The organism is Acinetobacter sp. FY731, from assembly GCF_059515905.1.
On record NZ_JCAKNB010000003.1, the window covers coordinates 1 to 57,409 of the forward strand.

Below are 57,409 nucleotides of genomic sequence, written 5' to 3' on the forward strand. Positions count from 1 at the left end.
GCAACACTCAACAAATCTAAAACAGCACTCACAATTAATCGCCAAGAATTTAAATTAGCTTTAGAAAAAATCAGTGCAGGGATTGATAAGCAGATAGCTTCACTCAAGAAGGCTAAACAAGGGTATGACGCTAAGGAAATGGCGAATGAGACCATTAATGAGCTAAATATCTTTGAAGCAATTATAGAGGGATTTAACGAAGCAGAAGGCACTAGTTTAAAGCTAGCAGACATCACCAACCTTGAAACGGCTCAAGGATGGATTGATGAGTTTTTAGAGAAGTATTCTGAGTCTTGATTAAGCAACACCACCCCACTTTGTGGGGTTTTAATAAGAGCTATAGATCCTGCTATAGAGTGAAAGCCCATGCCAGCAATAGTTTTATATTCAAGGAAAGATAATGTCTAGCGTACAATTAAACTATATATATAATTTACTATTCAAAGTTCAGGTATTACAGCGATCTGGCGAATCTTTTATGTCATTATTCAATGATATAATGAGCTATTCAGACCACCGTTTTCAATCCATATCACCATGGGGTAAATGGGGCGATGGTGGGAATGATGGTTACATTTATGATGATGGACATTACTTTCAAGTTTATGCTCCTAAACCAAATACTCAATGGAATCCACCTAATGCTTTTAGAAAAGCAAAACAAGACTTTCATAAGTTGGGAGAAAAGTGGAGTAATATAAGAAAATATAGTTTTGTGATAAATGATCGTTTTGAGGGTTCACCAGCTCCTTTAAACAATGAACTAGATTTATTTAGACAAGAAACAGCCTTGGAATTATGTGAGTCTTTTGATTCAAGAAAACTATTACTTAGATTTAATAACTTAGAGCACAACTTAAAAGATATTATTGTTGGAGCCGTTCCAAATATTGAAGAAGTTAATATTAATTTTTATTATTCTGAAATAAATACCCTATTAATATATTTAGCCGATAAGGCACATAGTTCTAAATTCTCTCTTTTAGAAATCAATGTTCCTGATTTTGAAAGGAAAATATTACTAAACAATCTAAGTCCACAAATTGCAGATGAGCTTCGAAATAATATAAAAAAAGTCCAACTTATAGATGATTACTTAGACTCAGTTAAAGGGGGTATCTCACAAGAAATTAGCACATACATTCATGAAGTTTATGAACAAAGTAAACTCTTATTTTGTGGTCAAGAAGATGAGATTGATTTACAATATGCATGGATTAGAGATGAACTTATCCCACCAGAAATCAGAAACAATCCAATACATAGAATGACTCTTGCAGGATATAGGGCTGTTTCCTCGATTGTTTTGGCTAAATACTTTGAAAGTTGTGACGTCTATGAACATCCTGACAGCTTTACTACCTCATAAGCACACTCCATTCTCCGAGTCTTTAATTGGTATTGCTGGATTTCTTAATTCAATTATCCCGACCAATAGCATATCAATTGATGAATTGTGGGCTTTAGTTGAAATTAAACAAAAAAGCTATCCATGTAATATAAATTTTGAACAAATGATCCTAGCAATAGATATTTTATTTGCAATTAATATTATTAATCTAAACATTGATGGACGAATTCAGAAGATATCCTCATGAATTTAATAAAAATTGAATCTGATTTAGAGAGTTTCAAAACAATCAAATTTAATCCAACCGGATTAAGCATTATTTTGGGTGATGATCCTGTTAATGCTACCGAAGATGGTGGCAGTAATGGAGTTGGTAAAACCCTAAGTCTAGCGATTCTACATCATTGTTTAGGTGCAAAGAATTCAATACCTAAAATATCAACTAAAATGCCTAAAAAGCATTTTACCTTAGAATATGATTTCAACAACAATAAGAATGTGATTTCTAGATCTACCATAGGTAATCATATAACTATCAATAAAAATGAATATAATCTTCGTACATTAAGAGAATATTTAAATAATGCAGGTTTCTTTTATATTCCTGAAAATTCTGAATATTTAACATTTCGAAGCTTAATTAAGCGTTTTTCTCGCTTAACAAAAAAAGATTGTGATCACCCTCTGTCTACTGAATCTGAAAAAGATTATGTTGCTTTATTGAATTCCTTACATCTATTAGGAATGGATATATCTTTAGCCATCACAAAGAAAAAATTAAAAACTAAACTTGACTTAATAACCCAAGAGCTAAAATCCTTCAAGGATAGCAACACAATAAAATCATTAGTTCTTAATGGAAAAAATCCAAAAATACATCTAGATAAAACAGCTCATGAAATCGAACTACTAGAAAAAAAATTGAAAAATTTTGAGATTGTTGATGATTTTAAAATAATAGAGCGAGAAGCTAATGCACTAAAAAATCTAATTTCTAACAATGAAAAAGAAATTTCTATCCTTGAATTCAATAAAGCTAATATCGAAAAATCACTAAAAATAACTCCTGATATTTCAAAATCAGATCTATATAAAATGTATAATGGTTTAGAATCTATTTTTAAGCCTGAAATACTTAAACACTTTGATGCTGTTGAAAACTTTCATAATACAATTGCAAAAAATAGAGACCTTCGACTAAAAAATGATCTTATTGAAATTAGCAATAAAATCATTGAATTAACACTACAAAATAAAATTAATATAAAAAACCAACAAGATAAAGTTAACTACTTACAAGGAAAAAGTGCACTTGACGAATATACTGTTATTGCTAATAAACTTGTAGATTTAAGAAATACATATGAAACTGTAAATAATTTTCTTAACTTGGAAACACAATTAAATAAACAAAAACTTGATATTCAAGAACTAATGATAAAAGAAGATAGACGAGCCTTAGAACTCATTGAAAATAATCCTTTAAACGAAAAAGATTTAATCTTTAAAGATATTATTGAACATTTATATGAAGATGCTGCAGCTGGAATCATCTTAGAAAACAATACAGGTATTAACCAAATTCGATACAACTTAAAGATTGCAGTTGATGGCTCTGATTCTGATGGGATTGATAATGCAAGTGTACTCGCCTTTGATGTGTTAAATTTATTTAATGGAAGCAACCACAATATTAACTTCCTTTGGCATGACAATAGGCTATTCGCTGATATTAATCCTAAAGCAAGAGCATCTTGGTTTAAGTATATCATCCAAAGATTAAAGTCAACAAATAAACAATATATTGCATCACTAAATAATGAAAATCTATTAAGTATGCGAGAGTATTTAACTCTTGAAGAGTTTTCAGAAATTAAAAAATGTATTATTCTTAACCTGAAAGGTGATAAACCAGAGAATAAATTACTTGGTGTACAAATAGAAAATTATATAGAAAATATTACAAATTAAATCGAATAAGCTCCATCCAACCCACCCAGTGTGGGTTTTCTTTTGTCTATTAAAACACAAAAATTAGGTTTGTCTAATTTTATTAGGAATACCTATTGACTTATTAATTAGGTTTGCCTAATATTTATCTCGTAAACACAAAAAAGCACCTAACTTTCTGACGGCAGGTGCTTTGCAAACTTTGCGAGGTAAGTATGGAACAGAACACTCCTAATGGTCAAGAGATCAAGTCTCTACATAAGCGCCATGACGAATTTTTACAGACAGCTAAGGAAGCATTTGGCTTTTTAGCTATCGCAGCAATCTTCTTCTTTTTAGCACTCATGTACTTCGATCGTTTGACCGAAGAACCACGTCAGTCAGTAGTAATTGAGCGAGGTGTTAAATGAATGCATCTACTAAATTCGCTGAATTCCTCAGCCGTGAACCAAATGGTGATATGCGGATGCGCCTTGGTCCAACTATCTACGTCCAAAAAGGCTTTAAGTTTTACACGGAAGTAAACGGTGAATTAATCCGTATTCCTCTTGAAACATTGGTTGCTAAACCTTGGATTCAACGAAACTTTGAAGCTGAAAAGATTTTTCAACGTCGAAAACAATTAGCAATGGATCTTCAACGATCTCATATCCCTTCTCACGAACGTAAGGCTTATAAACGTCGTATGGGTTGGGTTGGCGCTCACTAAGGGGAAATATCATGGCTATAAATATTATTCCTGCGGATCAAGCTTTGAATGTAAGTGCAATTATCACTTACATCTATGCAGATCCTGGTCTTGGTAAAACATCACTTGGCTTCACTGGTGATAAAACAATTTCTTTTGACTTTGACCGTGGTGCACATCGTACAGGTGAGTTACGTCGTGGCGCTGTAGTACCTGTTCAACAGTGGTCTGATGTTGCAAGTCTTACACCACAAGATTTAGCGCCTTTCAATACGATTGTTATTGATACCGTTGGTGCAATGCTTGAAAGCATTAAAACGCATCTATTGTTGAATGCTACAAACCGTCAAAAAGATGGTGCTTTGAAATTAAAGGCTCAAGGCTTAGCGAACCAAACATTTAAACAGTATGTGAATACGCTTATCAGTATGGGTAAAGATGTTGTTTTTATTGCTCATGCTTCAGAAGATCAGAATGGTGATCAAATTATTTACCGCCCTGACTTGGGCGGCAAGAATCGCAATGAGCTTTATCGTATTGCTGACATTATGGGCTACTTGACCACTGTTACCACAGGCGAAGGTAAGCATGAACGTGTAATTAGCTTTAAGCCGTGCCCTACTCACCATGCAAAAAATGCAGGCGGTTTAGGTGGAGATACTGGTGAAGTTTGGGTACCCGATCTTAAAACACACCCTACTTTCTTGGCTGATTTAATTAAACAGGCAAAAGACCATATCAACACACTTACACCTGATCAACTTGCAATGATTAAGGCTAGTGAGGAAATGGAGAATTTTGTCCAAAGTTGTTGTGAAGCTCAATATGCAAGTGAGTTAAATCAATTAACTGAGTCTTTAGATAAACAACATCCTTTCTATCAAAACATGCGTTTATCTGTATTGAATCGTGCCACTGAGTTGAAGTGCACTTATAACAAAGAACGTGGTTCTTGGGTTGATTCACCTGAATTTAACGGCATTACGGATGCTCAACGTGATGAACTTCAAGACCTATTAAATGAAGCGGGCATCGATGTGATGACGTTCTGTGAAAACAATGGAGTTGACAGCCTAATAAGTATCGAAGCTCAACATTTTGAAGCCGTTAAAGCTGATGTAATCAAACAAGGACAAGGGAAAGCTGTCGCATGAACACAGTAATTTTAGATACAGAAACTCATTCAATTAATGGTTATCCGATCGAAATCGCTTATGCACCCTGCTCTTTTGAGCAAGGTGTATTGGTGGTAAATCAAGACCAAGTGTTTGATGAATATTACTCTTGCCCTGAACCAATCGCTTTAGGTGCTATGGCTGTTCATCACATCCTTGAAAGTGATATTGCATTAAAGCCAAGTTTTGAAACTTTCCGTCTACCAAGTGATGTTACTTACATCATTGGTCACAACGTGGATTACGACATTCAAGCAATTCGCCTATGTGATTCATCTATCAATGTGAAAGGTATTTGTACCTTAGCTTTAGCTCGAATGGTTTGGAAAAACTTAGATTCTCATACGCTTGGTGCTTTGTATTACCACGTTATGGAAGATCAAGAGGCTGCGCGTAAACATCTTCGCCATGCACACAATGCAAAAGCTGATATCTATTTTACTGGTGTGATTTTACAAGCTCTTGTTTCTGATCTAGGCATTAAAGATATGAACTCTCTTTATTTAATGTCTGAATCTGCTCGAATCCCAAAAGTTATCGGATTTGGAAAGCATAAAGGTACCGCATTAAAGGATTTAGAAAAGAGCTATGTGGCTTGGTTATTAAAACAGGACAACGTAGACAAATATTTGCGCAAAGCACTGGAGGCACTATGAACACTCCTAAATTATACATCTGGACATATAAGGCAAAAGTTCAAGGTGGTCGTGGTTTTATCCGTGGCCGTGTTGAGGCTCCAAATGGCTTTCAGGCTGAACAGGCAATTAAGCGCAACAATTTAATGGTTGATACAGTTTTAAACGTAAAAATTGATCGTTCTGTGAATGCTCGTTTGTATGCTTTTGAACCTTGGCAGGAGCTTGCAGCATGACACAAAAACGAATTGTTAAAAGTAAGAACGCCTTAGGTTTAAAAATTTGGCTTGGATATCTTGGCTACAAAATCACAAGTTTGGCAGGTCAAGGCTTCACAGCTCGTCTTGAAGATAAAGCACTTCAAAAGAAGATTAAGAAGCAACATCACTATGTATTGGTGACGGATCCTTTGGGTGGTAATAGTGCGGCTCATGAATTAGGTGCTGAATATGAAATGCACCTGCGTAGTCCTGAAATCACAGATGAAACACAAAACAAATTAATGAAATTGGCGAAGGTGGCGTGATGATTGGTACTCAAATAAAACCTGATTATTCAAAAGAAGTGGCTCAATTCTTAGCAAATGGTGGGCAGATTCAACAGGCTGTAAATACCAATAAAGCTGAGTTTAATTACTGCAATGCAGATACTGCTATTAAAAGTGCAGAACGTCCTAACAGTCATCAAAACCATATTTTGCGTATACGTGCAGAAAAACAAAGTTTAAAAAGCTACACCCCTGTTGCACCGTGCAAATCATGCGAAACATCTGAACGCTCTGTTAAATCAAACGCATGCCTCGAATGTGACCGTCGCAGGGTGCGTGCAAGAACAGGATTGAGTTCTAAAAATTTAGAAGCAATTGGTCATTATCTTTTAGCGAAAAATGAGTCAATCGAGTTCACCAGTAATGGTCAAAAATATGTATTAAAGGTTGAGGTGGCGTGATGGATATTCAAAACTTAACAAATGTATCAACTGTAGTGATTAATTCTCTATTAATGCTTCTTAAGGATAATCATGTTGATGTTAATTCTGTGGTTATGCAGCTATCAAACAATAAAGATGAAGCTATTTCACTAGAAGTTAATTTGGGTGAGTTGGCACAGCAAACACTAAGTGAATTGCAAAAAGCTAAAGCCCAAAAAGTGGCTGTGCCTGAGGGGTTTGTTTTGGTTAAAAAGCGCAACATGATCGGCAACCCGAATGTTGATTGGTTGCAAGCCCCCAAGTGGGCTAGGTATTGGCTTAAGGATGGTCACTCAAATAAGTATTGGTGGTCAAGTATTCGCCCTGTTAAAGACATGGATGTAAATGCCTTTTGTTGGAGAGGTGATTATTTTGCAGAAGAAGCACCATCTTTTAATTTTCTAGGCTCTTGGGATAAATCTTTAACTAGTCGTAAAGCCATAATCGAAGCACAGGAGCAAGTGGGATGAAAATGAATGCACCAATTCAAATTGAAATGAAGGTTTACGCTGTTGAAGAAGAAACCGAGCGTCAAGCCATTGTTACTATGTCGCTTCCTGTCGGTCAATACCCTACTCGATCCACCTTTGAAGCTATTTTCAAGAAGGCAGAAGAAGCCCTACCTGAAGGCTACCGTGCGATGAATAAACGTGAATTTTTTAATGCGTATTTGCAAGATGAATACGGTACAACTGAAACTTTTGCAGTACCAGGTTCTAGAGAGTTTACGAATGATGTAATTGAAATGGAGCCAACCAATGACTGAATACAAAATTACAAGTCTAAAGGATCTACTAAACATCCCTGTGGATCGAGTTGATGATTGCTTGGATGAGTTAAAAGATGGCTTGAAGTTGATGCATGCTCAAATGGTGGCTTTTGAAATCCCTGTGGCTGACGCTGTATTCGATAGCTTCACCTGGAAAGATGATGGTGCGAAAGATATGACCAGCAATGCGCATTTTTCTTGTGGTGGTGTTGTTCAAGTTAAGGTGGATCGAAATGACTGAAATTCAAAAAAACATTGCTGTAGCGAATTTCGTTATTGATGAGCTTCATAAAGATAAGCCGTTTGTTTTGAAGTTGGATATTGAAGAGCGTAAGCATTTCTTATTGGTTTTAGGTAATTCAAAAATAGATTTGAAGATTAACCATCATGCGAATGGCTGTGATGTTTTGATTGAAAATAGTGTGGCTGATCAAATTTACCACATGCTTTCTTCTTATATCGCAAAGCATGATTTACCTGAAAGTGTGGTTGAGAGTTTGAGGGAAGTGTCGTGAATGCAAAAGTTTTAGATCCATGCTGTGGTTCTCGAATGATGCACTTTGATCACAAAAACAAAAATGTTGTGTTTGGTGATATCAGAACCGAAAACCATATCCTTTGTGATGGTCGCTCATTAGAAGTTAATCCAGATATCGAGATGGATTTTCGTGATATGCCTTTCAATGATGGCCAATTTAAATTAGTAGTTTTTGATCCCCCACATTTAGTTCGTGCAGGTGCTCATTCGTGGTTAGCATTGAAGTACGGAAAACTTCAAGAAGATTGGTGTGATGATTTAAGAAAAGGTTTTGAAGAGTGCTTTCGTGTTTTGGCCAATGACGGGATTTTAATTTTCAAATGGAATGAAACTCAAATAAAAGTTTCTGAAATTTTAAAACTAACAGATCAAAAACCGTTGTTTGGCCACATTAGTGGTAAGCGTGCCAATACACATTGGATTACCTTTATGAAGGTGGAAAGTTTGAAGGAGGTGGGTTGATGAGCAAAGAAGCCTTGCACGGAGAAGAAGACCGCCTTTTAAAAACAAGTGAAGTTTCTGAGATGGTTGGTATGACACGTGTAACAATTTCAAAATCAATGGAGCTTGGTCAATTCCCTGAACCTGATTGGACAAGCCCTAGCGGTTATAAACATTGGTGGAAATCAACAATTTATAGTCACTTTAATAAAAAAACAGCCCTCGCATCATGAGGGCTTCTTTTCTTCAAAGGTAATATTTTTAGAAGATGCATATTGAGTTTTTAGCTCATCACAATAATCAGACCACCTTTGCATCATCGCTTTACGCTTATCCAGATGTTTGGTTCGGTTGTATGCCCTACCATGCATATCTCTTACTTGATGGGCAAGCTGTTGCTCAATAATATCAAGCGGAAATTCTAAAATTTCATCTAATAAAGTACGCGCAATCGCTCGAAAGCCATGCCCTGTCATATCTTCTTTACTGTACCCCATGCGACGAAGTGCCATATTTATAGACATATCAGAGATGGGCCTATTTTTGTCGGAACGTGATGGAAATACAAAATCAGAATTGTTTGTAAAATTATAAGCTTCTTTCAGGATTACTAATGCTTGTGTAGATAATGGAACTATATGATCAAGCCCAGTTTTTGAAGATGTTTTAGATGGCGTGTATGACCAAGTTGCATTGTCAAAATCAATATCTGACCATTTAGCATTACGAAGCTCACCGATACGAACAAAAACCAATGGTGCGAGTTGTAACGCAAATTTTACGTGCACAAGTTGCGATTCATAATTATCAATGTCAAAAAGCAATCGCGCAAAATCAAATGGATCTGTTAGTGCTGGGTAGTGGTTTTTTTCTCTTTGTGTGATTGTGCCTGACAAGTCTTGAGCTATATCCCTATCACATAATCCCATTTTTACCGCAAAACGAAATACTTGCGATGCTTTTGATCGAATACGCATTGCGGATTCAATAAAGCCTTTGTTTTCATCTTTTTCAATAACTTTTGCTAAATCTCTTGGTGTTATATCAGAAATAGGCATATTTCCAAGATCACGATAAAGTTTCTCAAAAATACGGTTATTCCTAATTACTGTTGCTGCAGCCAATCTCTGTTTGCTTTTAAATAATTCTGATACAGATTTGAAAGTTGCCTGCTGTTTTAGTCTTTCTTTTTCCTCTACGCCCTGCTTTTCAGATTGTGGGTCTTTGCCTTCAGTTAATAAAGCACGAAATTGATCACGATATTCGCGTGCTTTCGCTAATGAAATTTGCGGATAAGCACCTATCGACATTGTGTTTCTTTTTTTTGTGACTGGTCGCGTGTAATCGAAACGCCACATAATTGAGCCATTTTTGCGAATTAGAAGATTCAATCCTGCACCATCTGACAATCGAACGTCTGTTTTTAAGCCATTGGGATTGTTAGATTTTATATCTCGGAGGAATGCTTTTATTTTGCTGTCAGTAAGCGAAATTACTTGTTTTGGCATTTTTTGCGTTACACCTATGAGTACAAATTCATTCTGTAACGCAACCTGTAATGCATCAATGCGTTACAACTTTGAATTACTTTAAACAACTTTATACAGGTTTTTTATTCTAAACCCAAGGTGAACAACAAGTTTATACAGCTTTTTGCAAGTTTTAATATAGTAAATGGTGCGCTCAGCGGGACTCGAACCCACGCCACAGGCTTCGGAGACCTGTACTCTATCCAGTTGAGCTATGAGCGCGCGACGCACATCATAACAAAAAAAATCAAAAGATAAAGCAACTATATAGATAGCCCCCAATTTACTGCTTACTGTTTATACAATGTTCACATAATACAACGCAGTATTTCATTCTTCATCTTGGTTTCTGAATCAAGATCACTCACAATATGCTTAATACTGACCAAGTGAGAAATATATGTCTGATGCATTAGTGCTTAAAGACCTATCTAAAACCTATAAAAATGGGTTTCAGGCATTAAAAGGTGTGAATCTAACTGTACCTGAAGGTGAATTTTATGCACTTTTAGGGCCTAATGGTGCGGGTAAATCAACGACTATTAGCATTATTAGTTCTTTAACAAAGAAAACATCAGGCACAGTAGAAATTTTTGGTCACAATTTAGATACGCATCCATCTCAAGCCAAACAATGTTTAGGGATCGTACCTCAAGAATTCAACTTTGGTCATTTTGAAAAAACCTTTGATATTTTAGTTACACAAGCAGGTTACTACGGCATTCCTAAAAAAACAGCCGAACAACGAGCTGAAGAATATTTAGAAAAATTAGGCCTATGGGATAAACGTGCAGTCCAAGCACGTATGCTCTCTGGCGGTATGAAACGTCGCCTTATGATTGCCCGTGCCATGATGCATAATCCTAAACTGCTTATTTTAGATGAACCTACTGCTGGTGTAGATATTGAATTAAGACGCTCAATGTGGGATTTCCTCACAGAAATGAATGACAAAGGCACATCTATTATTCTTACCACACATTATTTAGAAGAAGCTGAAATGTTGTGCCGTCAAATTGCCATTATTGACCGTGGTATGATTAAAGAAGATACCTCTATGAAGAACTTCTTAAATCAACTCAATGAAGAATCATTTATTTTTGATTTAACACAACCTATTCAAGCCCCAACTTTAGATATTATTGGTGTTCGTTTTAATTTAATCGATCCACTAACACTTGAAGTCACAATGGATAAAGCTCATAGCTTAAATGATCTATTCCAGTTACTAGAGTCGCAATGTATTCAGGTTCGTAGTATGCGTAATAAATCGAATCGTCTTGAAGAGCTATTTGTCAAAATGGTCGAAAAAAATCTTGATGGAGCAGCGCAATAATGAATTTCACTCAACTTAGAGTTGCGCTTTATACGCTTGTCCATAAAGAAATTCGACGCTTTATGCGTATTTGGCCACAAACGCTGTTACCACCTGCTATTACCATGAGCCTTTATTTTGTTATTTTCGGAAACTTAGTGGGTTCACGAATTGGGCAAATGGGCGGCTTTAGCTATATGCAGTTTATTGTACCCGGCTTAATTATGATGGCTGTAATCACCAATAGTTATTCCAACGTATCTTCCAGCTTCTTTAGTGCAAAGTTTCAAAAAAGTATTGAAGAGCTGATCATGAGCCCTGTTCCTCTACATGCCATTTTATGGGGCTATGTATTAGGTGGTGTGTGTCGTGGTGTTCTCGTTGGTATTATTGTAACGGTAATGAGTTTATTTTTTACTGACCTTTATATTACCAATTGGTTTGTAACTATATATACGGTACTAATCACTTCATTTTTATTTGCATTAGGCGGTTTCATTAACGCTGTTTATGCCAAGTCATTTGATGATATTTCAATTATTCCAACCTTTGTTCTTACACCACTTACCTACTTAGGTGGCGTATTTTATGCTATTTCGGCACTTAGTCCATTTTGGCAAAATTTATCTTTAATTAACCCTATTGTGTATATGGTCAATGCATTTCGCTACGGTATTTTGGGTCATAGCGATGTCAATGTTGGACTATCTTTAACAGTTATTACTTTATTCTGTGCAGTGTTATACGGCATTGCATACTATTTACTTTCTCGTGGTTCAGGAATGCGTGAATAATGAGCGTAGAAAAATCTTTATTAGGTAAAGACACTAATTACCCAACAGAATATCAACCCGATATTTTATTTCCAATCTCTCGTGAACAAGCACGTGAGTCTTATAGTCATATCAATCATATTCGTCAGGGTAAAGATTGGTGGCATGTATTTGAAATTTCATGGCTCAATGCACATGGAATTCCACAAGTCGCTATTGGTCGTTTAACACTTCCTGCATCTTCGCCAAATTTAATCGAATCGAAATCTTTGAAGCTCTACTTTAATAGTATGAACTTTACTAAATTCGATTCTAAAGAAACATTTATTGCCACGGTCGAAAAAGATTTATCTGCTGCTGCTGAAGCCAAAGTTACAATTGACCTATTTGATGCCAATGATTTAGACATTGCACAACCTGAAGGCATTTGTATTGATGATCTAATGCCTGAGCGTTTGGAAAATCACCCTGACTCCTCTTTACTCAAACTTGATGATTCAAATGAAGATGTAGAAGTTCATTTGTATTCACATTTATTAAGAAGTAACTGCCCAGTCACTGGACAACCCGATTGGGGTACTGTATTTATACGTTTCAAGGGTAAAAAGCCATGTTATAAAAGTATCTTGGCTTATATTATTTCTTATCGCCAACATAATGGTTTCCACGAACAATGTGTGGAACAAATGTTTGCTGATATTTGGCAAAACCTTAGCCCTGAAAAGCTAATGGTTTATGCAACATATACTCGTCGTGGTGGTTTAGATATCAATCCATGCCGTGTATCTGATTTAACATGGATGCCTCGCCCAATTCGATTGGCACGACAGTAAAATAAACAACATTGAGGTTGAACAACTATGCCATTTTTTGGATTTATTCCATCTAAAGAACTTTTAGACAGCATTGAAATTGCCCAGCAAAAAAGAAACTCAAGTGAGCCTCTTTATCCACTTCGTGATAAAACAGCCTTACTTATTAATGATGAAATCATTGATGCTATTTTAACTGAGCTTGTTCGTCTCTTTCCACAAAGTGACAAACGTGATACCGCTGAAAAATTGGCTGGTTATATCAAATCTTCCGTTGCGGTTTTACTAAAGCAGCTTATGAGCAAAGCTTCGAATGATGTGATTAAACAATCGATCGAGTTTTCATATAAAAGCCTATTTAAAGATGCTCAAGGTAATCTCCGTGTTGGTGAAAACTTAGATGCAAACTTAGTTACAAACTTAAAGATGACATTTTCAGAAATTAAAGCAGGAAATGATGTAAATAAGGCGGCTTTAGCTGAACTCTATAAACAGTTTGCTGATGCTACTGTGCGTCACTTTATGATTGATTTTAATAAAACTTTAGATTTAGGCATGATTAAACGCAAAGCTTCAGATATTGGTGCCTCTGCTGTAACCAAAGCTGTTCATATTGCAACGGATAAAATCTTCTTAAACCTAACGAAAGATGAGTTACGTATTCTTGCAGAATATCATGACACTTTATTTCACAATTAATTGTCTATTAACTCTCGAAATACAAAAAAACCTAGCACTGCTAGGTTTTTTTGTATCAATATTTATAGATTCATTATTCATCATCACTTTCATGTGCTAGCATCCAAAACATTACAATTAATCCTATATTTAGCTATGTCATCAGACATTCAATATAAGTTTTTGCGCTATTCGCCTCGTAATGGTTTAGGCAATTCTAATAAATTATCTATATTTCAGCGTCTCCATTTAGATCCATGGTTATGCTTATTCATTTCGCTGACCGCATTATTAGGATTTATTACTTTATATAGTGCATCTGGCGAAAATGTTCTTATGCTCTCTAAGCAAATGATGAGCTTTGGTATTGGCTTTATTGTCATGATTTCGCTTGCACAAATTCAACCCAAAGTTTACGAGGCTTTTACTCCCTTCTTCTATCTATTTGGCTTAATTGCTTTAGGATTAGTTTTTGTCATTGGCGAAGTGCGTATGGGCGCACAACGATGGATTGACATCCCCGGTTTCGGAAGTGTTCAACCAAGTGAATTTATGAAAATTGCAATGCCTATGATGGCAGCTTGGTTTGTTTCAAGACGTGGTTTACCACCTTCTTTTTTACGTATTATTTTTACTTTAATTCTTATTATTTTACCCTTTTTAATGATTGCCAAACAACCCGATCTTGGGACATCTGCCCTTGTATTAGCAAGCGGTGTTTTTGTCTTATTTTTAAGTGGATTATCTTGGCGTTTAATTGCTTTTGCAGGAACAAGCGTTGCTATAGTTATTCCTTTTTTCTGGGAGTTTTTATTACACGATTATCAAAAAAAACGTGTGATGACTTTATTTAATCCTGAAGCAGATGCCTTAGGTTCTGGATGGAACATTATTCAATCAAAAATTGCAATTGGCTCAGGTGGATTTTCAGGTAAAGGTTTTTTATCGGGTACGCAATCGCATTTACATTATTTACCCGAAGGACATACCGATTTTATTATTGCAGCCTTCTCAGAAGAGTTTGGTTTTATTGGTATTATGATTTTAATGCTACTTTATTTTGCAATTATTGTAAGAACCATGCAAATTAGTATGCTTTCACTCGATAATTACGGAAAATTGCTATCAGGTGGCTTAGGACTAGCCTTTTTCGTTTATGTTTTTGTGAATGCAGGCATGGTTAGCGGTATATTACCTGTTACAGGTATTCCTCTACCATTTATGAGTTATGGTGGTACAGCAATTATTACCTTAATGGCATCCTTTGGCATCGTCATGTCAATCTATACACACAGATAGTACGCTTGGAACTTAGTATTTATGTCTACCCTAAAATTCTATAAAAAAATAATATATTTACCATTAATACTTGGTTCATTTTCAATGACGAGTTTTTGTCATGCCAATGACTTTAAATCAACACCCGAATACCAGAACTTTAAACAAAAAACCATGCAAAAGTATGGACTTTCCGAAGTACAAGTCGACTGGGCAATGGATGGCGCTAAGAACCTCCCAAATATTATTAATATCATGAATCGCCCAGGTGAAAGCAAACCATGGTATTCCTATAAAACTAATTTCTTGTCTGAAGGCACAATTCGACGTGGAGTAAGTTTTAAGAATCAATATGCAGACACCTTAAATAGAGCCGAACAGCAATTTGGTGTGCCACAATCGATCATTTTAGGTATTTTAGGTGTTGAAACAGGTTATGGATCGAATAAAGGATCTTTTGTTACCCGCGATGCCTTAGCGACCTTAGGTTTTGGCTATGAAAGACGCGCTCAATATTTCCAAGATGAATTAGCCGCACTGATTGCTTGGTCATATAAAGATGGTGTTACAGCTAACTCAATTGTAGGTTCGTATGCTGGTGCTGTTGGCTATCCCCAATTTATGCCAAGTAACATCCCTATTTTTGGCGTAGATTATGACAACAACGGACATGTCGACTTAAGAAACTCAGCGGTAGATGCAATTGGTTCAATTGCTAACTACCTTGCTCAAAATGGTTGGCAACGTGATCAACCCATTGCATTCCAAGCTCGATACACAGGAAATGATCCAGATTCCATTATTGCAAAAGATTTAACACAACCAGTTCCCTATGGTGTATTAAAAACTCAAGGTATTTCACCATTAAATCCCTTAGTCAAAATTGATGACCTCGACTTAGTCAATGTCATCCAACTACAAGAAAGCCACGGACCCATTTACTACATTACTTACCCAAACTTTCAGGTCATTACAACTTATAACAGAAGTCGTATGTATGCCACAGCACTGTGGCTTTTAGGTACAGAAGTTGCTGGTCGATAAGACCAGCTTTTTAATCGAACTAACAAAAGTCAATAATTTTATTTAACTTATTGATTATTTTTTAATCATATTATATACTCTGTTACATCTTTGTTTATTTATTAATCAAAAAAACACACTTTTTAGACTTTTTACAACTATTTTAAACCTCAGACTAGACACATTTATATCTGGATGAATATTATCCTACTCGTCAAATGTAGTTGCAAAAGTGAAAAAATTGGCATCATTTCTGCATTTTCAATAGATCAAACTGTTGAAATAACTTAAAAAATGCCTAGGAGTTTAATCAATAATGCATTCTTCGCTGAAATCTTTAATTGCTGCCTCGACGGTCTTATTTACATTAAGCCAGTCTCAAGCAGAAATGGTGCAATCGTCATCATTGATGAATAGCACTGAAAATTCAGGTTTAGCTGCGCGTGTCTTAAATAAAGATACTCAAAACTTTAACTCACACCTTTCAAATTTAAATAGCCTTTCAATCACTGAGCGTTCTGCCGACAAAATCCGTCGTCAAACAATTGCTGCGAAAATTGAAATTCCAGCAGAAGAGCCTTCTGTGATTGAAAAGTTAAATACAGTTGCATCAAACACTGTTCGTAAATTCAGCCAAACAGGTGTTGCTTCTTGGTACGGTCGTCAATTTCACGGTCGTAAAACTGCAAGTGGCGAAACTTTCGATATGAATGCTATGACTGCAGCGCATCGTACATTGCCTTTGAACTGTTATATTCGCGTTACAAATAACTCAACAGGAAAAAGTGTTGTTGTTAAAGTAAACGATCGTGGTCCATTCCATGGTAACCGTGTTCTTGATTTATCTTACGGTGCAGCAAAACAACTTGGCTTCACAAATGCAGGTCAAGCAAAAGTAAGTATCGAACGTGTTGCTGGTCCAAATTCTTAATTTTTTTACTGCAAACAACATTTGATAAAAAGCCACGATTTACGTGGCTTTTTTTATATTTATAATATTTAGGTAATCTATCAAGCCAAAAACCCATCAAAATTCTTCACAGTTGCTCATTTTTCGAAGTTTTTTATTTTTTTGCTACCTAACTAGCATAATAATAAAAAACAGCTTAAATTCCGCAAAATAGAGCACATTTAACTTTTTATATTTTTCTCAATCTATTTTACCGTTTTTCCAGCATGTTTTAACCATCCATCAGGATGCTTTTTGCGTGGATCATGATGTGTCCAATGTATCACCCCACCCTTTTGTGAATACTCATATTCACCAAAAAATTCAACCCGATCTCCCTTTTTTAAATTTGATAATCGTGATGCCAAATCAATATTATGTGCAACCAATATCGTTTGACCATTTTCCAACTCTAAAATGAATTTTTGATGTCTTGATCCCTCATTATCATCAGGCAATATAGCAATAACTCTCCCTGCACCTTCAACCTGTATATTGCTCAACTTATTGTTAAACGCATGCTCAATAATACGAGTTCCATTTTGCTCTACAACGGAACTACCTTGTAATGTATTTGGCTCGATGTTACTTTCCTGTAATGCTGTTTTAGAAACAGTATTATTTTGTTGAGCATCTAATCCAAAATACGCAGCAACTAAAATTGCAATTACACCACCAATCGTTAAATTTGTTTTATTAGCCATAATAATTCCTTCATTTTTCTTTATTTTAAGCATAAAAAAAGCCCCCTAAGGGGGCTTTTTTTAAATAATCTACTTATTCAGTAAAATTATTTAGCAGCAGCTTGAGCAGCAGCAACTTCTTCAGCAAAGCTCATTTCAGCTTTTTTCTCGATACCTTCACCAACTTCGAAACGAACAAAGTTAGCAACTGTAGTACCAGTAGCTTTAAGAACTTCTGCAACTTTCTTGTCGTTGTCAATTACGTACATTTGACGCTCAAGAACAACTTCGTTCAAGTATTTCTCAACTGAACCAGTTACCATTTTTTCAACGATGTTCGCTGGCTTACCAGACTCAATCGCTTTAGCTTCTGCAATTTCTTTCTCTTTAGCGATAAGCTCAGCAGAAACACCTTCAGCATTTACAGCAACAGGGTTGAATGCAGCAATGTGCATAGCCAAACCTTTACCTGTTGCAGCATCACCAGCAAATGATACAACTACACCGATTTTTAAACCGTGTTTGTAAACTGCAAGGTTGTCGCCTTCAACGATAGTTGCACGACGAACTTGGATGTTTTCACCAATTTTTTGAACAAGCGCGATACGAGCTTCTTCAACAGTAGTGCCATCTTCAAGTTTAAGTTCAGCAATTTGAGCAGCATCAGTTACGCCAGCAGCAAGAGCAGCAGCAGCAACTTTAGCAGAGAAACCAGCAAAGTTTTCGTCTTTAGCAACGAAGTCAGTTTGGCAGTTTACTTCTAAAAGAAGTGCTTTGTTACCGTCTTGAGCAATCGTGATTGCACCGTCAGCAGCAATGTTACCAGCTTTTTTAGCTGCTTTTGCTTGACCAGATTTACGAAGGTTATCAATCGCTAATTCGACGTCACCACCAGCTTCTGTCAAAGCTTTTTTACATTCCATCATTGCAAGACCAGTACGATCACGCAGTTCTTTAACCATGCTTGCAGTAATAGCAGTCATGAGAATCTCCTAAATTCGGTAGAAAATGAATTCTTTTTAGAACAGAAACGGCCCAAAGGTATCCTATGGGCCGTCTGCATACATAACGCTTAGTTTGCCACGATCACATGTCGCAAAAATGACAAGCCTGCGTCAAACGCATTAAGCCTCAGAAGCAGGAGCTTCTTGAGTTTTAGCTTGTGCATTTGCTTGTGATTGAGCATATTCTTTACCAGCAAGAATAGCATCAGCCATAGCAGAAGCATAAAGTGTTACTGCACGGATCGCATCATCGTTACCAGGAATAACGTAGTCTACGTTGTCTGGGTTAGAGTTTGTATCAACGATACCGATTACAGGAATACCAAGGTTTTTAGCTTCTTTGATTGCAATTGCTTCGTGATCAACGTCGATTACGAATAATGCATCAGGTAAACCACCCATGTTTTTAACGCCGCCAAGACCGCGTTCAAGTTTTTCCATTTCACGAGTACGTTCTAAAGCTTCACGTTTAGTAAGCTTAAGGAAAGTACCATCTTCAGATTGAGCTTGAAGGTCTTTTAGACGGTTGATTGACTGACGAAGAGTTTTCCAGTTAGTCAACATACCACCTAACCAACGGTGATCAACGTATGGTTGACCAGCGCGTTGAGCTTGTTCACGAATGATCGCAGAAGCAGCACGCTTAGTACCAACGAACAATACTTTGTTCTTTTTGCTAGCTAAGTTGTTAACAAAGTTCAAAGCATCGTTTAACGCAGGAACAGTGTGCTCAAGGTTGATGATGTGAATCTTGTTACGTGCACCAAAGATGTATTCACGCATTTTTGGATTCCAAAAACGTGTTTGGTGACCAAAGTGCGCGCCAGCTTGAAGAAGGTCGCGCATGCTTACGTTGTAATCTGCCATTTTCTTTACCTTAATGTTTGGGTTAGGCCTCCATATATCCGCATTCTCCACCTTTTTTAAAGGCACCCAGAGATATGTGTCGATATATGTGCGGATTTTATTGCCCCATCGCACAAAGCCCGTGAAATTAATTCACGAAAAAGCATTTGATAAAATGGGCGGCTATTTATACCATAGTCACATATAAATTTCCAAAAGTTTTTAAAGATCATGAGCAATACTTACGAAGCACCACGTCGTTTAATTAAGTCTGCAGAAGATATCGAAAAGATGCGAGTTGCGGGACGACTAGCGGCTGAAGTCTTGGATATGATCAAACCGCATATTGTTCCGGGTGTTACCACACTTGAACTTGATACGATTTGTCATGATTATATTGTTAATAAACAAGATGCTATTCCTGCTTGCTTAGGATATGGCGCTGCTCCAGGACGCCCTGCTTTTCAGCACGTAATTTGTACATCTGTAAACCATGTTGTTTGTCATGGTATTCCATCTGAAGCGAAAAAACTGAAAAAAGGCGATATCTTAAATATTGACGTAACGGTCATTAAAGATGGTTTCCACGGCGACACCAACATGATGTATATCGTGGGTGGTGAAACTACAATTTTAGCAAATCGCCTCTGTAAAGTTGCACAAGAAGCACTGTACCGCGGTATGGCTGTAGTTAAACCTGGTGCAACCATGGGTGATATTGGTCATGCTATTCAAAAATATGTTGAATCTGAACGTTTCAGCGTTGTACGTGAATACTGCGGTCATGGTATTGGTACAACTTTCCATGATGAGCCACAAGTACTTCATTATGGTCAACCAGACACAGGTATGATTTTAGAAGAAGGCATGACATTTACCATTGAACCAATGGTAAATGCTGGTGTATGGCAAACTAAACTTCTTGGTGATAAATGGACGGTTGTAACGAAAGACCATAAACTTTCAGCACAATATGAACACACATTACTTGTTACCAAAGATGGCGTAGAAGTATTAACTGCTCGCCCTGAAGAAGATTTATCTCGTTTTCAAAAGTAATTTCAAAACTTACTTTTTAAATATTAATTTGGCTACTTTCGAGTAGCCATTTTTATAACTAAATTTTATTGATAACTCAAATATATGTGATTACTAAAACATCATAATTCACCTATCATTATGTTTACAAGAGCTTATGGATCCAAGCATGTCGAACAGTAAATTTTCCACACCTCTCATCTACATGTTGATTGGTAGTGCCATTATTTTGGCACTATCTTTAGGTGTCAGACATGCTTTTGGTCTTTATTTAGTCCCTATGAGCGATGAATTTGCTTGGGGACACAATGTCTTCAGTTTAGCCATTGCCATGCAAAACCTTATTTGGGGAGCTGCTCAACCATTTACTGGCGCACTAGCAGACAAGTACGGTAGTAAAATTGTGGTTGCTGTGGGTGGATTCCTTTATGCCGTTGGCTTATTGCTAATGTCCATAAGCTCAACAGGTTTATTACTCAATTTAAGTGCAGGTTTGATTTTAGGTTTAGCACTTTCCGCAACTTCTTTCTCTGTTTTACTTTCAGCAGTTGGTCGTGCTGCACCTCCTGAAAAACGTAGTTTAGCCATGGGGATTGCTAGTGCAGCAGGTTCATTTGGTCAATTTATTATGCTGCCATCTACCCTGTTACTTTTACAAAATATTGGTTGGTCGGCTGCTTTAGTTGTAAGTGCAATTTTAATTGCTTTAATTGTTCCTCTTGCACTTATGCTTAATGCACCAGCGTATCAAGATCCAAATGCTCAACCCTCTGCAGCACCCGCTTTAAGCTTTAAACAAGTACTTATCATTGCAAAAAACCACAAGCCATTTTGGTTCTTAGCTCTCGGTTTTTTAGTTTGTGGTTTCCAAGTCGTTTTCATTGGTATTCATCTACCTGGTTATTTGATTGATCATGGATTTAATGCAACAACAGGTACAATCTTTTTAGCTCTTGTTGGCTTATTTAATATTGTAGGTACTTACAGCGCTGGCTGGCTTGGTGGAAAGTATTCAAAACCTATGCTTCTGATGTGGCTCTACGGATTGCGAGGTATTGCAATAATTGCTTTCTTATTGTTGCCATTAAGCGTATGGACAGTTTACGCATTTGGTATCATTATGGGCTTATTATGGTTATCTACCGTACCGCTCACCAATGGTATTGTTGCCAATATGTTTGGTATTAAGTACTTATCTATGCTTAGTGGTATTGTATTCTTTACCCACCAAATTGGCTCATTCTTTGGTGGATGGCTAGGTGGTGTAAACCATGATATGACTGGCAATTACAATATGATTTGGATGTTCTCAATTGCATTAAGCGTAGTCGGTGTCATCGTACATTTTTGGGTGAATGAGGAAAATATTATTCATGACTAACCCTATATTATTCAAATTCTGTATCGGTACCATAATCATTGCTTTTATGATTATGGCTATCGTGTTATGGCTTAAAACACCTCTGTTATTTGAGTATTTCAATCAAGCTTTTTGCGCACATTAAGCGATACTTCATTTAAATCTACTTGTTTTCAATATCTCTTCATAAACCACTCAAAATAATTAAAGAGACCGTTTTTAATCCTTATATACAATCAATTCTATTCATTTGTCATTATTATTTCATCTATAACAAGATATGCTACGAAACTCAAAACTCCTACATAAGTGACGGATTAATTTAGAAAATGAATCGGCCTCATTTCACCCCTTCGTATCTACAACTGTTTTGGGTTTTTCTAAAACTAGGCTGTACTTCCTTTGGTGGACCTGCTGCACATTTAGTATTTTTCCATAACATCTTTGTGAAAAAATTAGCATGGATCGATCCTCAACACTATGCTCAACTAGTTGCACTTGGGCAAATTTTACCAGGTCCAACAAGTAGTCAAGTGGGTATTGCTATTGGTTATAGTTTGAAGGGTTATAGTGGTGCAATAATTTCCTGGCTCGGATTTACACTCCCCTCTGCAATTTTAATGTGTAGTGCTGCATTTTTAGGGCTTGAATATCAAACCTATCTTACAACTCATGTTTTTCACGTTGTTCAACTAATTGTACTTGCTATTGTGATATGGGCTTTTTGGCAGATGCTACAAAGTTTTTGCCACACTATTGCACAATACATACTCATGTTATTCACAACTTTATTTGTTTATTTTTCTACATTTCCAGCAAATCAAATAAGTGCTTTAATTTTTTGCGCGTTAATCAGTTATTTTTTTCTAAAAACCAAAACATTAACAAATAACCCAAAAGATCAACAACTTCATACTCAAAAAAAGAAAAACTTTAACTACCTTTGGTTAATTCTTTTTATTTTACCCATACTTGTGCTTCCCACTTTAAATAGTCAAAATTTATTCATACAAAGTTTTCAAAATTTTTACTCTAACGCCTCTTTTGTATTTGGGGGTGGTCATATTATTTTACCTTTACTACATCAAAGCTTTGTAGAAAGTCAGCTTATTGACTCCACAAATTTTGACTTAGGTTATGCCCTTGTTCAGCTTATGCCAGGTCCTCTGTTTAGCTTTGCAAGCTATCTTGGTACTTTTTTAGCATTCACACCTTATCCTCTATTCAATGCACTCTTAGCAACTATTGCAATTTTTTTACCTTCGTTTTTCCTTATATTTGGCTGCTTACCATATTGGTCACGATTAATGAATAACGACAAATTATTACAAACTATTGCCGGATTAAATGCAGCAGTTGTTGGTTTACTTCTTTGTTTAACCGTACAAATGAGTGAAAAATATGTTTCACATTTTTTTGATATTATTTTCATCTGTCTTGTTATATTTTTACTCAAAAGCAAACTTCCCATCTGGTTAAGTTTAATTGGTAGCTTTATCGTCTACCTATTTATGCTTAACCACGCGTTCTAGCAATAAAAAACCGCATATTAAATGCGGTTTTTTATGCTATTCATATTTTAAAATTAGAACAGACGATTCATACCATTTAATGTCGCTACACGATACGCTTCCGCCATCGTTGGATAGTTAAATGTCGTTTCTACGAAGTACTTAATCGTATTGTTCGGGCTATTCATTACAGCCTGACCAATGTGAATAATTTCCGCAGCATTGTTACCAAAGCAATGTACACCTAAAATTTCTAAAGTATCACGATGGAATAAGATTTTAAGCTCACCCACCGTATCGCCCGTAATCTGTGCACGTGCTAAATAACGGAAAGATGCTTGCCCCACTTCATACGGAATTTTTTCTTCAGTAAGCTGTTGTTCAGTTTTACCAATAGAAGAAATTTCAGGAATTGTATAAATACCAGTAGGAATTGAAGTAACAGGTTTAAGACCTTCTTCACCGCTCATATTACCGCCCGCGTTACGACCTTGGTCATACGCAGCAGAAGCAAGAGATGGCCAGCCAATAACATCACCAGCAGCATAAATGTTTTCAACTTCTGTTTGATACTTATCATTTACAGTCAATTGACCACGGCTATTTGGTGTTAAACCTACATTTTCAAGACCTAAACCATCGGTATTACCCGAACGACCGTTACACCATAAAATAGCATCGGCTTTAATTTTTTTACCACTTTGCAAATACATCACAACGTGATCATCATGTGTTTCCAAATGATCAATTTGTTCGTTATGACGAATCAATACGCCTTGTTCACGCAAGTGATAAGACAAAGCATCTGAAATTTCATCATCTAAATAGCTTAGAAGTTTCGGCTGAGTATTAATCAAATCTACTTTATGATCTAAACCAATAAAGATAGAGGCATATTCACAACCAATTACACCCGCACCATAAATAATGATTTTTTGAATTGAAAAATCAAGATCAAGAATCTTATCTGAATCAAATACACGTGGATGATTAAAGTCTAAACCTGCTGGGCGGTATGGACGTGAACCTGTTGCAATAACAAGTTGTTTAAAAACAATTGTTTCTGTAATGCCATCAGGACTAAACACAAGTACAGTATTTTTATCCTGAACATAAGCACGACCATGATAAATATCAATTTTATTACGATCATAAAAACGTGAGTGCGTATCAACTTGTTGTTGAATAACTTTATGTGCATTACGCAATACTTGTTTCATAGTGAATTGTTTCCAATCACCTACTTTTTGAAACATTGGATCACGTTGATAACGAATGACGCTAGAAACCGTTTGACGCAAAGCTTTACTTGGAATAGTACCTACGTGTGTACAGTTACCACCCAATTGCTCACGCATATCTACAATTGCAACACGCTTGCCAGATTTAGCAAGTTTCATCGCAGCGCCTTCACCCGCAGGGCCCGAACCGAGAACTACTGCATCGTATTTAACGAAATTCCCACTAACGACCTCTTTTTTACGTGGCATTCAACGCTCCTTAATCAAATTTATCTGTAAATCATATCTATATTATGACTGATATTATTTCAAATTGGTGTATTTAGCACACATATATTATGTGATAACAACATTTATTAAATGAATATTGTTTTCCCCCTATTTAAGATGAACTTCGCTATAATAGGAAAGCTAAATTTTTAAAGATTTCCCCCCTATTAAAACAGTGGAAAAGTTGCATATGTCTGAAAACCGTAAACCAGAACAGGGTGTAAAACTCCGTGGCGCAGAAAAAGTCGCTCGTATACCTGTAAAAGTTATCCCTACGGTTGAAACACCACGAAAGCCAGATTGGATTCGTGTAAAAATGGCTGCGCCTGATGAAGTTCAACGTATAAAAACAACTTTGCGTGCTCAAAAACTTCATACCGTTTGTGAAGAAGCTGCTTGCCCAAATTTACCAGAATGCTTTGGTGGTGGTACTGCAACCTTTATGATTATGGGTGATATTTGTACTCGTCGTTGTCCATTCTGTGATGTTGCTCATGGTCGTCCAAATGCCTTAGATGCAGATGAACCTCGCCACATGGCAGAAACGATTGCCAATCTTGGTTTAAAATATGCAGTAATTACATCTGTAGACCGTGATGACTTACGTGATGGTGGCGCACAACACTTTGTAGATTGTATTAAAGAAGCACGTGCATTAAGTCCTAAAACATTATTAGAAATTTTAGTACCTGACTTCCGTGGTCGTATGGATATTGCATTACGCATTATGACGGAATGCCCTCCTGATGTCTTCAACCACAACATTGAAACTGTACCACGCCTTTATAAAGCAATGCGTCCAGGTTCAGATTACCAACACTCTTTAAATTTACTCAAAATGTTTAAAGAATATTGCCCAGATGTTCCTACAAAATGTGGCTTAATGGTCGGTATTGGTGAAACTGAAGAAGAAGTACTTTCTCTATTAGATGATTTACACGCACATGGCGTTGACTACGTCACTATTGGTCAATACCTACAACCATCTAAAGAACATGCACCAATCGATCGCTTTGTAACACCTGAAGAATTTGAGCGTTACACTGCACATGGTCAAAAACTTGGTTTCCGCAATATTTGGGCAGCACCAATGGTTCGCTCTAGTTACTTTGCAGACCGCCAATATTATGGCGAACCTGTACCAAATGTCCGCCGCAAAGCAGATCCCGCTAAAAAAATTGCAGTTCAAGCAATTGAAGCTTAAACAGAACATAATTAAAAAGCCCTCATATTGAGGGCTTTTTTAATACTTACAACTTTAAGATTCTGGAGGAAAACCCAAAGTGTATACAAGGTAAATATTATCTATTCACCCTATTAATTATCACAGGACAGGCTAAAACTTAGTTCCAATGTACATTAAAGTTATAATAAAACTCTTTAACTTCAAATCGAATTGAATATCCCAATTGAGTTAAATCTGAAGATAATCGATGAATTTCAGCCAATTGAAGGTGTTTTGGCAATACTGTAAATACAGCTGTATTACCTTGTTTCGCATTATCCTCAATCAATTGTGCTAAACGTTGTTTATAGATTGCCATATCATAACTAACATTTTGTGCAAATATTTTTGCTTTATCAGCATTTATAAAACCTATCATCTACCCATCTTCACCCTAAATTTATGTGCACAATCATATTTTTTGAGTGTTTTTTAAACAAGTTTAAGTCTGTAATTCCATGTTACGCTTTTTTAAAAATGTAATCTTCCACTTAGATGAATTCTTCAAGGCTTAATTGAACTATTAAATATCAAATACCTACAGAACAATGAATACATAAAAATTTTAACCGTTTGTTTAAAAATAAAATTTAAAATTTAAAAAACAGGTTCTTGTAACATTATTAACATTTGTTTACATAGTCATTGATCCAATGACAAGAAATCACCTTTAATTCAAAAGATAAAAATCACCAAAAAAAATAAACCCCAAATAAACAACCCTTTATTTAAATTAGAAAATAATAAAAAATTATTCAACACATAAACAATAATTGTTATCATTATCATTATATATTCCAAAACCCAGCGCTATCAAACTTAACTTATGACTAGTTCTAAAATAGATACCCTATCTGCGACACCTATCACCAGGAAAGCGTTCGCAAAACCGAAAGAAAAACAGTCCACTCTATTCTATCGTTTAATGATTTTTTATCGCTTTGCACTAGCACTTATAGGGGGCTACGTGATCTCAATGCTCTCGGCAATTGTGATTGCAGAAGTTTTTACTGCAGACCGTGGTAGTGCCGCTATGGGAGCAACAATTGTTGCTTTCCTTCTTTGGACAGCTGCATTTATTTGGGTTTTCATGGTCAATAAAACCCTAAAAGCAAGTTTAGGGATTATTTTACCTAGTCTTATTTTGTTTGTTATTTACAAATTATTAGGAAATTAAAATGCGCGTAGATGGCAAACAAGAAGGCCCTCGCCAATCAATGTCTTGGCTTCACACATGGGCGAGTCTTATTTTAGGTTGGTTACTTTACGCAATATTTGTAACTGGTACGCTGAGCTTTTTCCAAAATGAAATTACAGTATGGATGAAGCCTGAGTTTCATCAATCTGCACCTCAATCGACTCAAGTACAACAAACACAAGTTGCACTCAATTATTTGCAAAAAAACCATCCTGATGCGTCGGCATGGAGTATTCAACTCCCCAATTCACGCCAAAATACAACTACATTAGTTGTTCGAAAACAAGGGGAAGATCCACGTGCAAGACGTGGCGGTACACGCATTACAATTGATAGTGTAACAGGGCAAACTTTAGAAGCGCGTGAAACGCGTGGTGGCAATTTCCTATACCGCTTTCATTTTGAACTTTATGGTATGCCACGTACATGGTCACGTTGGATTGTAGGTATTGCAACTTTACTGATGTTCGTTGCTATTATTAGTGGCGTAATTACGCATAAAAAAATCTTTAAAGATTTCTTCACATTCCGTTCAGGCAAAGGTCAACGCTCTTGGTTGGATGCACACAATGCAACGGCTGTATTAGCACTTCCCTTCCACATTATGATTACTTTTAGTGGATTGTTATTGCTACTTTTCACCATTATGCCTTGGGGGATAGAAAGGGTTTATGAAGGTAGAGGGCAATTTCTACAAGATCAAAACAGAGCTTTAGTTCAAGAAAATAATAGGACTGCTGAAAGATCTCAGCAAAGTGATACCAAAGAATCTAGATCTTCTGAAGCTTCTGTAGATAAAAACAAACAAGCAAATACAGAACGCACTCAAGGTGCTGAACGCGGTGAAAACCGTCGTGGTCGTGAGAAAAAAGAAACTCAACCTGCAGAGCTAACAAATGTTGCTTCAATTTTGGCTTATGCTCAACAAGAATGGAAAAACAACCCTATTGGGACAATCAGCATTATTGCGCCAAATACCAATACAGCTAAAATTGAACTTCGTGCTTTAAATGGTGAAAGCGTTGCTTACCGCAATATTTATGCAAGTTTACAGTTTGACGGTGTTACAGGTAAAAATATAACTGATGATTCAAGCACCTTAAAAAATCCAAATATCCCAATGGGTATTTATAATATTTTCACGACTTTACATGAAGCTCGTGGTGTAGATATTGCGCTTCGTTGGTTGCTGTTTTTATCGGGTATTGTAGGTTCTGTTATGGTCGCTACAGGTTTAATTCTGTGGTGTGTCAAACGCGCACCTCAACAGCAAAAACAAGGCTATAAATCTTTTGGTTTCCGCTTAGTTGAAGTTACTAACATTGCAGCAATTATTGGTTTACCTATTGCGTGTGCTGCTTACTTCTATGCCAATCGTTTTATTCCTGCTGACATGGATATGCGTTTAAATTGGGAAATCCGCACTTTCTTTGTGGTTTGGTTACTTACTTTAATTTATCCAATTTTCCGTAGTTCACGTCAGGCTTGGTTAGAACTATTAGCTTTAGCAACCGTATTATTCGCATTCCTTCCTATTCTAAACTTCATGACTGGCGGTCAAGCAATTTGGAATAGTATTGCTTATGGTCAGTGGGTTATTGCGAGCTTTGACTTAGCAATGTGGGTACTTGCCATTGTTTTTGCATGTTCATATTACAAAGTCAAAAAACACCCAACTCTTCCTACTAAAAAAACCAAGAAACAGGAGATTTCAGCATGATCTTTTTCTTCTGTGTTTGGGCAATGTCTGCACTTGGATTTTTTGGCTTAGCAAGTTCAATATCTAAACATCAAAAGCAATATTTCAATAAAGAACTTAGCATCAGCCAAAGTCGTATCGCTACGCTTTTAGGTTGGTGTGGCTTAATCATTAGCCTTGAAATTTGTCTATCATTAGGCAAGCCGAGTAATAATGTAAGTTATTGGTTTGGTGTTCTAACGCTATCTGCTTTAAGTGTAGGTTTATCTACAAGTTATTATGCACAACATTTTAAAAAGTTCGTTATTGCTTTAAGTTTAATCTTTATTGTTACAGCTTTGCTTATTGTATTTTAAACATTGGTTAAAGCTTGATTCAATTTCAGTTATACTGTTTAAGCCAATCTTCGGATTGGCTTTTTCATTTTATTGTTACTGTTTTTAATTTTTCTGATGGAAGTATTATGCCTAAACGTCTCTCGATTCCTGATGCTTTAGCAAATCGTGCCTTAGCTGGTAATGCGAATGCTCAATTTGAAGTTGCTGAGCTTTATATGCAAAGCGAGCATGATGATGACATTCTACTTGCTGAAGAATGGGCACTCAAAGCTGCTGAAAATGGTCAAGTAGAAGCGATGTATTGGCTAGGTGAAGGCTATACCGTATATGCAAAAGACTTAGCAGAAGAAGATCCAGAAGATTCTAAAGCACACTTTGAATTAGGCTACTACTGGCTAAGTAAAGCCAATATGCAAAAACATCCTGCTGCAACTTTAGAACTTGCAAGCTACTACCGTCGCGGTGATGTCATTGAAAAAGATGTAGAGAAGTCTATAAAGTTAGTCACTCAAGCTGCTGAATTGGGTGAAGTTCAAGCAATGCGTGATTTAGCATTTATTTATGCAAATGCTTTAGGCACAGATGCCAATGAAGAAAAAGCTGATTTCTGGACAAATAAAGCCGATGAAGCTGAACAAAAGTAATAAAAAGCCCATCCTTTAGATGGGCTTTTTATTTATATTTTATTTAAGCATTAACATCAACAATGATCACTTGCTGACAAATTCCTTCTACTTTACGTTGTTGCTCAAAAACTTGTGCAGGCATTGCATCAAAACTATCAAAGAAACAAATTTCAGATTCATTAATATCATAAACAAGTGAATGATTTCCCAAGCCTTCTAAAGTGTCGTAATACACAATGACAAATTTATTTTGTTCAAATGCTTGCTGAATATCAGCATAAGACATTGTACTTTGAATAGGTAGATTCAACTGTTCAGCTTCGACATAACTTCGCTTTTCTTGTTCTTGTAAATTTGGATCTTCATCTGTAAAAAATTGAACATTGTAGCCAAACTTTTTTAAACCTACGGCCAAACTTATTGTTGTAGAACCATATTCTGAATCGTATCCACATACATCAATAAGTTGTTGAACTTCAGCATCTATACCCAAATGTTGTAGCAACATCCATACTGCATAAATGCCACCATTCGCTTCAAGATTTGCCAATTCTTCAGGTATTTCTACTGACATGTCTTTCTCTTAAAATACAAATAATCATACAGGTAAGTTTTATTTATCGCACTTAATATCGATAACGTAAACCTAAGGAAAGTAGCGAATCTCTATTGCTACCTTCATCTACCTGCACATTTTTAAGGCTATAACTTGCGACAGCAGAAATCTTTTTTGTTAAATCCGCACTTAATGCGCTACGTGAGCGTAATACTTTTGAATCTTTTCCAAGTTCAAATGAAATGTCTTGGTTAAATCGAATATCTGGAGAAATTTTATAGCTATAAAATCCTGCCAACATTCCTGTTCCCTCATGCGTTGCTTTTTCATCTTGAGGAGCTTCCATGCGACTATATCTGTAACCACCACCCATTTCTAAAGACAAACTCGTATCATCACTTTTTAAAACATCAATACCCCATCCCACCGATGTCGTAATTTGATGATCAAAAATACTGGTTAAGTCTTTTTCAGCTGTAATTTTACCAAATCGATAAACGACATTTTCCCCTCGATGCAAAATTTTCCCTGAAACATAATAGCGCTCTATATTCTGATCAGAATTATTTCCATGTGTACTCACCACATCTGAAATGAATTCTTGCCCCCAATTCCCTGATTTTTTTTGAAATAGAATGTGCGCTGTTAAGTTGTCTTGCTTTGAACTGCCACTTTGCGAACGACTATTATTCACTAAGTAGCCTAAATCTGTTTCTAAGCGGAATTTTTTATCTACTGTAATTGCTCCAGGATCTGTTCTTTTCGGGTCTAAAACACCTGCATAAGTGCTATGTATTACAAAAAGACTTCCCACTAAAATTAATATTTTTTGCATATATTTATGCCTGCATTTAAAAAAACGCGCAAAAATATCACAGCCTTAGTGTAAAAATTAATTAAACTCACTTAAATCTACAAATGTGTAATCAACTACTGTGTAGCCTTACAAAGTTTCACAAAGATTAAAGCATGCTTTTATAACGTGTTCTGTCAAAAAATAGACTTTATAATTGTTCTTGATCAACTATTTACAAATCTAAGATTTAAGTTTTTTGATCTTTCAAAAATATAGAATATTCATTACAAGATAAAATTTAATCTTCAACAAACAAAGACTTAAGATTTAAAAACTTTAAAGCAACTCGAACTCTTGTAATAGTTCAAAAATATGTTTTGCTTTTAAATTATTTAATTTAACTCTGTCAACTTTTTGCGTACTTTGGTAAGTACTAGTCCAAATCGTCTCAAAGTTACACTCCTTTTCCATATCTGTTATTGCTTTAACGGTTTCTCCTTTCGTTCTGCAAGTACATATTATTAAATTACAACCCAACTCATCCAGCTCCATTAATCTTTCATGTAGTTCAGTATTTGGATCACCTTGTGACTCTATAGCAATTTTAATATCCTTTAGAGTGATAATTAATCTGAAGTCACCAACAACAGGAATATCAACTAAACTAAACACAGCCAAAGGAAATTTCTCTTTAAATAGCATAGCCAATCTGCGAAGAGTTTCTGTTTTCCCTTTATTGGCTGAATTCCATACAGCAACAATCGTTTTCTGACTCATATTTTTCTCAATATCATTAAAAATCAATTAATTATACTTATTAATGTAAAAAAACACACCCTTGATTACCAAATATGCACTCTCTAAAATATTACTACTAAAACTTTATTCTTAACTTTCCCATCCTCACTTTTCAAAGTACAATACCTCTCTAGTCGAGGGGTGCTGCGACGTTTCACAGGTACTAAATGTGGAATTGCTAGGCTCGACCATCGGTCAAACATTCGTTTTGATCAACAACGGCATCCGCGAACATAATGATCATTTTTTTATTTTTAATTAAGGAGATCGTGATGAACGCGGTTAATGCTTCATTTACAGATTATAAAGTTGCCGACATCTCTCTAGCTGACTACGGCCGTAAAGAAATTAAACTTGCAGAAGCTGAAATGCCAGCACTTATGGGTTTACGTAAGCGCTATGCTGCGGCTAAACCACTTGCTGGTGCCAAAATTCTTGGCTGTATTCACATGACAATTCAAACTGCTGTTTTAATTGAAACATTAGTTGAATTAGGCGCAGAAGTTCGTTGGACTTCATGCAACATTTTCTCTACTCAAGACCATGCTGCTGCTGCAATTGCTGCTGCTGGTATTCCTGTTTTTGCTTGGAAAGGCGAAACTGAAGAAGAATACATGTGGTGTTTGGAACAACAAATTAATGTAAATGGTACTCCTTGGGATGCCAACATGATTCTTGATGATGGTGGTGATTTAACACTACTTGCTCATGAAAAATACCCAGAAGTAATTGCAAAAATTCACGGTGTAACTGAAGAAACAACTACAGGTGTTCAGCGTCTGTATGAAATGTTACGTGATGGTACTTTAAAAGTACCTGCAATCAACGTAAACGATTCTGTTACTAAGTCTAAAAACGACAACAAATACGGTTGCCGTCACTCTCTAAACGATGCCATCAAACGTGGTACAGATATGCTTTTATCTGGTCGTCGTGCGCTTGTAATTGGTTACGGTGACGTAGGTAAAGGTTCTGCACAATCTCTTCGTCAAGAAGGCATGATTGTACGTGTAACTGAAGTTGATCCAATCTGTGCAATGCAAGCATGCATGGACGGTTACGAAGTTGTATCTCCATACAAAAATGGCGTTCAAACAGGTAAAAAAGAAGATGTAAACCTTGATCTTCTTCAAAACACCGACTTAATCGTAACGACTACAGGTAACTACCACGTTTGTGATTCAGCAATGCTTGATTCACTAAAAGCGGGTGCAGTTGTTTGTAACATCGGTCACTTCGATACTGAAATTGATACCAACTACTTACGTGGTTACAAGTGGGTTGAAGTTAAGCCGCAAGTTCACCAAGTGTATCGTTCAGAAAACGAAAACGAAAACGATTATTTAATCCTTTTATCTGAAGGTCGTTTGGTAAACCTTGGTAATGCAACTGGTCACCCATCACGTATCATGGATGGTTCTTTTGCCAACCAAGTATTGGGTCAAATGCACTTGTTCGCTGAGAAATTTGCTGATCTTCCTGAAGATCAAAAAGCTGCAAAAATCCGTGTAGAGCTTATTCCTAAGAAATTAGATGAAGAAGTTGCTGCTGCAATGGTTGTAGGTTTTGGCGGTGTTCTTACTCAATTAACTCAAGAACAAGCTGACTACTTAGGTGTAGCTGTTGAAGGTCCATTCAAAGCTGAAGCTTATAAATACTAAGTTTTAAGTTCCCCCTCACCCTAGTCTTCTCCCTGAGCCATATATGGTGCAAGAGAGGGTTAGGGAGAGGTCTAAATAAAAAAGTATTTATAAAAAAGGATTTGCGTATGTCTAAACAAATTCCAATCTCGTTTGAGTTCTTTCCGACTAAAACAGATGTAGGTGCAGAAAAACTTCGTGTTGTTCATCAAGAATTACAACTACTGAAGCCAGAGTTTTTTTCTGTCACTTATGGAGCAGGCGGTTCTACTCGTGAACGTACTTTAGCTGCAATTAATGACTTTAACGGCAAAGGCACACCTGTTGCCCCTCACCTTTCATGCATTGGTGATGATAAAGCTCGTATTGCAGAACTTCTTGATTTGTATAAATCTCAAGGCATTGACCGTATTGTTGCACTTCGTGGTGACTTACCATCAGGTCAAGTCGGTCTTGGCGAGTTACCTTATGCTCAAGATTTAGTTCGTTTTATTCGTGAACATTCAGGTGATCACTTCCAAATTGAAGTTGCGGCCTATCCTGAAATGCATCCTCAAGCAGATAGTTTTGATTTAGATATCAAACGCTTCTGCGAAAAAGCTAATGCAGGTGCAAACGCAGCACTTACACAATTCTTCTTTAATCCAGATGCATATTTCTACTTTGTAGATCGCATTCAAAAAGAAGGTGTAAATATTCCTGTTGCGCCAGGTATTATGCCTATTACCAATGCAAGCAACTTAATTCGCTTTGCAGATAGTACAGGTGCTGAAATTCCACGTTGGATTCGTAAGCAGCTCGCAACTTATGGTGATGATACTGCAAGTATTAAAGCTTTCGGTCATGAAGTAATTGTTAAACTGTGCGAACGTCTTATTGAAGGTGGTGCACCAAGCTTGCACTTCTACACTATGAATACAACTGATCCTACACGTCAACTTGTGAAAGACCTCGGTCTAGCATAAGCATTAAAAACTTCTTTTAAGCATTATTTTTTCATTGATAATTTAACCTTAAAAGAAGTTCTTATTTTCCAATTTTGAGAGAAACACTTTAAATGCCACGTTTTTTTATTGAAGCTGAATTAGCAGTAGATAACACCATTGAACTGACTGAAACAGTATTTCATCACTGGGTTAAAGTGTTGCGCGCTCAAGTTGGAGAACAAGCAATCTTGTTTAACGGACAAGGTGGTGAATATCTTGTTGAACTGACTGAAGTTGCAAAAAAATCAGCTTCTGTTTTTATTAAATCATTCAATGCCGACAACCGTACACCTAAATTTAAAGCCCTACTCGGTCAAGTAATGAGTAAGGGAGATCGTATGGATTATGCGATTCAAAAAGCAGTAGAATTAGGTGTTTCTCAAATTCAATTACTTACATCTGAACGCTGTGAAATGCGTTTAAAGTACGATCGCGATCAGAAAAAAATTGATCACTGGCAAGGAATTGCAATTGCAGCATGCGAACAATGCGGCTTGAATATTGTTCCTAAAATTCTTGCTCCTCTTAGCTTAGAACAATGGCTTGATAACGAGCTTCCAACAACAAAACTTGTATTAGCTCCCAATAAAGATGAAGTAAATGTTCTAAAAGATGCAACGCCTGATATCGCTCTACTTATTGGCCCTGAAGGGGGGTTGAGTGAAGCTGAAATTACACTTTCAAATACGAAAGGCTTTGTAAATTGGTGCATTGGTGAGCGTGTTTTGCGTACAGAAACAGCACCTGTTGTTGCTTTATCGATCTTAAATTTTAATTTAACTGAATATTCACATTAAATACTTTAATTAATATTGATTTTTCAATTAATTAAAACTACTCTCGTATTAGTCATTAAAAATTTTATTTATTAATTCGACATAGGAAATTAAGCTACGATACCTCGTAGTTAAATGGTTTATTTCATGGCAGAAATACAAGATTCCCCTCAGGATCAATACCTTTACACGACTCAAATATCTAATACTATTCATGCATTTAGATACTTTTTGATGAGTATTTTTGCCATTTGTTTATTTATTCATTTTATTTATAACTTTTTTTATTATTCATCATACCACTTAAATTTTTGGATGATTTTAACCGAAACATTTATCGGACTAAATTTATTCCTTTTATTTCAGTATTTTAAATCTGAACAATATTCCTTTAAAATTGCCGACTATTGGATTCACTTTGTTTGCTTTTCCACAGGCATTGCAGTTGCGTTAGGAATTTATCTTTTATATTCACATATTCCTGAACTAACCACTGAATTTCATACCATTGAAACGATAATTTTAGTCACACTTTTAGTTATTTCTTGCTTATTAATTGCGATTACTTTCTTAACTCAACGCATACGCTATTTCCTACTTTTCTTCTTTCCTATCATTATTCCCTTTACCATTTTAGAATCTTCAATTATTCTCGATGAATATCCTTTATTCTTCTTTACTACAAATTTCACGTTGATTATGCTCGTTATTTGTGCTTATGTTTCTGCACACATACAACAACATTTAATTAAATCAAGCTTTAAAAATAAACAACTTGTACAAGCCGCTGAATCTCAAGTTGAAATAACTGAACAACTAAACGAGAAACTAAATATCGAGATGAAACGCTCCCAAGAAGCCAGTCTAAAGTTGCAAAATTATTCTCAAACGCTCGAAGAAAAAATTAAAGAACGTACAATAGATTTAGAGAATATTCATCGCGACTTAAAAAACAAGCAAACCAACCTTGTGCTTGCGCATGAAATTGCGGGCTTAATTCCTTGGGATTGGAATATTACCAATCGAAAAATCACATTCACTGATAAATTAAACAGAACACATCTTAAAAACTCAGATTTACATCGCGCAAAACTTTTAAGCCTTATTCACCCTGATGATTTAAACCACTTTAAAACTGAAATGCGTTTGCATTTACGTGGTATTACAGAGCGCTTTGAAGCGACATATCGTATTAAAAGATTTGATGATAAATGGTGTTGGGTACACGATATTGGCAGTGTAATTTTACGCGACCCGAACTCTAAACTCCCTTTGCACATGGTTGGCATCCGACGTGACATTCATCAAGAACGCCAAGATCAAGAGCGTTTAAAACTCACAGCAAGTGTACTACGACAAGCGGCTGAGGGAATTGTCATTTTGGATGAAGATTTCAAATATGTTGAAATTAATCCATTTTTTGAAGATATTACAGGTTTTAATCGTGACCAAATTATTGGAAAGCATATTTTTGATATCACGGAAAATTATAAAGCAAAACAACGAAGTAGCCACAATAAAGTCATTACTGAGATTATGCAAAATGGCATTTATGATGGTGAAACTGTCGAGAAGTTTTTATCGGGTAAAAAGATTGCCATACGTTTTCATATCAATGCTGTAAAAGATGAACAAAACAGAACCATTAACTATATTTGTATTATTTCTGACTTAACTGAGCATAAACGCCAAGAACAGCGCTTATCTTATTTAGAAAACTACGACACACTCACCGATTTACCCAATCGACTGTATTATCACGAGCATCTTCATCAATATTTAATGAATCAGCAAGACTCTATTCAACATCTTGCAATTCTTCGTGTAAATATTGATAGATTCCGTCCAATTAATGAATATTTAAATAATAGCGGTGGTGATGAGCTTTTACGTCAATTTTCACAGCGTTTAAGATTAGCCACACCAGAGGCTCTCATTGTTGCTCACTTAAGCAGTGATAATTTTGCAATTGTTTATGAAGTTTCACATATTCGCCCATCAATTAAAGAGCACTGTGATCGAATTACCAAAGCACTTCACACACCTTTTATTTTAAATGGCGAAGAACACTTAATTACAATTTCTATTGGTATTGCACTCTACCCTGAACATGGTCGTCAGATTGATTATTTAAACAACTGTGCAGAGCAAGCTCTATTTGAAGCGAAACGCTTAGGTGGTAACACCATAAAATCGTACTCAACTGAAATCAGTAAATTAACCGATGATAGTGTTCAACTAGAACGTGAATTACGACATGCAATTCTCAACGATGAATTGACCGTCTACTACCAACCTAAAGTATATTTCTCAGATCATAAAATCCAAGGATTTGAAGCACTAGTTAGATGGCAACATCCAACAAAAGGTGTTATTTCACCCAATACTTTTATTCCAATTGCAGAACAAACCAGTCTTATTTCTGAAATTGGTCAAATTGTCATTACAAAAACAGCACAGCAGATTCAAATCTGGAAAAACATGGGATATGAAAATATTCGCGTGTCATTTAATGTCGCTGCACAACAACTCCATCGTGGAAACTTAATCAGTACAATTGATGGTGTGATCAGCAAATACCAAATTTCAGGTCAAAACTTAGAACTAGAGCTAACAGAATCATCGTTATTAGAAAACTCATGTGCGATGAAAACAACATTAGAAGAAATTAGAAAACGTAATATTCAAATTTCATTGGATGACTTTGGAACAGGATACTCTTCACTATCTTATTTAACAGACTTCCCAATTGATATTCTAAAAATTGATAAAAGCTTCGTGTCCAAAATTGGACAACATAAACAAGAAGCAGTCATTAGTGCTATCGTGACTATGGGTAAAGCCATGGGAATGATTATTGTTGCTGAAGGAATTGAAACCACAGATCAGCTTAATTTCTTAAATAATCTGAACTGCCATTTAGCTCAAGGTTACCTATTTTCAAAACCATTGACGAGCCATGATGCAACAGATTTTTTAAAATCAAACAGTACATCTTCCAAACATCTTTGTTAATCCGGTCATATCTATTATCTCCTCAAGAATGCATGAATTTTGAGCTTCTTTGTCTGTCCGAAAAGTTCAACTAATGATATATTCCTAAAGGAAGGCACATATCCGCTAGATGTACTAGCAATAATGTAAGAAAAGAGATAAAGATGGACGATCAATCATTAAAGCAGCAAGCTTTGTATTACCACGAATTTCCTACCCCAGGAAAAATCAGCGTTACGCCAAGTAAACAACTTATTAACCAGCATGATTTAGCACTTGCTTATTCACCTGGTGTTGCTGCACCGTGTCTAGAAATTGAAAAAGATCCATCAAAAGCAGCTTTATATACAGCTCGCGGAAACCTTGTTGCCGTTGTCAGTAACGGTACTGCAGTACTCGGTTTAGGTAATATTGGACCTTTAGCATCTAAACCTGTTATGGAAGGTAAAGGTGTTCTTTTCAAGAAATTTGCTGGCGTCGATGTTTTTGACATTGAAATTGCAGAAAATGATCCAGATAAAATTGTAGATATTGTGGCTGCATTAGAGCCTACTTTTGGTGGTATTAACCTTGAAGATATCAAGGCACCAGAGTGCTTCTACATTGAACAAAAACTACGTGAACGCATGAACATTCCTGTGTTCCATGATGACCAACACGGCACTTCAATTATTGTTGGTTCTGCATTATTAAATGCACTTCAATTAAACGGCAAAAAAATTGATGAAATCAAAATTATTGCTTCAGGTGCAGGTGCTGCTGCCCTTTCTTGCTTAAACTTACTTTGTGCACTTGGCGCGAAGAAAGAAAATATCATTGTTGCCGATTCACGTGGTTTATTGACGACTCAACGTCAAGGTCTAGATGAATCTAAGAAAGCATACGTACAAGACATCGAAGGCACTCAACTTGCCGATGTGATGGAAGGTGCAGATATGTTCCTTGGTCTGTCTGCTGCAGGTATCTTAACCAAAGAAATGGTTAAGTTAATGGCTAAAGATCCGATCATCTTCGCTCTAGCAAACCCAGATCCTGAAATTTTACCTGAACATGCACATGAAGCACGTTCTGATGTCATTATGGCAACAGGTCGTTCTGACTATCCAAACCAAGTAAACAATGCGCTTTGCTTCCCATACATCTTCCGTGGTGCACTTGATGTTGGTGCAACAACAATCAATGAAGAAATGAAGATTGCATGTGTACATGCAATTGCACGTATGGCACATGTTGAAGCAGATGCTGCATCTTATGGTGAAAAATCTGCATCATTTGGTCGTGATTATTTAATTCCACGCCCACTTGATCAACGCTTAATTCTTGAAATTGCACCTGCAATTGCTCAAGCAGCAATGGATTCTGGTGTAGCAACACGTCCAATTGAAGACTTTGCACATTATCGTCAACGCTTGTCTGAGTTTGTTTATAACTCTGCATTCATGATGAAACCTATTTTTGCTCAAGCAAAAACAGATCCTAAACGTATTGCTTATGCTGAAGGTGAAGATTTACGTGTACTTCGTGCAGTTCAAATTGCAGTAGATGAAGGCTTAGCAACACCTATTCTTGTAGGTCGTACGGCTGTTATTGAAGCAAATATTAAGAAATTAGGCTTACGTCTTGAACATGGTGTAAACATCACCATTGTTGATCAAGAAAAAAATCCTGATTATGAAAAATTTGCAGATGATTACTACACAATTATGCAACGCAAAGGTGTAACACCTGAGTATGCTCAGCGTGAAACACGTCGTCGCTCTACCCTTATTGCTGCAATGTTAGTTAAGCATGGCTTAGCTGATGGTATGTTATGTGGTACGTATTCTAGCTACGACATTCATTTAGACTTCGTTCGTAACATCATTGGCTTAAAAGAAGGTCGCAAAAACTTCTTTACGCTAAATGCGTTAATGCTTGAAGATCGTAACTTATTTATTGCAGATACTTACGTAAATACAAACCCAACTGCTGAACAACTTGCTGAAATGACTATTTTAGCAGCTGAAGAAGTACGTCGTTTTGGTATTACACCACGTATTGCTCTTCTTTCGCATTCAAGCTTCGGTTCAGATCAAAATGATCCAAGCGCACAAAAAATGCGTAAAGTATTTGAAATTTTGAGTGAAATTGCACCAGAACTTAAAGTTGAAGGTGAAATGCACGGTGATGCTGCACTTGATGAAAACATTCGTCATTTCGCATTCCCTAACTCAAGCTTCAAAGGCTCAGCAAACTTACTTATTATGCCAAACCTTGATGCTGCTAACATTTCATTTAACTTATTGAAATCGACTTCTGGCAACAACGTAACAATTGGCCCTATTCTTTTAGGTGCTGCAAAACCAGCTCATATTTTAACACCAACGGCAACAACTCGTCGTGTTGTGAATATGACTGCTTTGACTGTTGCTGAAATTCAAGAAAACGAAAAAGAAGTGCTATAAATCTGTCTGTAAAGACCGCTTTTTAGACTTGAGAAAACCTCTATTCTGTTGCATGATGGCTTCAAGAATAGAGGTTTTTTCATGCAAGTTTATTTAGTAGGCGGTGCTGTTCGAGATCATTTACTCGGTTACCCCTATCACGAAAAAGATTATGTCGTTGTTGGTGCTACGCCAGAACAACTTATTGCCTCAGGCTATCAACCCGTAGGTAAAGATTTCCCTGTTTTTTTACACCCAGAAACTAAAGACGAATATGCGCTAGCCCGTACAGAACGTAAATCTGGACATGGTTATCATGGGTTTTCATTTTATACAGATCCAAGTGTGACACTTGAGGAAGACCTAATTCGTCGAGATTTAACCATTAATGCAATTGCAATGGATGATGATGGAAAAATCTACGATCCTTATGGCGGTCAACAAGATTTAAACAATAAAATTTTACGCCATGTTTCAAATGCTTTTGTTGAAGATCCTTTACGTGTTCTTCGCATTGCGCGTTTTGCTGCACGTTATAAAGCTTTAGGGTTTAGTGTTGCGCCTGAAACATTAGCACTTATGCAGCAGCTTTCCGAATCTGGCGAATTAGAAGCTTTAACGCCTGAACGTGTATGGAAAGAAACTTCTCGTGCACTTATGGAAGATCATGCAGATGAATATTTCGAAGTTCTCCGTTCGTGTGGTGCCTTAAAGGTTTTATTCCCTGAAATAGATGCGCTTTACGGTATTCCTCAGCGTCCTGAATATCATCCTGAAATAGATTGTGGTGTTCATACTATGATGTCTTTACAACAAGCATGTAAGGCAAATTATAGTTTAGATGTACGCTTTGCCGTTTTGGTTCATGACTTAGGCAAAGCACTTACCCCTAAAGATGAATTACCACGTCATATCATGCATGAAGAGCGCGGTATTAAACCTGTTACAGAAGTATGTGATCGCTTAAAAGTATCAACAAATACCAAGCAACTTGCACTTGCTGTGTGTAAAGAGCATTTAAAATGTCATCAGGCTTTAACCTTAAAGCCTGGTACTTTATGGCGTTTGTTGCAGCGCTTAGATGTGCTACGTCGTCCTGAACGCGTGGAAGCTTTTGTTCAAGCATGTGAATGTGATTCTCGTGGTCGTTTAGGCTTAGAAAACCGTGAATACCCACAAGCTCAATATATTTTAGATGCCATTCAAGTGGTTCGTAGCATTAAAGCGCAAGATTTACCTGCCGATGTTAAAGGGCAAGAAATTGGTGAGATGTTGATTGAACGTCGTATTCATGCCATTGCTGAACTTAAACATCAATATGCGGGAAATGCATAATAAAAAGCCCCTATTGGGGCTTTTTTATTTAAATAGAGTATAAAAATAATTATTTATACTTTTCATCTATATTGACCAACCACGTCTTAAATTTAGGTTCTAACAAATACTTAAGAGAATGCATCCATGTTTTTCAATAACTGAAAATGGAGTTTAAGTTACAATCTTCATAACCAAATTCAACTCCACAATATTCACAGATATCATACGTAGGAGATTTTCCATCCTCCCCCACAGATAATATTCTTCATCATAAAAACCACATATTCGACAAGTATGTAAAATTAAACTCACGATATATTTGCAGGGAATGTAATCACTTTTTCAAGCTTCATTTGCTCCGTTGCCACCATCAATAAACGATCTACACCCAAAGCAATACCTGAACATTCAGGCATATTCGGCAATGCTGCAAGCAAATATTCATCAATTGGCATCACATGTAAACCCAGCTTCTCACGCTCTACATTATCCGCTTCAAAACGTGAACGGAGTACATCTGCATCAATAAGTTCATCATACGCATTGGCAAGCTCTAAACCTTCAATATAAAGTTCGAAACGTGCAGCAACCAATTCCCCATCTTCATCGACTTTAGTTTTTGCTAAAGATGCTAATTCAGGTGGAAAATCGGTTAAAAAAACAGGCGTATCAAAACCTAAACTTGGCTCTACAAAATGCGAGAACAATAAATCAATATATCCTAAACGGTCATCACCTAAATCTAAATTTAATCCAACACGATTACAGCAATCTTTGAGTTCTTTTAAGCTCGCTTGTAAAGGATTCAAATCTAAACGATCCATAAATGCATGCTTATAACTTAAAATGGTTGGACGAACATCACCAAAGCGTTGTTTCAAAGTCACATTTAAAAGATCGGTCACTTCAAACATTAACTCTTTTAAGCTCATATTCGGTCTATACCATTCCAACATGGTAAATTCACTATTGTGTTTACGACCATGCTCATCATCACGAAAGACTTTGCAAATTTGATAGATAGAACCTACTCCACTTGCCAATAAACGCTTCATGGCAAATTCAGGTGAAGTCTGCAAATAATGCGTTTGCTTTTTACCTTGCACATGACGCTGTGCTTGTACAGAAGCCAGATAAACATCTGTAACACCTGCTTGAGACAATATAGGCGTTTCAACCTCTAATACATCACGCTCAGCAAAAAACTGACGAATTTGTGCATACATTTTTGCACGCGCACGAATAGCGGAAATATCACAAGTCGGTTGATATTGTATGTCTAACTGACTCATGCTTTTGGTCCTCCATGTGCTGCCCATTCACGGCGTAGCGGATAAGTTTTACGTAAATGATCAAATGCTTTTTGATCTACTTTTCCATTTTTTAAACATGCACGTAGGTTTTGATCATCTCGTGAAATATCATAAATTTCAGATAAATGTTTTACCAAAACGTCTTTTAAATTTTGATTTTGGAAAAGCTGTTCACACACAGGAAGCTGCGTTTCAAACTGCTTATTTGGAATATAATTAAACTCTTGGCAAAATGCATCGTAAATCATTTGTGTACCGCGTGCTTTGCCTTCTAAGCTATAGCCTGCAATATGCGGTGTGACTAAAGTGACTAACTTTAAGAGTTCTTCTGAAATTTCAGGTTCATGTTCAAAAACATCTAAAACCACTTTTCGTTGAGTCTTTTGAATATCTTCAATTAAAGCTGCTTCTTCAACTACAGGGCCACGCGCAGAGTTAATTAAAATACTATTTGGTTTCATTTGCGCCAAAGCGGCTGAATTTATTAAATGAAAAGTTGGATGTTCACCATATTGGGTTAAAGGCACATGAATTGAAATCGCATCGGCTTGTTGTAATAAGGTATTTAAATCGACCTGATTAATCTGTTCACGTGTTTCAAATGGGTCAAATGCAATGACATTCCAACCCAATAATTTAGCCATAACAGCCAAACGCGAACCTACATTACCTAAACCAATAATACCTAAAGTAAAGTTTCCATTTGCCTGAATAAGTTCGGGTTGAAGCTTTAATAGTGCAGTAATCACATATTCTGCAACAGCTTGCGCATTACACCCTGCTGCATTTGACCACGTAATTCCTTGTTGTTCTATAAGTGGAATATCGAGGTGATCTGTACCAATGGTTGCACTGCCAACAAATTTAAGGGCTGTATTATAAATAAGGTCTTCATTCACTTGAGTGACTGAACGCACTAATAAAGCTTCTGCATCTTTCACATCTACATGTGTCAAAGTACGTCCAGCTTTGTGTTGAATATCACCAAATTCAGAAAAAAAATAGTCGGTGAATGCCAGATTTTCATCTGCAACGATTTTCATAATGCCATCCAATTGTGTCATGGCATTATGATACCGTTTGGTTGAAGCATTGACTATGAAAAGTCGCTTTCTAAGCACCTATTCATATCATAAAATATAGCTATTAATATTATTTAAGTGAAATATAACCCATCAAATAAGACAAAATTTATGTAAATTTTACGGTTATATTTTTCAAAATTACTATGGATATCATTATCTTATTTTTCACATTAATGTTATGCGTTCACTCATATAAAAAACATTAAATATAATTAAATATTTTACTGTTGCATAAAATGACAACTTCACATGTAAAAAATGATAAGAAGCACTAAAAAACCTACAAGATAATAACCAAATGCTCGAAAGGGATAAAACTTAGTAACACTCAAATCTCAAAAATTAATGTTAGGTTTTTCACATGAAATTAAATAAATTATTAGCCGTAACTTCTTTAGCATTGGCACTTCCGGTAGTTGCTATTGCAGCGCCAACAATTACCTTTCAAGGGGAAGTAACGGATCAAACCTGTAAAGCAACAATCAATGGTCAAACGGACTCTACTGTTCTACTTCCAACTGTACCAGTAACTGAGCTTTCTGCTGCTGGCATGAAAACAGGCTTAACGCCTTTTACAATTAGCATTCAAGACTGCCAGCCAGCCGCAACATCACTTGATATTTCAACTAAGTTTCTAGGTCACAATGTGACATCTAACGGAAACCTAGGTAATTTAGCAACGGCAAATCCTGCTGAAAACGTTTCCATTCAATTAACAGCAAATGCCGACGGAACAAGACCCGTTACACTTAATGGTATTACTTCTGTACCTGGCTTAGTGTTAGATGCTAATGCTACTTCTGCAACACACCAATTCGGTGCTCAATACTATGCAGAAGATACTGCAACTGCTGGTGCTGTAACAGCTGTAGCTGAATACACTCTTAGCTATAACTAAGAAAAAACTTAAATAAAACAAGTTCAATATCACAACAATTTCTCTGCTATTGCAACTATTCAATAGCAGACTTTTTCCATTTAAATTTCCTCTAATTTCACCGAGTTTACTAATGAAACTGACTTCTACATTCAAAATGTATCTTAGTGCTCTTATTTTTTTTTGTAGCGCGAGTACATCCACTTATGCAGCTGTCATCATGACTGGTACCCGTATTATTTTCCCTGCAAATCAAAATGAAAAAACAATACATCTTCAAAACAAAGACAATGTACCTAATATTGTTCAAATTTGGATAGATGAGGGAAATGAAGCCTCAACACCTGATAATACAAGTGCACCCTTTGTTGTGAACCCACAAATTTTTAAAATCCCACCAAATCAAGGTCAAATAATAAGACTAATATTCACAGGTAATAAATCAATACTCCCAGCTGATCGTGAAAGCATTTTTTATTTTAATTTTTCAGAGATTCCTGCTTCTAAAACTACAAATACAGATAAAAACAAACTAATGGTGGTTTTTAAAAATCGCTTAAAAATTTTATATCGTCCACAACGTTTGGCTATTCAATCACATGAAATTGCAAGTTTATTAAGTTACTCCATTAACAATCAATCTACAAAAATAAATGTAAAAAATAACAGCCCATATTATGCAAATATTGCTGAGCTAAGCATAAGTTTAAATGGAAAAAAAAGCGTAATACAGAAAAATACCATGGTTGCACCTTTTAGTAATGGTGAATGGAATCTTCCAGTAAAAAATGTAAATCCCTCACATGTAAAAGTAAGCATAAATCTCATTAACGATTACGGCGTAATTACAAATAATGAGCTAAAGGCTCAATCGGAGTGATGCAATGCGCGCAATTCCTTTTGTATGTACTCAGGACTTTCCTCACATACCAATAATACTCGGATTAATTACTATTTTACCTACATCAACAATTGCTAGTACTTTAGCTGATGTTATAGCTCCAATATACAAAGAATCTATGTCATCCGACAAAGCTATAACAGCACCTCAGAGAGAGACTACTCAGATAAATCAAGAAGAACATAATACAGAAAATGATTTTGTATTCGATAGCGCATTTTTTCGTGGTTCCAATATAAATCAAACAACACTTTTACGATTAAGTGAAGGTGGAGAAATTAGTGCTGGAGATTACAAAGTTGATATTTTCATTAATAATCAATTCATAGAAAAAACAAATATAAAGTTTATTGAAACCGATCATAATAAAGTTCAACCGTGTTTTAAACTTGCACAACTTGAACGTGCTTCAATCTTAGTTAAATCCTCAGATAGTCTAGATACATGTCAAACATTAGAACAAGCTATTGGCAGTGGTAGTACACAATTTAATGTATCACGCTTACGACTAGATTTAAGTATTCCACAAAGTTTAATTAAGCAAACACCCAGAGGCTATGTTCCACCTTCTCAATTAGATGATGGTGAAACTATTGGCTTTATTAATTACTATGCGAACTATTTTTATAGTAACTATGAAAATTATGGTAAGAACTTTAAACAAGATTCAACCTATTTGTCCTTAAATGGCAGCATTAACTTTGGGAAATGGCAATTTCGTCAACAATCTAGTTTAACCAACAATAACCAAGGTACTGAATGGAATAATATTCGTAGCTATTTTAAAAGACCAATTCCATCCATTCAAAGTGAGTTAAGAGCTGGACAACTAACATCTTCAGGTCGTTTTTTTTCAGGATTAAGTTTTAATGGGATTAACTTAAGTACCGATGACAGAATGCTACCAGACTCCGTGCGTGGCTATGCACCTATTGTACAAGGTATAGCAAAAACTACTGCTAAAGTGACTATTCTACAAAATGGTCGTGAACTTTATCAAACTACTGTCGCACCTGGACCATTTAAAATTGCCGACTTATATCCAACAAGTTATAACGGCGATATCGACGTTGTCGTCATGGAATCGGATGGTTCTAAATCTGAATTCAGAGTCCCCTTTTCGGCTGTACCTGAATCTGTTCGTCAGGGTGCTTTTAAATATAATTTTGACATTGGTCGTACTCGTGACATTGGTGAAGACACAAACTTTACAAACATTACAACTCAATACGGTTTAAACAATCAAATTACGCTAAACAATGGTTTTCGATTTGCCCAAGATTATCAAGCTATTATGATGGGTACAGCCTATACCAATTTTATTGGTGCTTTTGGTGCTGAAGTTACCTATTCAAGAACAAAATTTGAAAATGACAATACTTTGCAAGGTTGGATGTTTGGCGCAAATTACAGCAAAACATTTCAAGCTACAAATACAACCGTTGCCTTAGCTGGTTATAGATTTTCAACCGAGGGTTATCGTGATTTATCCGATGTCATTGCATTACGTAAATCCATAAAAGATGGTACACCATTTCAATCTGCAACGTATCAAGAACGCTCTCGTGCAACACTAACCTTAAACCAATCATTAAATCAGTTTGGCACATTATTTATTTCAGGCTCTGCATCCCAATATAGAGATGAGAAATCGAATGATTTACAGCTACAAGTAGGTTATGGAAAAACGCTCAGTAATGGCATTACTCTGAACTTCACGCTTTCTAGACAAAAAATTGCGTATCAATATTCCAATGAATATTATCCAAATAAAAACTACACACAGTTCAATCAACAAAGTAATACAACTTTGGGTTTATCCGTTAATTTTCCATTACAAAAAACAAAATCTATTCGTGACTTAACACTGAACTATACCCAAAGTGATGCTGAGAAAAATTATCAAGCTACAATACATGGTGATATCGAAAAAATTAAAGATTTAAGCTACAACATCGGTATTAATTACGATGATCAAACCAATATTAATGTTTGGACAGGTGGTCTAAATAAACGTTTTGATTATTTAAATACCTCTGTCTATGTATCAAAAGGGAATAACTACTGGCAAGGCTCCGCTAATGCTCAAGGTGCCTTAGCAATACATAGTGGTGGAGTTACTTTTGGCCCATATTTAAGTGACACTTTTGCATTAATTAAAGCCAAAGGTGCACAAGGTGCAAGTGTACTAAATGCCCAAGGAACTAAAATTAATCGCTTTGGATATGCTCTTATTCCTGCCCTAACACCTTATCGTTATAACACTATTGCTCTCAATCCTGAAGGAATGTCTGCACATACAGAGCTCACTTCTGGTGACACTAAAATCGCACCCTATGCAGGCTCAAGTGTGAAAATCAATTTTGATACTTATCAAGGATACCCAGTACTGGTTCACGGTGTATTTGAAGATGGTTCAAATATTCCTTTTGGTTCGGAAGTATTTAATGAAGATGGTGAAAATATTGGACTAGCTGGACAAAATGGACAAATCTATTTCCGTGCAAACAAACATCAAGGAAAAATTCAGGTCACTTTGAGTACTGATGAAAATGATCAATGTTTAATACATTACACCATTCCACAATCTCAGTTAGATGCACCTTTAATACGCTTAAATGAAACATGTAAGGTCGAGAAACAATAATGCGCTATTTCATAAAATTATCTATTTTACTTATCTCACTTTTTGCTGTTTCAATATCTTATGCTCGCTGTACTCGAACACAATACCTTGATGCAGGTGACAGTTACGCAGCTGCGCTAAATTTTGGCACACTAAACTTGAGTTCAGCTTATTTACAACCAATAGGCACTGTACTTGGACATATTGTTATACCAACCACTCACCGAGCTGTAGCACCAGCGACAACCATTTGGACATGTGATGAAGCAGACTTACCCAATATTTACTTTCTTGTTGCGACAAATGGTGATGAACCTTTTGGTGGTCATGTCGAAACAGGAGCCATCGATAACTTAGCTGGAGTATATGCTACATGGTGGCAATATGTAGGTTTAAAACAAGAAATGGATGGTGTTGTTTTTTCTAGATATTGGAAACGTGTTCCTATAAAAAATTATTTATTAGAGGGCGGTAAAATTAAAATCCGCCTCATGGATATTCCTCCCTTAGAAGCCACTTTATATCGTATTAGCTCACTTCCTTCTTATTCTAGAGGTTCATTTTGCAATACAATGATGATTGATCGTGGCTCATATAAAAGTGGTAAATTATCTGGAACAAATATTACGTCATCTTGCAACCAACCAAGTGGCTACATTCAACTAGGTGGTACAAGTAGTGTTTCATTCGCATGGATACCAGATAAAGAAGGTGCCGACAGTAATACTAGTTTTTATTTTTTTGCCGCTTATGGTATGGCATTTGGGCTAAATACAAGTACAAGCACACTTAGCCAAGCAGCAACTTGTGTCGCTAGAAATGCAACACCTATAGTCAACCTTCCACCAATTTCAACAGTAGAGTTACGTAATGGTTTACGCTCCGTTGCCAATTTTAATGTAGAAATTGAATGTAGTAACTCTGCTATTTCTGGCACAAATACCGATCAAGTTGCAATTGGCTTTCAGCCATCAAACAAGGCATACAATAATGCTCAAAAATTAGGTCTAATTAATGCAAATGGTTCTGTGAATTATCTAGTTGATGATAACTATGGTAGTTCACAATCTACGGAGGATGTCGGCATTCGACTTGAAAACCCAAGTACAAATACCAAAATGCATTTTCTAAACCAATATGCCATTTCTGGTGGTGGAGCAAATGCTGGTTGGTATCCTATTTTTGAAGGAAATCCATCTCAACTTGGTTCACAAAATTCTGGCTACACCAACTATATGCAACAGTACAATGCTGTATTAGAAAAACTACCTAATATAGATATGCCAAAAGCCGGAACGATAAAATCACGTGCAACAGTTGTGGTAAAAGTGCAATGAAAAAAATAATCATGTATTTACTTATAGGGCTACTGAATTGTATTACATTAAATTCTAGCCAGGCAGGTTTATTAGCATCAGCTTCACGTGTGATTTTTCATGAAAACAATAATGAAAAATCACTCATGTTAACCAATACGAATGATTATCCTATCATTAGTCAAATTTGGGTGGATGACGGATTTACAGGTCCAGAATACCCAAATGTACCTTTTGCTATAGTTCCTTCGGCATTAAAGCTTGCCCCAAAGGAAATCAAAGGCATACGTATACTATATAATGGTATGAGCTTACCCAAAGATCGCGAATCTATGTTTTGGCTTAATCTATATGAAATTCCATCTACAAAAAAAGATTCAATTCCAAATAACTATTTAACCTTAGCAATGAATACTCAACTCAAAATTTTTTATCGACCTAAAAATTTGAAAACAGAGTCTATTAATCATCTTCAAGAAAAAATTCAATATCAACTACTAAAAGATCAAGAAAAGTGGGTTTTAAAAATAAAAAATCCGAGCCCTTATTTTCTTAATTTTACAGGCTTAGATATCTCAAATGAATACTCAAAATCTAAAATTACCAATGAGCTAGATAATGCATTAGCACCTTTTTCTGAAAAATCTTATCAGTTTGAAAATAATAATTTTATTAAGCTTGAAGAAAACAGACTTCAGTACAACTTAATTGATGACTACGGTTTCGCAGTACATTTCAATGTTAATTTATAATATATTTAATTAAAAATCGTTGTTTTACCTAAATTTAACTCACGCCATTGCATTGGGCTATAACCCGTTTTAGCTTTAAATGCACGATTAAATGAAGTCTGCTCTTTGTAGCCCAGTAAATCTGCAATTTCAACAATTGTAAGACTATTACTTTGCAAATATTGTTTTGCTAACAGAATTCTAGTGTTGTTCAGCATCGTTTTAAAACATAATTGATGTTCTTTCAATGTACTTTGCAAGGCTCTAGGTGTTACATCTAAATATTCAGCCACAGTGCTAACTTTAGGACTCTGCTCGCTAATTGCCTTAATAATTGCTCTATTTACATTATCTAAAAATGACATTTTTTTTGGTAAATCTTTAATAATACTATCGGCTTGTTTTGCTAGAATATTAAATAGCATAGGATCATACGTATGCAATTGCATTTCCATAAGCTCTTTAGACAAGACCAAGGTTGTACGCTCCGCATTAAAAATTACAGGACAATTAAAATAATTTTCATATATCTTTGGCTTTTTAGGAGGTGGAATAGCAAGCTCTACACTTATAAAAATCTGATCAGAAGAAGTTTTACGCGTTAACTGTAATATCCGTTGATACATGATAGCAACTTGAAACTCCTCTGAAATTTCAGTCTCTCGTTGATAAAGCCCCACTTTATAATAGGCAGGTAACTCCCATGAAACTACAACCGTATCATCCTTAAAAAACAACTGCTTAGGCGTAAAGTCATACCATAACACAGTATAGTGTTTTGGATAACGAATATACTCAATTAAACTTTTGCATGTCGCAGCCATATATGCAGTAATACCAATATGACTAGCATTCACTTGCTTAGCAATCTCGAGCCCTATGCCTTCTTTTTTATAGCACAAATCAACATTTCTTAATTTTTTAAACCAACGATAAAGCGGAATACGCTCTTCAAAATGATAATAATGATGTACAGGAGGTTTTATATTTTCGTGAACATAAAATTCTTCTAGCAGCCGAACCATGCCACTACAAACACTCTTCGTTTTTAAAAACGATTGCATAAAAACCCAAAAAACTTCCACTGATTTTTTAATTGAATTATTAATTAATAAAAAGCTTTAAAAACACCAGAATTCAAAGCAACTTTCATAAAATGACCCAATCCATACACAAAGAACAAACTATTTATAATTTATTACAACTAAACAATATCGTTGTATTTGTTTTGTAATACTAAATAAAAGATTTTTATTTTTATTGTTTAATTATTAATATTTTTTTACCATTACTTACCTACCCACTTCATAACTCATTCAATTTTAATTCAAAAAAAACGAGGCATATTGCCTCGCTTATGACCTAAAGCGTATTATTTCCCTTCAACATCGAGGAAAATTTTAGGATCAACTGTATTACCGTATAAAGGTTTTAAAGTTTCATCGTAAATTTTCTGAATTTCACCTGTATCACGTAAATGTTTTATTTCCGTATTCAACCAATTCAATAATTCGACATTACCTTTTTTCACAGCAGGTGCAATAAAATCTTCATTACCAATTTGTGGAATACCAACAACAAAATTTGGATTTTGAGCAGCCCAAGCCAACGCATAAGTACTATCTTGTGAAATTGCATCACCTCGACCATCTTTTAGTGCGTTAAAAGCATCTGTATTTTGTTCAAATTTCAACAATTTCACTTTAGGATAATTTTTTGTGAAATAACTGTCCGAACTTGAACCTTTATTAACAATTAATGTTTTATTTTCTAAATCTGCAACAGAATTAATTGGATTTTTCTTTGGTGATGCAATCCCTAAAGATGCTTTCAAATATGGTTCTGCAAAATCTACAACCTCCTTACGCTCAGGTGTTACAGAAAAACTTGCAAACACGACATCTACTTTGTTTGACTTTAAAAACTCAACACGATTTGCCGCTTCGGTGACCACATATTCAATTTTATTTTCATCGCCTAATAAGTCTTTAGCAATATGCTTAGCAACAGCAATATCAAAACCTTGATTTTTTCCTTGGCTATCGACATAACCAAATGGAGGATTATCTGCAAAAACAGCCACACGAATCACATCATTCTTTTTAATTTGTTCGATGCTAGATGTTTGTGAATCTTGCGTGTTTTCGTTATTACCACATGCCGTTAAACCAATTGCTGAAAGCGTTAAACCTGTAGCAAAGATGAGTGATTTTTTAGATATCATTTTAATTTCCTATTCTATTAATAACTTAAAATATTTAAGAACGCCTTAGCACGTTCTGTTTCAGGCTGTTTAAAAAATACATCTGGTGATGCTTCTTCAATAATGGTGCCTTTATCCATAAAAATAATTCTGTCTGCGACCTTTTGAGCAAAACCCATTTCATGGGTCACAATTAACATTGTCATTCCTTCTTGAGCTAAACCCAAAACCACATCCAAAACCTCACGTACCATTTCAGGATCTAGTGCAGCAGTAATTTCATCCATCAACATGACTTTAGGTTGCATTACCAGTGAGCGTACAATGGCAATACGCTGTTTTTGTCCACCCGATAAATTACGTGGATAATCCAATTTTCGATCAAACAATCCAACACGTTTTAATAATGCATCAGCAAGTTTTTCCGCCTCTGCTCTTTCACGTTTTTGTGCTTTTAGTGGCCCCAATAAAATATTATCAATCACGTTCATGTGACCGAATAATTCATAGTTTTGGAAAACCATACCAATATCTTGACGTACTGCTGTCCAAGCAAGATCTTTCCCTAAAACACCGACATGTTCTAAACGTATTTCTCCAGCTTGAATATCTTCCAGACCATTTAAACAACGTAATAAAGTACTCTTACCACAGCCTGATGGACCAAGAATAACGACTACCTCACCTTGCTGAACATTCAAATTAATGCCTTTTAAAATTTGGGTATCGCCAAAGTTTTTTTTAAGATCTTTAATTTCTAATAACGACATTTTTATTCCCAAACCTTTTCTAAATAACGTGATAGTAATGACAATGGATAACAAATTAAAAAATATAAAATAAAGATCAAACCATAAATCCAAAGTGCGGCATTGGGTTCGACCAATAATGAGTTTTCAATAATTTGTTGCCCTACTTTCAAAACTTCAATTACACCAATTAGCACTGCCAATGAGCTTGTTTTTACCATACGTGTAAAGAGGTTAATCACTCCTGGGGTAATTCGCTTCAAACTTTGAGGAAATATCACATTAAATAACACTTGAGTTTGGCTTAAACCTAGAGCTAAAGCAGAATCACTCTGATGTTTATCAATAGAGCTTATGCCTGCACGAACTAAATCGCCCATTTCTGCTGTACCCCATAAAACAAAGACAAAAATACAGACCCAAAATGATGAAAACTGCCAATTAAACCAAGTTGCAAAGCCAAAATAGAAAACAAATAACAAGACGAGAATTGGAATAATTCGAAATACTTCAAGATAAATACGGCATATAATTTTGATGAAGATATTTTTGGAGCTCATGATTACACCAAAAATCGCACCAAGAACTGCTGATAAAATCACTGAAATAAATACAATTTGAACCGTTTGCCAAAGTCCTAAAAAAATACGCTCTAGGTGACTAGGCTGAAATAAATACTCAAGACCCATGACTCACCTTTTTACTTCGATATTCCAAATAGCTTGTGAATGCAGACACAGGTAATAAAATAATGAGATATGCACACACCAATAGAAATAAGGCTTCAGTTGTTTTGTAATCCATACCTATTAAGTCTTTGGTCACAAACAATAGCTCTACAATTGCAATTGCACTTAAAATTGAGCTTTCTTTAATAAGAAATAAACAGTTTGCCCCAATGGCAGGAATCGACACACTCATTGCCTGAGGGAAAGTTATATAACGAAAAATCTGTACAGGCTTTAACCCAATACTTTTAGCAGAATCAATTTGCCCTTTTGACACCGATTGTAAACCTGCACGGAATACTTCTGCCATATAACTTCCACCTAAGAAAGTCAGACCAATAATGCCACAAGCAAAACCATCAATTTTAATGCCTATTTTAGGTAAGCCGTAATACAGAAAAAATAGTTGAATCAAGAGCGGCGTATTTCTAGATAACTCTATATAAATAGTAGTGAGCGTATGAAATACAGGAATTTTATATGTTACAAATATGCTTGCAATGAGCCCAACCAAAATAGAAAGAGCAATACTAATCACTGAAATTTCAAGCGTAGTGATTGTTGCCGAATAAAATTGTGGCAACACGCTTTGTATGTAAAGCCAATCCAAAGGGAACATCTCAAAGTGAATAAGAAATATGTTTAGAAATCTAAACTTGGCTATTTTATTCGACAGCTATATCACTAAAAAACAATATAAACATATAAGCTTTTCTAAAAAAACTATTTAACAATATTTCAGAATATTAATTAATGAGAGCTTTTGTAAGCTTATTTCTCTTTAGGTAAAATTATATTTCAAGCTGTATCTATCACTTTAATAAAATTATTAAATTTCATTATTTTATAAAAATTTAAATATTTATTTTTACAAAAACCTTGTCAACTCATCAATTTTCAACCATTGAACTGAATATCTTATAAAATGCTAAAGTCTGAATAATATATGTTCACATTACTATGCTTATAGTTCAAAGTCTTATTGTGCAATATACCTAGATGAATGACCGTTCTAATGTCAAAGCTTAATCAAAAATATTTTTCTAATCTTTATTACAGGTATAAAAAAAGCCCTGATATTATCAGGGCTTTTTGAATTTGGCGGAAGCGGTGAGATTCGAACTCACGGAGGGGGTAAACCCTCGTCGGTTTTCAAGACCGGTGCATTAAACCGCTCTGCCACGCTTCCATGTGCGCCATAATACGGAGCTTTTTACATTATGACAAGAGAAAAAAACACCTAAAGCATTCAAATGAATATTGTTTCACCAAAATAACAAAAAAACCTTATAGTTTGGCTGCTAATTCAGCACCTTCACGTATTGCACGCTTAGCATCTAGCTCTCCTGCAAGCTTTGCACCACCAATAACATGATAATTCGCTAACGTATTTTCACCATCTGTCGGCATAATTTCTTTTACAGACTCTTGTCCCGCACAAACAACCACGGTATCCACACGCAAAAGTTGATCTTGCCCTGCTGTTTCAATCCACAAACCTTCATCTGTAATAGATTTATATTGAACTCCGCGTAACATACGTACATTGTTTTTCTTTAATTGTGCTCTATGTACCCAGCCTGATGTTTTACCCAATCCCGCACCCAAAGGTGACGTTTTCCGTTGTAATAAATAAATTTCACGTATAGGTGGGTCAATTTCAGCGCGTACCGTACCACCTTCCGTTATATAGTTCGGATTTGGATCTACACCCCACTCACGTTGCCATTCATGTAAAGGTTGCGGTTGTGCTTGATGTGGTGGTTTCAGTAAAAATTCTGAAATATCAAAACCAATCCCTCCTGCACCAATCACTGCAACTTTATGACCCACTTCTGCACCATGCAAAACTTCTGCATAAGAAAGTACTTGTGGTAAATCACTCCCTTCAATTTTTAATGCGCGTGGCACAACACCTGTTGCAACAACAACATCATCAAATCCTTCACGTTCTAATTGTTCACGGTTCACTTTTGTATTTAAACGCAGTTCAACACCTGTTTTTTCAAGTTGAACTTTAAAATAACGAATAGTTTCGTGAAATTCTTCTTTACCTGGTACAACTTTCGCTAAATTAAACTGGCCACCGACATCTGCACTTGCTTCAAATAACGTAACTTGATGACCTCTGCTTGCGGCCACAGTTGCCGCAGACATACCTGCAACACCACCACCCACTACAGCAATTCGCTTTGGTTTTTTCGTTTTTAAATAAACCAATTCTGTTTCGTATGCCGCTTGTGGATTCACCAAACAACTAACACGCTGATTTTTAAATGTATGATCTAAACATGCTTGGTTACAGGCAATACATGTATTAATTTCATCTACACGATTGGTTGCTATTTTATTTACCCAAAATGGATCTGCCAATAAAGGTCGTGCCATTTGAATCATATCGGCCTTACCTGAAGAAATAATGTCTTCAGCCGTTTCAGGCATATTAATTCGGTTTGATGCAATGACAGGGATATCTACATGTTTTTTCACTTCTGCCGTGTAATCGACAAATGCTGCACGTGGTACAGAGGTTACGATAGTTGGAATACGTGCTTCATGCCAGCCAATACCTGTATTAAGTAAGGTAATCCCTGCTTCTTCTAATGCTTTTGCTACAGTGATGACTTCATCCATGGTATTGCCATCGTGAACCAAATCGAGCAATGACAATCGGAAGCAAAT

At 35.9% G+C, this 57,409-nt stretch carries 60 protein-coding genes and 2 tRNA genes (1 of these 62 cut by a window edge); 43 read left to right on the top strand and 19 right to left on the bottom strand.

Annotation, left to right across the window (positions count from 1 at the left end):
• The 17 genes from AC5YC8_RS04110 to AC5YC8_RS04190 form a co-directional block, all read left to right on the top strand.
• The coding region (locus AC5YC8_RS04110; RefSeq protein WP_496163653.1) for a hypothetical protein at nucleotides 1-297 on the top strand (297 nt) is incomplete at its 5' end.
• Nucleotides 298-400: 103 nt separating this feature from the next.
• Nucleotides 401-1,369, top strand: coding sequence for an ABC-three component system protein (locus AC5YC8_RS04115; protein ID WP_496163654.1), 969 nt, complete (start codon nucleotides 401-403; stop codon nucleotides 1,367-1,369).
• Nucleotides 1,338-1,598: an ABC-three component system middle component 6 gene (locus AC5YC8_RS04120; protein ID WP_496163655.1), complete on the top strand. Its 261-nt coding sequence runs from the start codon at nucleotides 1,338-1,340 to the stop codon at nucleotides 1,596-1,598. Before AC5YC8_RS04115 ends, AC5YC8_RS04120 begins: the two co-directional genes overlap by 32 nt.
• The gene (locus AC5YC8_RS04125) at nucleotides 1,595-3,322 is read left to right on the top strand and encodes a DUF2326 domain-containing protein (protein ID WP_496163656.1); all 1,728 of its coding nucleotides are present in this window, start codon (nucleotides 1,595-1,597) and stop codon (nucleotides 3,320-3,322) included. Before AC5YC8_RS04120 ends, AC5YC8_RS04125 begins: the two co-directional genes overlap by 4 nt.
• A gap of 194 nt (nucleotides 3,323-3,516) precedes the next feature.
• Nucleotides 3,517-3,711 (top strand): hypothetical protein, encoded by a 195-nt coding sequence (locus AC5YC8_RS04130; protein ID WP_496163657.1) that lies wholly within the window; start codon nucleotides 3,517-3,519, stop codon nucleotides 3,709-3,711.
• Nucleotides 3,708-4,010, top strand: coding sequence for a hypothetical protein (locus AC5YC8_RS04135; RefSeq protein ID WP_496163658.1), 303 nt, complete (start codon nucleotides 3,708-3,710; stop codon nucleotides 4,008-4,010). Before AC5YC8_RS04130 ends, AC5YC8_RS04135 begins: the two co-directional genes overlap by 4 nt.
• An 11-nt stretch (nucleotides 4,011-4,021) precedes the next feature.
• The gene (locus AC5YC8_RS04140) at nucleotides 4,022-5,143 is read left to right on the top strand and encodes an ATP-binding protein (RefSeq protein WP_496163659.1); all 1,122 of its coding nucleotides are present in this window, start codon (nucleotides 4,022-4,024) and stop codon (nucleotides 5,141-5,143) included.
• On the top strand, nucleotides 5,140-5,820 hold the full coding sequence (locus AC5YC8_RS04145) for a 3'-5' exonuclease (protein WP_496163660.1): 681 nt from the start codon (nucleotides 5,140-5,142) through the stop codon (nucleotides 5,818-5,820). Before AC5YC8_RS04140 ends, AC5YC8_RS04145 begins: the two co-directional genes overlap by 4 nt.
• Nucleotides 5,817-6,035, top strand: a complete 219-nt coding sequence (locus tag AC5YC8_RS04150; protein ID WP_496163661.1) for a hypothetical protein — start codon at nucleotides 5,817-5,819, stop codon at nucleotides 6,033-6,035. Before AC5YC8_RS04145 ends, AC5YC8_RS04150 begins: the two co-directional genes overlap by 4 nt.
• Nucleotides 6,032-6,325 (top strand): response regulator, encoded by a 294-nt coding sequence (locus AC5YC8_RS04155; RefSeq protein ID WP_496163662.1) that lies wholly within the window; start codon nucleotides 6,032-6,034, stop codon nucleotides 6,323-6,325. Before AC5YC8_RS04150 ends, AC5YC8_RS04155 begins: the two co-directional genes overlap by 4 nt.
• Nucleotides 6,325-6,747, top strand: coding sequence for a hypothetical protein (locus AC5YC8_RS04160; protein WP_496163663.1), 423 nt, complete (start codon nucleotides 6,325-6,327; stop codon nucleotides 6,745-6,747). Before AC5YC8_RS04155 ends, AC5YC8_RS04160 begins: the two co-directional genes overlap by 1 nt.
• Nucleotides 6,747-7,238 (top strand): hypothetical protein, encoded by a 492-nt coding sequence (locus AC5YC8_RS04165; protein ID WP_496163664.1) that lies wholly within the window; start codon nucleotides 6,747-6,749, stop codon nucleotides 7,236-7,238. The genes AC5YC8_RS04160 and AC5YC8_RS04165 overlap by 1 nt, the downstream gene beginning before the upstream one ends.
• Nucleotides 7,235-7,534 carry a hypothetical protein gene (locus AC5YC8_RS04170; RefSeq protein WP_496163665.1) on the top strand — a complete coding sequence of 100 codons (300 nt, stop codon included), beginning with the start codon at nucleotides 7,235-7,237 and terminating at the stop codon, nucleotides 7,532-7,534. Before AC5YC8_RS04165 ends, AC5YC8_RS04170 begins: the two co-directional genes overlap by 4 nt.
• Complete coding sequence (locus AC5YC8_RS04175) at nucleotides 7,527-7,778, top strand: hypothetical protein (RefSeq protein ID WP_321104451.1); 252 nt, start codon at nucleotides 7,527-7,529, stop codon at nucleotides 7,776-7,778. The genes AC5YC8_RS04170 and AC5YC8_RS04175 overlap by 8 nt, the downstream gene beginning before the upstream one ends.
• Complete coding sequence (locus AC5YC8_RS04180) at nucleotides 7,771-8,052, top strand: hypothetical protein (RefSeq protein ID WP_496163666.1); 282 nt, start codon at nucleotides 7,771-7,773, stop codon at nucleotides 8,050-8,052. The genes AC5YC8_RS04175 and AC5YC8_RS04180 overlap by 8 nt, the downstream gene beginning before the upstream one ends.
• Nucleotides 8,049-8,537 carry an SAM-dependent methyltransferase gene (locus AC5YC8_RS04185; protein ID WP_496163667.1) on the top strand — a complete coding sequence of 163 codons (489 nt, stop codon included), beginning with the start codon at nucleotides 8,049-8,051 and terminating at the stop codon, nucleotides 8,535-8,537. The genes AC5YC8_RS04180 and AC5YC8_RS04185 overlap by 4 nt, the downstream gene beginning before the upstream one ends.
• Entirely contained in the window at nucleotides 8,537-8,749 is a 213-nt protein-coding gene (locus AC5YC8_RS04190) for an AlpA family phage regulatory protein (protein ID WP_496117014.1), read from the top strand. Before AC5YC8_RS04185 ends, AC5YC8_RS04190 begins: the two co-directional genes overlap by 1 nt.
• Here AC5YC8_RS04190 and AC5YC8_RS04195 read toward each other — a convergent pair.
• Both AC5YC8_RS04195 and AC5YC8_RS04200 read right to left on the bottom strand, forming a co-directional pair.
• A complete protein-coding gene (locus AC5YC8_RS04195) occupies nucleotides 8,744-10,024 on the bottom strand; it encodes a tyrosine-type recombinase/integrase (protein WP_496163668.1) in 1,281 nt (426 codons plus the stop codon). The two genes, AC5YC8_RS04190 and AC5YC8_RS04195, sit on opposite strands and share 6 nt — an antisense overlap.
• Before the next feature lie 167 nt (nucleotides 10,025-10,191).
• Nucleotides 10,192-10,267: transfer RNA gene (locus tag AC5YC8_RS04200), tRNA-Arg, on the bottom strand.
• Between the two features lie 178 nt (nucleotides 10,268-10,445).
• Here AC5YC8_RS04200 and AC5YC8_RS04205 point away from each other — a divergent pair.
• From AC5YC8_RS04205 to AC5YC8_RS04235, 7 genes are all read left to right on the top strand, one after another.
• On the top strand, nucleotides 10,446-11,381 hold the full coding sequence (locus AC5YC8_RS04205) for an ABC transporter ATP-binding protein (RefSeq protein WP_496117016.1): 936 nt from the start codon (nucleotides 10,446-10,448) through the stop codon (nucleotides 11,379-11,381).
• Nucleotides 11,381-12,154: an ABC transporter permease gene (locus tag AC5YC8_RS04210; RefSeq protein ID WP_496163669.1), complete on the top strand. Its 774-nt coding sequence runs from the start codon at nucleotides 11,381-11,383 to the stop codon at nucleotides 12,152-12,154. Before AC5YC8_RS04205 ends, AC5YC8_RS04210 begins: the two co-directional genes overlap by 1 nt.
• Nucleotides 12,154-12,966, top strand: coding sequence for an NADPH-dependent 7-cyano-7-deazaguanine reductase QueF (queF, locus tag AC5YC8_RS04215; RefSeq protein ID WP_496163670.1), 813 nt, complete (start codon nucleotides 12,154-12,156; stop codon nucleotides 12,964-12,966). Before AC5YC8_RS04210 ends, queF begins: the two co-directional genes overlap by 1 nt.
• A 27-nt stretch (nucleotides 12,967-12,993) precedes the next feature.
• The gene (locus AC5YC8_RS04220) at nucleotides 12,994-13,644 is read left to right on the top strand and encodes a hypothetical protein (RefSeq protein ID WP_496163671.1); all 651 of its coding nucleotides are present in this window, start codon (nucleotides 12,994-12,996) and stop codon (nucleotides 13,642-13,644) included.
• A 135-nt stretch (nucleotides 13,645-13,779) separates the two neighbouring features.
• Entirely contained in the window at nucleotides 13,780-14,922 is a 1,143-nt protein-coding gene (gene rodA, locus AC5YC8_RS04225) for a rod shape-determining protein RodA (RefSeq protein WP_496163672.1), read from the top strand.
• Between the two features lie 21 nt (nucleotides 14,923-14,943).
• Nucleotides 14,944-15,945, top strand: a complete 1,002-nt coding sequence (gene mltB / locus AC5YC8_RS04230; protein ID WP_496117021.1) for a lytic murein transglycosylase B — start codon at nucleotides 14,944-14,946, stop codon at nucleotides 15,943-15,945.
• A 295-nt stretch (nucleotides 15,946-16,240) separates the two neighbouring features.
• Nucleotides 16,241-16,855 (top strand): septal ring lytic transglycosylase RlpA family protein, encoded by a 615-nt coding sequence (locus tag AC5YC8_RS04235; RefSeq protein WP_496117022.1) that lies wholly within the window; start codon nucleotides 16,241-16,243, stop codon nucleotides 16,853-16,855.
• Nucleotides 16,856-17,079: 224 nt separating this feature from the next.
• Here AC5YC8_RS04235 and AC5YC8_RS04240 read toward each other — a convergent pair whose 3' ends face one another.
• The 3 genes from AC5YC8_RS04240 to rpsB form a co-directional block, all read right to left on the bottom strand.
• Entirely contained in the window at nucleotides 17,080-17,577 is a 498-nt protein-coding gene (locus tag AC5YC8_RS04240) for a DUF3465 domain-containing protein (RefSeq protein WP_496163673.1), read from the bottom strand.
• 86 nt (nucleotides 17,578-17,663) lie between these two features.
• Nucleotides 17,664-18,539 carry a translation elongation factor Ts gene (gene tsf, locus AC5YC8_RS04245; RefSeq protein WP_496117024.1) on the bottom strand — a complete coding sequence of 292 codons (876 nt, stop codon included), beginning with the start codon at nucleotides 18,537-18,539 and terminating at the stop codon, nucleotides 17,664-17,666.
• A 141-nt stretch (nucleotides 18,540-18,680) separates the two neighbouring features.
• The gene (rpsB, locus tag AC5YC8_RS04250) at nucleotides 18,681-19,427 is read right to left on the bottom strand and encodes a 30S ribosomal protein S2 (protein WP_496117025.1); all 747 of its coding nucleotides are present in this window, start codon (nucleotides 19,425-19,427) and stop codon (nucleotides 18,681-18,683) included.
• Nucleotides 19,428-19,637: 210 nt separating this feature from the next.
• Here rpsB and map point away from each other — a divergent pair, with 210 nt between their 5' ends.
• From map to chrA, 3 genes are all read left to right on the top strand, one after another.
• Nucleotides 19,638-20,465 (top strand): type I methionyl aminopeptidase, encoded by an 828-nt coding sequence (gene map, locus AC5YC8_RS04255; RefSeq protein WP_496117026.1) that lies wholly within the window; start codon nucleotides 19,638-19,640, stop codon nucleotides 20,463-20,465.
• A gap of 148 nt (nucleotides 20,466-20,613) precedes the next feature.
• The gene (locus tag AC5YC8_RS04260) at nucleotides 20,614-21,825 is read left to right on the top strand and encodes an MFS transporter (protein WP_496163674.1); all 1,212 of its coding nucleotides are present in this window, start codon (nucleotides 20,614-20,616) and stop codon (nucleotides 21,823-21,825) included.
• A 308-nt stretch (nucleotides 21,826-22,133) separates the two neighbouring features.
• A complete protein-coding gene (gene chrA, locus AC5YC8_RS04265) occupies nucleotides 22,134-23,336 on the top strand; it encodes a chromate efflux transporter (protein WP_496163675.1) in 1,203 nt (400 codons plus the stop codon).
• A 53-nt stretch (nucleotides 23,337-23,389) separates the two neighbouring features.
• Here chrA and sthA read toward each other — a convergent pair whose 3' ends face one another.
• On the bottom strand, nucleotides 23,390-24,805 hold the full coding sequence (gene sthA, locus AC5YC8_RS04270; RefSeq protein ID WP_496117029.1) for a Si-specific NAD(P)(+) transhydrogenase: 1,416 nt from the start codon (nucleotides 24,803-24,805) through the stop codon (nucleotides 23,390-23,392).
• Nucleotides 24,806-25,016: 211 nt separating this feature from the next.
• Between sthA and lipA the strand changes: the two genes are divergently transcribed.
• A complete protein-coding gene (gene lipA, locus AC5YC8_RS04275) occupies nucleotides 25,017-26,030 on the top strand; it encodes a lipoyl synthase (protein ID WP_496163676.1) in 1,014 nt (337 codons plus the stop codon).
• A gap of 139 nt (nucleotides 26,031-26,169) precedes the next feature.
• Here lipA and AC5YC8_RS04280 read toward each other — a convergent pair whose 3' ends face one another.
• The gene (locus AC5YC8_RS04280) at nucleotides 26,170-26,430 is read right to left on the bottom strand and encodes a hypothetical protein (protein WP_496163677.1); all 261 of its coding nucleotides are present in this window, start codon (nucleotides 26,428-26,430) and stop codon (nucleotides 26,170-26,172) included.
• A gap of 447 nt (nucleotides 26,431-26,877) precedes the next feature.
• Here AC5YC8_RS04280 and AC5YC8_RS04285 point away from each other — a divergent pair, with 447 nt between their 5' ends.
• From AC5YC8_RS04285 to AC5YC8_RS04300, 4 genes are all read left to right on the top strand, one after another.
• Nucleotides 26,878-27,228, top strand: a complete 351-nt coding sequence (locus AC5YC8_RS04285) for a hypothetical protein (RefSeq protein ID WP_496163678.1) — start codon at nucleotides 26,878-26,880, stop codon at nucleotides 27,226-27,228.
• 1 nt (nucleotide 27,229) lies between these two features.
• Nucleotides 27,230-28,969, top strand: a complete 1,740-nt coding sequence (locus AC5YC8_RS04290) for a PepSY-associated TM helix domain-containing protein (RefSeq protein ID WP_496163679.1) — start codon at nucleotides 27,230-27,232, stop codon at nucleotides 28,967-28,969.
• On the top strand, nucleotides 28,966-29,304 hold the full coding sequence (locus tag AC5YC8_RS04295) for a DUF3325 domain-containing protein (protein WP_496163680.1): 339 nt from the start codon (nucleotides 28,966-28,968) through the stop codon (nucleotides 29,302-29,304). The genes AC5YC8_RS04290 and AC5YC8_RS04295 overlap by 4 nt, the downstream gene beginning before the upstream one ends.
• A 107-nt stretch (nucleotides 29,305-29,411) precedes the next feature.
• On the top strand, nucleotides 29,412-29,930 hold the full coding sequence (locus AC5YC8_RS04300; RefSeq protein ID WP_496163681.1) for a tetratricopeptide repeat protein: 519 nt from the start codon (nucleotides 29,412-29,414) through the stop codon (nucleotides 29,928-29,930).
• A gap of 43 nt (nucleotides 29,931-29,973) precedes the next feature.
• Here AC5YC8_RS04300 and AC5YC8_RS04305 read toward each other — a convergent pair whose 3' ends face one another.
• From AC5YC8_RS04305 to AC5YC8_RS04315, 3 genes are all read right to left on the bottom strand, one after another.
• Nucleotides 29,974-30,486: a peptidase C39 gene (locus AC5YC8_RS04305; RefSeq protein ID WP_496163682.1), complete on the bottom strand. Its 513-nt coding sequence runs from the start codon at nucleotides 30,484-30,486 to the stop codon at nucleotides 29,974-29,976.
• Nucleotides 30,487-30,538: 52 nt separating this feature from the next.
• On the bottom strand, nucleotides 30,539-31,303 hold the full coding sequence (locus tag AC5YC8_RS04310) for a DUF481 domain-containing protein (RefSeq protein WP_496163683.1): 765 nt from the start codon (nucleotides 31,301-31,303) through the stop codon (nucleotides 30,539-30,541).
• A gap of 297 nt (nucleotides 31,304-31,600) precedes the next feature.
• Entirely contained in the window at nucleotides 31,601-32,041 is a 441-nt protein-coding gene (locus tag AC5YC8_RS04315; protein WP_496163684.1) for a hypothetical protein, read from the bottom strand.
• Nucleotides 32,042-32,334: 293 nt separating this feature from the next.
• Here AC5YC8_RS04315 and ahcY point away from each other — a divergent pair, with 293 nt between their 5' ends.
• The 6 genes from ahcY to AC5YC8_RS04345 all read left to right on the top strand — a co-directional run bounded on the left by ahcY (nucleotide 32,335) and on the right by AC5YC8_RS04345 (nucleotide 42,216).
• Nucleotides 32,335-33,723: an adenosylhomocysteinase gene (gene ahcY, locus AC5YC8_RS04320; RefSeq protein WP_496163685.1), complete on the top strand. Its 1,389-nt coding sequence runs from the start codon at nucleotides 32,335-32,337 to the stop codon at nucleotides 33,721-33,723.
• Nucleotides 33,724-33,830: 107 nt separating this feature from the next.
• Nucleotides 33,831-34,667, top strand: coding sequence for a methylenetetrahydrofolate reductase [NAD(P)H] (gene metF, locus AC5YC8_RS04325; protein WP_496117037.1), 837 nt, complete (start codon nucleotides 33,831-33,833; stop codon nucleotides 34,665-34,667).
• 92 nt (nucleotides 34,668-34,759) lie between these two features.
• Nucleotides 34,760-35,485: a 16S rRNA (uracil(1498)-N(3))-methyltransferase gene (locus AC5YC8_RS04330; RefSeq protein WP_496163686.1), complete on the top strand. Its 726-nt coding sequence runs from the start codon at nucleotides 34,760-34,762 to the stop codon at nucleotides 35,483-35,485.
• A gap of 126 nt (nucleotides 35,486-35,611) precedes the next feature.
• On the top strand, nucleotides 35,612-38,479 hold the full coding sequence (locus AC5YC8_RS04335) for an EAL domain-containing protein (RefSeq protein WP_496163687.1): 2,868 nt from the start codon (nucleotides 35,612-35,614) through the stop codon (nucleotides 38,477-38,479).
• A gap of 143 nt (nucleotides 38,480-38,622) precedes the next feature.
• Nucleotides 38,623-40,902, top strand: a complete 2,280-nt coding sequence (locus AC5YC8_RS04340; RefSeq protein ID WP_496117042.1) for an NADP-dependent malic enzyme — start codon at nucleotides 38,623-38,625, stop codon at nucleotides 40,900-40,902.
• Nucleotides 40,903-40,983: 81 nt separating this feature from the next.
• A complete protein-coding gene (locus AC5YC8_RS04345; RefSeq protein ID WP_496163688.1) occupies nucleotides 40,984-42,216 on the top strand; it encodes a multifunctional CCA addition/repair protein in 1,233 nt (410 codons plus the stop codon).
• Between the two features lie 290 nt (nucleotides 42,217-42,506).
• On the opposite strand, the gene epmA is transcribed toward AC5YC8_RS04345, so the two are convergent.
• Both epmA and AC5YC8_RS04355 read right to left on the bottom strand, forming a co-directional pair.
• A complete protein-coding gene (epmA, locus tag AC5YC8_RS04350) occupies nucleotides 42,507-43,490 on the bottom strand; it encodes an EF-P lysine aminoacylase EpmA (RefSeq protein WP_496117046.1) in 984 nt (327 codons plus the stop codon).
• Nucleotides 43,487-44,554, bottom strand: coding sequence for a 4-phosphoerythronate dehydrogenase (locus AC5YC8_RS04355; protein ID WP_496163689.1), 1,068 nt, complete (start codon nucleotides 44,552-44,554; stop codon nucleotides 43,487-43,489). The genes epmA and AC5YC8_RS04355 overlap by 4 nt, the downstream gene beginning before the upstream one ends.
• A gap of 403 nt (nucleotides 44,555-44,957) precedes the next feature.
• Here AC5YC8_RS04355 and AC5YC8_RS04360 point away from each other — a divergent pair, with 403 nt between their 5' ends.
• The 5 genes from AC5YC8_RS04360 (at nucleotide 44,958) to AC5YC8_RS04380 (ending at nucleotide 51,068) form a co-directional block, all read left to right on the top strand.
• Complete coding sequence (locus AC5YC8_RS04360; RefSeq protein WP_496163690.1) at nucleotides 44,958-45,494, top strand: fimbrial protein; 537 nt, start codon at nucleotides 44,958-44,960, stop codon at nucleotides 45,492-45,494.
• 199 nt (nucleotides 45,495-45,693) lie between these two features.
• Entirely contained in the window at nucleotides 45,694-46,353 is a 660-nt protein-coding gene (locus AC5YC8_RS04365; RefSeq protein ID WP_496163691.1) for a fimbrial biogenesis chaperone, read from the top strand.
• Nucleotides 46,354-46,357: 4 nt separating this feature from the next.
• On the top strand, nucleotides 46,358-49,021 hold the full coding sequence (locus AC5YC8_RS04370; RefSeq protein ID WP_496163692.1) for a fimbria/pilus outer membrane usher protein: 2,664 nt from the start codon (nucleotides 46,358-46,360) through the stop codon (nucleotides 49,019-49,021).
• Complete coding sequence (locus AC5YC8_RS04375) at nucleotides 49,021-50,337, top strand: fimbrial protein (RefSeq protein ID WP_496163693.1); 1,317 nt, start codon at nucleotides 49,021-49,023, stop codon at nucleotides 50,335-50,337. Before AC5YC8_RS04370 ends, AC5YC8_RS04375 begins: the two co-directional genes overlap by 1 nt.
• Complete coding sequence (locus tag AC5YC8_RS04380; protein ID WP_496117058.1) at nucleotides 50,334-51,068, top strand: fimbrial biogenesis chaperone; 735 nt, start codon at nucleotides 50,334-50,336, stop codon at nucleotides 51,066-51,068. Before AC5YC8_RS04375 ends, AC5YC8_RS04380 begins: the two co-directional genes overlap by 4 nt.
• A gap of 5 nt (nucleotides 51,069-51,073) precedes the next feature.
• Here AC5YC8_RS04380 and AC5YC8_RS04385 read toward each other — a convergent pair whose 3' ends face one another.
• The 7 genes from AC5YC8_RS04385 to AC5YC8_RS04415 all read right to left on the bottom strand — a co-directional run.
• Complete coding sequence (locus tag AC5YC8_RS04385) at nucleotides 51,074-52,111, bottom strand: AraC family transcriptional regulator (protein WP_496163694.1); 1,038 nt, start codon at nucleotides 52,109-52,111, stop codon at nucleotides 51,074-51,076.
• Between the two features lie 308 nt (nucleotides 52,112-52,419).
• Nucleotides 52,420-53,271 carry a transporter substrate-binding domain-containing protein gene (locus tag AC5YC8_RS04390; RefSeq protein WP_496163695.1) on the bottom strand — a complete coding sequence of 284 codons (852 nt, stop codon included), beginning with the start codon at nucleotides 53,269-53,271 and terminating at the stop codon, nucleotides 52,420-52,422.
• Nucleotides 53,272-53,288: 17 nt separating this feature from the next.
• On the bottom strand, nucleotides 53,289-54,020 hold the full coding sequence (locus AC5YC8_RS04395) for an amino acid ABC transporter ATP-binding protein (protein ID WP_496163696.1): 732 nt from the start codon (nucleotides 54,018-54,020) through the stop codon (nucleotides 53,289-53,291).
• Nucleotides 54,021-54,022: 2 nt separating this feature from the next.
• Nucleotides 54,023-54,688, bottom strand: a complete 666-nt coding sequence (locus AC5YC8_RS04400; RefSeq protein ID WP_496163697.1) for an amino acid ABC transporter permease — start codon at nucleotides 54,686-54,688, stop codon at nucleotides 54,023-54,025.
• Complete coding sequence (locus AC5YC8_RS04405) at nucleotides 54,678-55,337, bottom strand: amino acid ABC transporter permease (RefSeq protein WP_496163698.1); 660 nt, start codon at nucleotides 55,335-55,337, stop codon at nucleotides 54,678-54,680. The genes AC5YC8_RS04400 and AC5YC8_RS04405 overlap by 11 nt, the downstream gene beginning before the upstream one ends.
• Before the next feature lie 489 nt (nucleotides 55,338-55,826).
• Nucleotides 55,827-55,916 (bottom strand) — tRNA-Ser (locus tag AC5YC8_RS04410).
• Between the two features lie 98 nt (nucleotides 55,917-56,014).
• Nucleotides 56,015-57,409, bottom strand: partial view of an FAD-dependent oxidoreductase gene (locus tag AC5YC8_RS04415; RefSeq protein WP_496163699.1) — the 3' portion only. The gene runs 639 nt beyond the window's last position; only the last 1,395 of its 2,034 coding nucleotides appear in the window; its start codon lies off the right edge, out of view; its stop codon occupies nucleotides 56,015-56,017.

Excerpts from the sequence above, each read along its gene's own strand:
- AC5YC8_RS04365 (WP_496163691.1), top strand. The coding sequence starts at position 45,694 with ATGACTGGTACCCGTATTATTTTCCCTGCAAATCAAAATGAAAAAACA.
- epmA (WP_496117046.1), bottom strand. The coding sequence starts at position 43,490 with ATGAGTCAGTTAGACATACAATATCAACCGACTTGTGATATTTCCGCT.
- AC5YC8_RS04150 (WP_496163661.1), top strand. The coding sequence starts at position 5,817 with ATGAACACTCCTAAATTATACATCTGGACATATAAGGCAAAAGTTCAA.
- AC5YC8_RS04130 (WP_496163657.1), top strand. The coding sequence starts at position 3,517 with ATGGAACAGAACACTCCTAATGGTCAAGAGATCAAGTCTCTACATAAG.
- AC5YC8_RS04340 (WP_496117042.1), top strand. The coding sequence starts at position 38,623 with ATGGACGATCAATCATTAAAGCAGCAAGCTTTGTATTACCACGAATTT.
- AC5YC8_RS04285 (WP_496163678.1), top strand. The coding sequence starts at position 26,878 with ATGACTAGTTCTAAAATAGATACCCTATCTGCGACACCTATCACCAGG.
- map (WP_496117026.1), top strand. The coding sequence starts at position 19,638 with ATGAGCAATACTTACGAAGCACCACGTCGTTTAATTAAGTCTGCAGAA.
- AC5YC8_RS04330 (WP_496163686.1), top strand. The coding sequence starts at position 34,760 with ATGCCACGTTTTTTTATTGAAGCTGAATTAGCAGTAGATAACACCATT.
- AC5YC8_RS04380 (WP_496117058.1), top strand. The coding sequence starts at position 50,334 with ATGAAAAAAATAATCATGTATTTACTTATAGGGCTACTGAATTGTATT.
- AC5YC8_RS04305 (WP_496163682.1), bottom strand. The coding sequence starts at position 30,486 with ATGTCAGTAGAAATACCTGAAGAATTGGCAAATCTTGAAGCGAATGGT.
- AC5YC8_RS04400 (WP_496163697.1), bottom strand. The coding sequence starts at position 54,688 with ATGGGTCTTGAGTATTTATTTCAGCCTAGTCACCTAGAGCGTATTTTT.
- AC5YC8_RS04195 (WP_496163668.1), bottom strand. The coding sequence starts at position 10,024 with ATGCCAAAACAAGTAATTTCGCTTACTGACAGCAAAATAAAAGCATTC.
- AC5YC8_RS04290 (WP_496163679.1), top strand. The coding sequence starts at position 27,230 with ATGCGCGTAGATGGCAAACAAGAAGGCCCTCGCCAATCAATGTCTTGG.
- AC5YC8_RS04345 (WP_496163688.1), top strand. The coding sequence starts at position 40,984 with ATGCAAGTTTATTTAGTAGGCGGTGCTGTTCGAGATCATTTACTCGGT.
- AC5YC8_RS04355 (WP_496163689.1), bottom strand. The coding sequence starts at position 44,554 with ATGAAAATCGTTGCAGATGAAAATCTGGCATTCACCGACTATTTTTTT.
- AC5YC8_RS04295 (WP_496163680.1), top strand. The coding sequence starts at position 28,966 with ATGATCTTTTTCTTCTGTGTTTGGGCAATGTCTGCACTTGGATTTTTT.
- AC5YC8_RS04315 (WP_496163684.1), bottom strand. The coding sequence starts at position 32,041 with ATGAGTCAGAAAACGATTGTTGCTGTATGGAATTCAGCCAATAAAGGG.
- AC5YC8_RS04115 (WP_496163654.1), top strand. The coding sequence starts at position 401 with ATGTCTAGCGTACAATTAAACTATATATATAATTTACTATTCAAAGTT.
- sthA (WP_496117029.1), bottom strand. The coding sequence starts at position 24,805 with ATGCCACGTAAAAAAGAGGTCGTTAGTGGGAATTTCGTTAAATACGAT.
- AC5YC8_RS04160 (WP_496163663.1), top strand. The coding sequence starts at position 6,325 with ATGATTGGTACTCAAATAAAACCTGATTATTCAAAAGAAGTGGCTCAA.
- AC5YC8_RS04210 (WP_496163669.1), top strand. The coding sequence starts at position 11,381 with ATGAATTTCACTCAACTTAGAGTTGCGCTTTATACGCTTGTCCATAAA.
- AC5YC8_RS04235 (WP_496117022.1), top strand. The coding sequence starts at position 16,241 with ATGCATTCTTCGCTGAAATCTTTAATTGCTGCCTCGACGGTCTTATTT.
- AC5YC8_RS04175 (WP_321104451.1), top strand. The coding sequence starts at position 7,527 with ATGACTGAATACAAAATTACAAGTCTAAAGGATCTACTAAACATCCCT.
- AC5YC8_RS04300 (WP_496163681.1), top strand. The coding sequence starts at position 29,412 with ATGCCTAAACGTCTCTCGATTCCTGATGCTTTAGCAAATCGTGCCTTA.
- AC5YC8_RS04375 (WP_496163693.1), top strand. The coding sequence starts at position 49,021 with ATGCGCTATTTCATAAAATTATCTATTTTACTTATCTCACTTTTTGCT.
- AC5YC8_RS04370 (WP_496163692.1), top strand. The coding sequence starts at position 46,358 with ATGCGCGCAATTCCTTTTGTATGTACTCAGGACTTTCCTCACATACCA.
- AC5YC8_RS04190 (WP_496117014.1), top strand. The coding sequence starts at position 8,537 with ATGAGCAAAGAAGCCTTGCACGGAGAAGAAGACCGCCTTTTAAAAACA.
- mltB (WP_496117021.1), top strand. The coding sequence starts at position 14,944 with ATGTCTACCCTAAAATTCTATAAAAAAATAATATATTTACCATTAATA.
- AC5YC8_RS04120 (WP_496163655.1), top strand. The coding sequence starts at position 1,338 with ATGAACATCCTGACAGCTTTACTACCTCATAAGCACACTCCATTCTCC.
- AC5YC8_RS04395 (WP_496163696.1), bottom strand. The coding sequence starts at position 54,020 with ATGTCGTTATTAGAAATTAAAGATCTTAAAAAAAACTTTGGCGATACC.
- chrA (WP_496163675.1), top strand. The coding sequence starts at position 22,134 with ATGAATCGGCCTCATTTCACCCCTTCGTATCTACAACTGTTTTGGGTT.
- AC5YC8_RS04135 (WP_496163658.1), top strand. The coding sequence starts at position 3,708 with ATGAATGCATCTACTAAATTCGCTGAATTCCTCAGCCGTGAACCAAAT.
- AC5YC8_RS04360 (WP_496163690.1), top strand. The coding sequence starts at position 44,958 with ATGAAATTAAATAAATTATTAGCCGTAACTTCTTTAGCATTGGCACTT.
- AC5YC8_RS04155 (WP_496163662.1), top strand. The coding sequence starts at position 6,032 with ATGACACAAAAACGAATTGTTAAAAGTAAGAACGCCTTAGGTTTAAAA.
- AC5YC8_RS04220 (WP_496163671.1), top strand. The coding sequence starts at position 12,994 with ATGCCATTTTTTGGATTTATTCCATCTAAAGAACTTTTAGACAGCATT.
- AC5YC8_RS04180 (WP_496163666.1), top strand. The coding sequence starts at position 7,771 with ATGACTGAAATTCAAAAAAACATTGCTGTAGCGAATTTCGTTATTGAT.
- AC5YC8_RS04240 (WP_496163673.1), bottom strand. The coding sequence starts at position 17,577 with ATGGCTAATAAAACAAATTTAACGATTGGTGGTGTAATTGCAATTTTA.
- AC5YC8_RS04125 (WP_496163656.1), top strand. The coding sequence starts at position 1,595 with ATGAATTTAATAAAAATTGAATCTGATTTAGAGAGTTTCAAAACAATC.
- AC5YC8_RS04145 (WP_496163660.1), top strand. The coding sequence starts at position 5,140 with ATGAACACAGTAATTTTAGATACAGAAACTCATTCAATTAATGGTTAT.
- lipA (WP_496163676.1), top strand. The coding sequence starts at position 25,017 with ATGTCTGAAAACCGTAAACCAGAACAGGGTGTAAAACTCCGTGGCGCA.
- AC5YC8_RS04390 (WP_496163695.1), bottom strand. The coding sequence starts at position 53,271 with ATGATATCTAAAAAATCACTCATCTTTGCTACAGGTTTAACGCTTTCA.
- AC5YC8_RS04260 (WP_496163674.1), top strand. The coding sequence starts at position 20,614 with ATGTCGAACAGTAAATTTTCCACACCTCTCATCTACATGTTGATTGGT.
- metF (WP_496117037.1), top strand. The coding sequence starts at position 33,831 with ATGTCTAAACAAATTCCAATCTCGTTTGAGTTCTTTCCGACTAAAACA.
- AC5YC8_RS04310 (WP_496163683.1), bottom strand. The coding sequence starts at position 31,303 with ATGCAAAAAATATTAATTTTAGTGGGAAGTCTTTTTGTAATACATAGC.
- rpsB (WP_496117025.1), bottom strand. The coding sequence starts at position 19,427 with ATGGCAGATTACAACGTAAGCATGCGCGACCTTCTTCAAGCTGGCGCG.
- AC5YC8_RS04205 (WP_496117016.1), top strand. The coding sequence starts at position 10,446 with ATGTCTGATGCATTAGTGCTTAAAGACCTATCTAAAACCTATAAAAAT.
- AC5YC8_RS04385 (WP_496163694.1), bottom strand. The coding sequence starts at position 52,111 with ATGCAATCGTTTTTAAAAACGAAGAGTGTTTGTAGTGGCATGGTTCGG.
- AC5YC8_RS04280 (WP_496163677.1), bottom strand. The coding sequence starts at position 26,430 with ATGATAGGTTTTATAAATGCTGATAAAGCAAAAATATTTGCACAAAAT.
- AC5YC8_RS04165 (WP_496163664.1), top strand. The coding sequence starts at position 6,747 with ATGGATATTCAAAACTTAACAAATGTATCAACTGTAGTGATTAATTCT.
- ahcY (WP_496163685.1), top strand. The coding sequence starts at position 32,335 with ATGAACGCGGTTAATGCTTCATTTACAGATTATAAAGTTGCCGACATC.
- tsf (WP_496117024.1), bottom strand. The coding sequence starts at position 18,539 with ATGACTGCTATTACTGCAAGCATGGTTAAAGAACTGCGTGATCGTACT.
- rodA (WP_496163672.1), top strand. The coding sequence starts at position 13,780 with ATGTCATCAGACATTCAATATAAGTTTTTGCGCTATTCGCCTCGTAAT.
- queF (WP_496163670.1), top strand. The coding sequence starts at position 12,154 with ATGAGCGTAGAAAAATCTTTATTAGGTAAAGACACTAATTACCCAACA.
- AC5YC8_RS04335 (WP_496163687.1), top strand. The coding sequence starts at position 35,612 with ATGGCAGAAATACAAGATTCCCCTCAGGATCAATACCTTTACACGACT.
- AC5YC8_RS04170 (WP_496163665.1), top strand. The coding sequence starts at position 7,235 with ATGAAAATGAATGCACCAATTCAAATTGAAATGAAGGTTTACGCTGTT.
- AC5YC8_RS04140 (WP_496163659.1), top strand. The coding sequence starts at position 4,022 with ATGGCTATAAATATTATTCCTGCGGATCAAGCTTTGAATGTAAGTGCA.